The 57,671-nt window shown below is 40.4% G+C and carries 52 protein-coding genes (2 of these 52 cut by a window edge); 20 read left to right on the top strand and 32 right to left on the bottom strand.

All coding sequences use genetic code 11. The features are described 5' to 3' along the window. Window positions 1–656 carry the start of a GspE/PulE family protein gene (locus tag A4G16_RS05270; RefSeq protein WP_165889002.1) on the bottom strand. The gene continues 739 nt to the left of window position 1, outside the view, so 656 of the gene's 1,395 nt are visible here — the first part of the coding sequence; its start codon is at window positions 654–656; the stop codon falls past the left edge of the window. Between the two features lie 22 nt (window positions 657–678). Next, complete coding sequence (locus tag A4G16_RS05275; RefSeq protein ID WP_165889003.1) at window positions 679–1,149, bottom strand: pilin; 471 nt, start codon at window positions 1,147–1,149, stop codon at window positions 679–681. Window positions 1,150–1,334: 185 nt separating this feature from the next. Between A4G16_RS05275 and radA the strand changes: the two genes are divergently transcribed. Next, entirely contained in the window at window positions 1,335–2,714 is a 1,380-nt protein-coding gene (gene radA / locus A4G16_RS05280) for a DNA repair protein RadA (protein ID WP_165889004.1), read from the top strand. A 67-nt stretch (window positions 2,715–2,781) separates the two neighbouring features. Here radA and A4G16_RS05285 read toward each other — a convergent pair whose 3' ends face one another. After that, on the bottom strand, window positions 2,782–3,015 hold the full coding sequence (locus A4G16_RS05285) for a YgjV family protein (protein WP_165889005.1): 234 nt from the start codon (window positions 3,013–3,015) through the stop codon (window positions 2,782–2,784). Window positions 3,016–3,143: 128 nt separating this feature from the next. Further along, complete coding sequence (gene folA, locus A4G16_RS05290; RefSeq protein WP_165889006.1) at window positions 3,144–3,632, bottom strand: type 3 dihydrofolate reductase; 489 nt, start codon at window positions 3,630–3,632, stop codon at window positions 3,144–3,146. 114 nt (window positions 3,633–3,746) lie between these two features. On the opposite strand from folA, the gene proB reads away from it, so the two are divergent. The 6 genes from proB to carB all read left to right on the top strand — a co-directional run bounded on the left by proB (window position 3,747) and on the right by carB (window position 12,337). After that, window positions 3,747–4,838 carry a glutamate 5-kinase gene (gene proB / locus A4G16_RS05295; protein WP_165889007.1) on the top strand — a complete coding sequence of 364 codons (1,092 nt, stop codon included), beginning with the start codon at window positions 3,747–3,749 and terminating at the stop codon, window positions 4,836–4,838. Next, window positions 4,838–5,599 (top strand): TSUP family transporter, encoded by a 762-nt coding sequence (locus tag A4G16_RS05300; RefSeq protein ID WP_165889008.1) that lies wholly within the window; start codon window positions 4,838–4,840, stop codon window positions 5,597–5,599. Before proB ends, A4G16_RS05300 begins: the two co-directional genes overlap by 1 nt. Continuing rightward, complete coding sequence (gene nth / locus A4G16_RS05305) at window positions 5,600–6,235, top strand: endonuclease III (protein WP_042803401.1); 636 nt, start codon at window positions 5,600–5,602, stop codon at window positions 6,233–6,235. Window positions 6,236–6,263: 28 nt separating this feature from the next. After that, window positions 6,264–7,505, top strand: a complete 1,242-nt coding sequence (locus A4G16_RS05310; RefSeq protein ID WP_165889009.1) for a multifunctional CCA addition/repair protein — start codon at window positions 6,264–6,266, stop codon at window positions 7,503–7,505. Window positions 7,506–7,706: 201 nt separating this feature from the next. Further along, window positions 7,707–8,843: a glutamine-hydrolyzing carbamoyl-phosphate synthase small subunit gene (gene carA, locus A4G16_RS05315; protein WP_165889010.1), complete on the top strand. Its 1,137-nt coding sequence runs from the start codon at window positions 7,707–7,709 to the stop codon at window positions 8,841–8,843. Between the two features lie 293 nt (window positions 8,844–9,136). Next, window positions 9,137–12,337, top strand: a complete 3,201-nt coding sequence (gene carB, locus A4G16_RS05320; protein WP_165889011.1) for a carbamoyl-phosphate synthase large subunit — start codon at window positions 9,137–9,139, stop codon at window positions 12,335–12,337. 101 nt (window positions 12,338–12,438) lie between these two features. Here carB and iscX read toward each other — a convergent pair whose 3' ends face one another. The 11 genes from iscX to iscR form a co-directional block, all read right to left on the bottom strand. Next, entirely contained in the window at window positions 12,439–12,633 is a 195-nt protein-coding gene (iscX, locus tag A4G16_RS05325; protein WP_006248391.1) for a Fe-S cluster assembly protein IscX, read from the bottom strand. Then, entirely contained in the window at window positions 12,633–12,974 is a 342-nt protein-coding gene (fdx, locus tag A4G16_RS05330) for an ISC system 2Fe-2S type ferredoxin (RefSeq protein ID WP_165889012.1), read from the bottom strand. The genes iscX and fdx overlap by 1 nt, the downstream gene beginning before the upstream one ends. Before the next feature lie 16 nt (window positions 12,975–12,990). Continuing rightward, window positions 12,991–13,356 (bottom strand): Imm51 family immunity protein, encoded by a 366-nt coding sequence (locus A4G16_RS05335; protein ID WP_165889013.1) that lies wholly within the window; start codon window positions 13,354–13,356, stop codon window positions 12,991–12,993. 9 nt (window positions 13,357–13,365) lie between these two features. Further along, a complete protein-coding gene (hscA, locus tag A4G16_RS05340; protein WP_165889014.1) occupies window positions 13,366–15,219 on the bottom strand; it encodes a Fe-S protein assembly chaperone HscA in 1,854 nt (617 codons plus the stop codon). Between the two features lie 59 nt (window positions 15,220–15,278). Then, window positions 15,279–15,911 carry a DUF2625 family protein gene (locus A4G16_RS05345; RefSeq protein ID WP_165889015.1) on the bottom strand — a complete coding sequence of 211 codons (633 nt, stop codon included), beginning with the start codon at window positions 15,909–15,911 and terminating at the stop codon, window positions 15,279–15,281. 35 nt (window positions 15,912–15,946) lie between these two features. Beyond that, entirely contained in the window at window positions 15,947–16,753 is an 807-nt protein-coding gene (locus tag A4G16_RS05350; protein WP_165889016.1) for a glycosyltransferase family 8 protein, read from the bottom strand. Window positions 16,754–16,777: 24 nt separating this feature from the next. Next, complete coding sequence (gene hscB, locus A4G16_RS05355; protein WP_165889017.1) at window positions 16,778–17,299, bottom strand: Fe-S protein assembly co-chaperone HscB; 522 nt, start codon at window positions 17,297–17,299, stop codon at window positions 16,778–16,780. Between the two features lie 9 nt (window positions 17,300–17,308). Beyond that, window positions 17,309–17,632 (bottom strand): iron-sulfur cluster assembly protein IscA, encoded by a 324-nt coding sequence (gene iscA / locus A4G16_RS05360; protein WP_027074399.1) that lies wholly within the window; start codon window positions 17,630–17,632, stop codon window positions 17,309–17,311. A 113-nt stretch (window positions 17,633–17,745) separates the two neighbouring features. Beyond that, window positions 17,746–18,129, bottom strand: a complete 384-nt coding sequence (gene iscU, locus A4G16_RS05365) for a Fe-S cluster assembly scaffold IscU (protein ID WP_165889018.1) — start codon at window positions 18,127–18,129, stop codon at window positions 17,746–17,748. A 117-nt stretch (window positions 18,130–18,246) separates the two neighbouring features. Beyond that, the gene (locus A4G16_RS05370) at window positions 18,247–19,467 is read right to left on the bottom strand and encodes an IscS subfamily cysteine desulfurase (RefSeq protein WP_165889019.1); all 1,221 of its coding nucleotides are present in this window, start codon (window positions 19,465–19,467) and stop codon (window positions 18,247–18,249) included. 54 nt (window positions 19,468–19,521) lie between these two features. Beyond that, window positions 19,522–19,974, bottom strand: a complete 453-nt coding sequence (gene iscR / locus A4G16_RS05375; RefSeq protein ID WP_165889020.1) for a Fe-S cluster assembly transcriptional regulator IscR — start codon at window positions 19,972–19,974, stop codon at window positions 19,522–19,524. 358 nt (window positions 19,975–20,332) lie between these two features. Here iscR and A4G16_RS05380 point away from each other — a divergent pair, with 358 nt between their 5' ends. Both A4G16_RS05380 and A4G16_RS05385 read left to right on the top strand, forming a co-directional pair. Then, window positions 20,333–21,664, top strand: a complete 1,332-nt coding sequence (locus tag A4G16_RS05380; RefSeq protein WP_165889021.1) for a porin — start codon at window positions 20,333–20,335, stop codon at window positions 21,662–21,664. A gap of 62 nt (window positions 21,665–21,726) precedes the next feature. Further along, complete coding sequence (locus tag A4G16_RS05385; RefSeq protein ID WP_165889022.1) at window positions 21,727–22,281, top strand: methylated-DNA--[protein]-cysteine S-methyltransferase; 555 nt, start codon at window positions 21,727–21,729, stop codon at window positions 22,279–22,281. 47 nt (window positions 22,282–22,328) lie between these two features. On the opposite strand, the gene A4G16_RS05390 is transcribed toward A4G16_RS05385, so the two are convergent. From A4G16_RS05390 to A4G16_RS05400, 3 genes are all read right to left on the bottom strand, one after another. Continuing rightward, a complete protein-coding gene (locus A4G16_RS05390; protein ID WP_165889023.1) occupies window positions 22,329–24,170 on the bottom strand; it encodes an ATP-binding protein in 1,842 nt (613 codons plus the stop codon). Window positions 24,171–24,225: 55 nt separating this feature from the next. Next, window positions 24,226–25,779, bottom strand: coding sequence for a subtype B tannase (locus A4G16_RS05395; protein WP_165889024.1), 1,554 nt, complete (start codon window positions 25,777–25,779; stop codon window positions 24,226–24,228). 148 nt (window positions 25,780–25,927) lie between these two features. Further along, window positions 25,928–26,791 carry an EamA/RhaT family transporter gene (locus A4G16_RS05400; protein ID WP_165889025.1) on the bottom strand — a complete coding sequence of 288 codons (864 nt, stop codon included), beginning with the start codon at window positions 26,789–26,791 and terminating at the stop codon, window positions 25,928–25,930. A gap of 232 nt (window positions 26,792–27,023) precedes the next feature. On the opposite strand from A4G16_RS05400, the gene A4G16_RS05405 reads away from it, so the two are divergent. Next, window positions 27,024–27,779, top strand: coding sequence for an alpha/beta hydrolase (locus tag A4G16_RS05405; RefSeq protein ID WP_165889026.1), 756 nt, complete (start codon window positions 27,024–27,026; stop codon window positions 27,777–27,779). Between the two features lie 33 nt (window positions 27,780–27,812). Here A4G16_RS05405 and A4G16_RS05410 read toward each other — a convergent pair whose 3' ends face one another. Together A4G16_RS05410 and smrB are read right to left on the bottom strand one after the other, a co-directional pair. Beyond that, a complete protein-coding gene (locus A4G16_RS05410) occupies window positions 27,813–28,298 on the bottom strand; it encodes a YbaK/prolyl-tRNA synthetase associated domain-containing protein (RefSeq protein WP_165889906.1) in 486 nt (161 codons plus the stop codon). A gap of 79 nt (window positions 28,299–28,377) precedes the next feature. After that, entirely contained in the window at window positions 28,378–28,911 is a 534-nt protein-coding gene (gene smrB, locus A4G16_RS05415; protein ID WP_165889907.1) for an endonuclease SmrB, read from the bottom strand. Between the two features lie 118 nt (window positions 28,912–29,029). Here smrB and prmB point away from each other — a divergent pair, with 118 nt between their 5' ends. Beyond that, window positions 29,030–29,974, top strand: coding sequence for a 50S ribosomal protein L3 N(5)-glutamine methyltransferase (prmB, locus tag A4G16_RS05420; RefSeq protein WP_165889027.1), 945 nt, complete (start codon window positions 29,030–29,032; stop codon window positions 29,972–29,974). A gap of 100 nt (window positions 29,975–30,074) precedes the next feature. Here prmB and murQ read toward each other — a convergent pair whose 3' ends face one another. The 7 genes from murQ to hemW form a co-directional block, all read right to left on the bottom strand. Beyond that, a complete protein-coding gene (murQ, locus tag A4G16_RS05425) occupies window positions 30,075–30,989 on the bottom strand; it encodes an N-acetylmuramic acid 6-phosphate etherase (RefSeq protein WP_165889028.1) in 915 nt (304 codons plus the stop codon). Window positions 30,990–31,013: 24 nt separating this feature from the next. Further along, on the bottom strand, window positions 31,014–32,126 hold the full coding sequence (locus A4G16_RS05430) for an anhydro-N-acetylmuramic acid kinase (protein WP_165889029.1): 1,113 nt from the start codon (window positions 32,124–32,126) through the stop codon (window positions 31,014–31,016). Beyond that, window positions 32,123–32,962 carry an NADPH-dependent 7-cyano-7-deazaguanine reductase QueF gene (gene queF / locus A4G16_RS05435; protein ID WP_165889030.1) on the bottom strand — a complete coding sequence of 280 codons (840 nt, stop codon included), beginning with the start codon at window positions 32,960–32,962 and terminating at the stop codon, window positions 32,123–32,125. The genes A4G16_RS05430 and queF overlap by 4 nt, the downstream gene beginning before the upstream one ends. A gap of 53 nt (window positions 32,963–33,015) precedes the next feature. After that, window positions 33,016–33,564: a D-glycero-beta-D-manno-heptose 1,7-bisphosphate 7-phosphatase gene (gene gmhB / locus A4G16_RS05440; protein ID WP_165889031.1), complete on the bottom strand. Its 549-nt coding sequence runs from the start codon at window positions 33,562–33,564 to the stop codon at window positions 33,016–33,018. Beyond that, entirely contained in the window at window positions 33,564–34,031 is a 468-nt protein-coding gene (bcp, locus tag A4G16_RS05445) for a thioredoxin-dependent thiol peroxidase (RefSeq protein ID WP_165889032.1), read from the bottom strand. The genes gmhB and bcp overlap by 1 nt, the downstream gene beginning before the upstream one ends. A 91-nt stretch (window positions 34,032–34,122) precedes the next feature. Further along, complete coding sequence (locus tag A4G16_RS05450; protein ID WP_165889033.1) at window positions 34,123–35,154, bottom strand: virulence RhuM family protein; 1,032 nt, start codon at window positions 35,152–35,154, stop codon at window positions 34,123–34,125. 141 nt (window positions 35,155–35,295) lie between these two features. Further along, window positions 35,296–36,453, bottom strand: coding sequence for a radical SAM family heme chaperone HemW (gene hemW / locus A4G16_RS05455; protein ID WP_165889034.1), 1,158 nt, complete (start codon window positions 36,451–36,453; stop codon window positions 35,296–35,298). A 213-nt stretch (window positions 36,454–36,666) separates the two neighbouring features. Between hemW and A4G16_RS05460 the strand changes: the two genes are divergently transcribed. From A4G16_RS05460 to nhaC, 6 genes are all read left to right on the top strand, one after another. Further along, window positions 36,667–38,250: an ABC transporter substrate-binding protein gene (locus tag A4G16_RS05460; RefSeq protein ID WP_165889035.1), complete on the top strand. Its 1,584-nt coding sequence runs from the start codon at window positions 36,667–36,669 to the stop codon at window positions 38,248–38,250. A gap of 218 nt (window positions 38,251–38,468) precedes the next feature. Further along, the gene (locus tag A4G16_RS05465) at window positions 38,469–39,422 is read left to right on the top strand and encodes an ABC transporter permease (protein WP_027074378.1); all 954 of its coding nucleotides are present in this window, start codon (window positions 38,469–38,471) and stop codon (window positions 39,420–39,422) included. A gap of 1 nt (window position 39,423) precedes the next feature. Continuing rightward, the gene (locus tag A4G16_RS05470; protein WP_165889036.1) at window positions 39,424–41,397 is read left to right on the top strand and encodes a dipeptide/oligopeptide/nickel ABC transporter permease/ATP-binding protein; all 1,974 of its coding nucleotides are present in this window, start codon (window positions 39,424–39,426) and stop codon (window positions 41,395–41,397) included. A gap of 14 nt (window positions 41,398–41,411) precedes the next feature. Beyond that, the gene (locus A4G16_RS05475; protein WP_027074376.1) at window positions 41,412–42,218 is read left to right on the top strand and encodes an ABC transporter ATP-binding protein; all 807 of its coding nucleotides are present in this window, start codon (window positions 41,412–41,414) and stop codon (window positions 42,216–42,218) included. Between the two features lie 81 nt (window positions 42,219–42,299). Beyond that, the gene (locus tag A4G16_RS05480; RefSeq protein ID WP_165889037.1) at window positions 42,300–43,877 is read left to right on the top strand and encodes an FAD-binding protein; all 1,578 of its coding nucleotides are present in this window, start codon (window positions 42,300–42,302) and stop codon (window positions 43,875–43,877) included. 46 nt (window positions 43,878–43,923) lie between these two features. After that, complete coding sequence (nhaC, locus tag A4G16_RS05485; protein ID WP_257793006.1) at window positions 43,924–45,324, top strand: Na+/H+ antiporter NhaC; 1,401 nt, start codon at window positions 43,924–43,926, stop codon at window positions 45,322–45,324. A 54-nt stretch (window positions 45,325–45,378) separates the two neighbouring features. Here the strand turns inward: nhaC and ispC are convergent, their stop codons facing one another. Together ispC and relA are read right to left on the bottom strand one after the other, a co-directional pair. Then, on the bottom strand, window positions 45,379–46,569 hold the full coding sequence (gene ispC, locus A4G16_RS05490) for a 1-deoxy-D-xylulose-5-phosphate reductoisomerase (RefSeq protein ID WP_165889039.1): 1,191 nt from the start codon (window positions 46,567–46,569) through the stop codon (window positions 45,379–45,381). Window positions 46,570–46,633: 64 nt separating this feature from the next. Then, window positions 46,634–48,832, bottom strand: a complete 2,199-nt coding sequence (relA, locus tag A4G16_RS05495; protein WP_165889040.1) for a GTP diphosphokinase — start codon at window positions 48,830–48,832, stop codon at window positions 46,634–46,636. A 259-nt stretch (window positions 48,833–49,091) separates the two neighbouring features. Between relA and hemA the strand changes: the two genes are divergently transcribed. Then, complete coding sequence (hemA, locus tag A4G16_RS05500) at window positions 49,092–50,399, top strand: glutamyl-tRNA reductase (RefSeq protein ID WP_165889041.1); 1,308 nt, start codon at window positions 49,092–49,094, stop codon at window positions 50,397–50,399. A 64-nt stretch (window positions 50,400–50,463) separates the two neighbouring features. Here the strand turns inward: hemA and A4G16_RS05505 are convergent, their stop codons facing one another. From A4G16_RS05505 to A4G16_RS05515, 3 genes are read right to left on the bottom strand one after another with little or no spacing between them, the layout of a single operon-like run. After that, the gene (locus tag A4G16_RS05505) at window positions 50,464–51,696 is read right to left on the bottom strand and encodes an HlyD family type I secretion periplasmic adaptor subunit (RefSeq protein WP_165889042.1); all 1,233 of its coding nucleotides are present in this window, start codon (window positions 51,694–51,696) and stop codon (window positions 50,464–50,466) included. After that, window positions 51,696–53,858, bottom strand: coding sequence for a type I secretion system permease/ATPase (locus A4G16_RS05510; protein ID WP_165889043.1), 2,163 nt, complete (start codon window positions 53,856–53,858; stop codon window positions 51,696–51,698). Before A4G16_RS05510 ends, A4G16_RS05505 begins: the two co-directional genes overlap by 1 nt. Window positions 53,859–53,873: 15 nt before the next feature. Further along, window positions 53,874–55,133, bottom strand: coding sequence for a TolC family protein (locus A4G16_RS05515; RefSeq protein ID WP_237052356.1), 1,260 nt, complete (start codon window positions 55,131–55,133; stop codon window positions 53,874–53,876). A gap of 346 nt (window positions 55,134–55,479) precedes the next feature. Between A4G16_RS05515 and der the strand changes: the two genes are divergently transcribed. Together der and hldE are read left to right on the top strand one after the other, a co-directional pair. Next, the gene (der, locus tag A4G16_RS05520; RefSeq protein ID WP_165889044.1) at window positions 55,480–56,997 is read left to right on the top strand and encodes a ribosome biogenesis GTPase Der; all 1,518 of its coding nucleotides are present in this window, start codon (window positions 55,480–55,482) and stop codon (window positions 56,995–56,997) included. A gap of 64 nt (window positions 56,998–57,061) precedes the next feature. After that, window positions 57,062–57,671: the beginning of a bifunctional D-glycero-beta-D-manno-heptose-7-phosphate kinase/D-glycero-beta-D-manno-heptose 1-phosphate adenylyltransferase HldE gene (gene hldE, locus A4G16_RS05525; protein ID WP_165889045.1), read on the top strand. 818 nt of this gene lie beyond the right edge of the window; 610 of the gene's 1,428 nt are visible here — the first part of the coding sequence; it begins with the start codon at window positions 57,062–57,064; the stop codon falls past the right edge of the window.

Raw genomic sequence — 57,671 nt, forward strand, 5'->3', positions numbered from 1 at the left:
TTTTCACCCCAATGGGTAGGTAGTGTGGAAACACGAAAATCTAAGGTTTCCGCCAACTGTGTTTTAAAATGAAATTGTCCGTCTTGTGGCAGTCGACTTTCACTGATATCTAGTTTTGCCAATAATTTAATACGTGAAATAATGCGGCTGGATAAACTTTGTGAAAAAGTCTTATACAGATGCAAAACCCCATCAATACGCAACCTCACACGTAATTTCTCTTTTTGTGGCTCTAAATGAATATCTGAGGCATTTTTCCGTAAACAGAATTTAAAAAGGGCATCTAAAATTTGGATGATCGGGTCATGAATATCGTGTTGCTCATTTTCATTTAAGCTGTAATATTCCGCTTTTCCCTCATACATTTCTCTGTGTTGTATATTCTGCTCAGGAGAAAGAGCATTAAGTAAAAATTTTAATTCATCAGAGGAAATCAAAACAGGTTCAATTTGTTTATGTGCAATAAAAGCAAAGATCTCACAAGCGCTAAGATTTTGCATATCATCAATTGCCAGCCATAATATATTTTCATCTTCCTGCAAAGGCACAGCTAAATATCGCAATAAAATTTGCTTATCATTGCAATTTTTCTGCCATTGTTCTGCCGAGATTTCAAATAACACTTGGCTATTTAAATCGGTTACAACATATTCCATCTCAATTTCCTCAATGATTCAACTAGCCATTTGGTGTAGTTTGTGGCTTAGCAGAACAGAAATTAGCAGGAAATAAGCCGGTATCTTTGCCCGAACAACTTGCAGACCAACTAATCGTATTATTACTGTAACTCGGCGTTAAACTATAACCATATCCATTTACTGCTCCTTTTCCTGTTACTGTAATGACTCCATTAGTCACACTAATAGAACTCAAATATTTAGTTTCACTGATGGCAGTTTTATTCGCTTGAATACCATTTGAACCGCCCGAGCAGTTAGTCAATGCTCCTGTGTTATAAATACAGAGTTCGACATCAGATTTATATGAAGCTGAAGCCTGCAATAATTCAGATAACGCAGCCTTCTGTGTATATGAATTGTATGACGGAATGGCAATAGTCGCTAACATAGCAATAATCGCAATAACGATCATCAATTCAATTAAAGTAAACGCAGGTTGAAGCGGTCGAAAAAGTGTGATTTTTTGCATGATAAGTTCCCTATTAATCGAACCAACATATTGTGGCAACCAGAGTGTGCAAACTTTTCTCATCAGTTTCGAGCAGCAAAATTTAATTTTTCGATGCAGATCGAAAAAATAATATTTCCTTCTGTTTATCCATACAGTTTTATTTGCTAGAATTTTGGAAAATTCAAATGATTGAGGATTAAAAAATGGCAAAAGCACCTAAAACGGCTTATGTATGTAATGATTGTGGAGCAGAGTACTCCCGTTGGATGGGGCAATGTCGAGAATGTAAATCTTGGAATACGATCAGCGAAGTCCGCTTAATTTCGAGCAAAGAATCAACTAAATCTGACCGCTTTAGCGGATATGCAGGTGAAACCTCAGGTAAAGTGCAAACCCTTGCCGATATTAGCTTACAAGAAGTCCCCCGCTTTAGTAGTGGCTTTAATGAACTTGACCGAGTGCTAGGGGGAGGCGTTGTTCCCGGTTCTGCTATTCTTATCGGCGGCCATCCGGGTGCAGGGAAAAGTACCCTTTTACTGCAAGTGATGTGTGGATTAGCACAACAGATCCCGACTCTTTATGTAACAGGGGAAGAATCTCTACAACAGGTTGCTATGCGGGCTAATCGTTTAGGTTTGCCGACAGCGAACCTTAAAATGTTATCTGAAACCTCTGTTGAGCATATTTGTAATATTGCCGATCAAGAAAAACCAAAGATTATGGTAATTGACTCGATTCAGGTGATGCATCTTGCCGATATTCAATCCTCTCCCGGTAGCGTTTCTCAAGTACGTGAATGTGCATCCTTTCTGACCCGTTATGCAAAAACCCGCCAAGTTGCTATTATTATGGTAGGTCATGTAACAAAAGACGGCACACTTGCCGGTCCAAAAGTATTGGAGCATGCAATTGATGCCTCTTTGCTATTGGAAGGCGAAGCTGATTCCCGATTCCGTACTTTGCGTAGCCAAAAAAACCGTTTTGGTGCGGTTAATGAACTTGGTGTTTTTGCGATGACAGAACAAGGCTTACGAGAAGTAAAAAACCCCTCTGCTATTTTCTTAAGCCGCAGCGAAGAACAAACTCCAGGCAGCTCGGTCATGGTATTATGGGAAGGCACTCGACCATTGTTAGTGGAAATTCAAGCACTTGTTGATCACTCAATGCTGGCTAACCCTCGACGCGTGGCAGTTGGGTTAGATCATAACCGCCTATCACTTTTACTTGCCGTTTTACACCGCCACGGCGGGTTGCAAATGTCGGATCAAGATGTGTTTGTCAATGTGGTTGGGGGCGTGAAAGTAACAGAAACCAGTGCAGATCTGGCATTGATCTTAGCTTTAATCTCCAGCTTCCGCAATCGCCCGTTGCCCCAAGATTTAGTCATCTTTGGTGAAGTGGGGTTAGCCGGTGAAATTCGTCCGGTTACCAGCGGACAAGAACGGATTAGCGAAGCAGCCAAACACGGTTTTAGACGAGCAATTATTCCTTACGGTAATGCTCCAAAAAAACCGATTAAAGATATGGAAGTGTTCACTGTAAAAAAACTCAGTGATGCATTAGATATTTTAGGCAATCTCTAAAAAGCATAAAAAATACCGCTTAGAACCCCGATTTACAAGGTACAAGCGGTATTTTTTTATAGAAAATTTACGAATTTACAATGCTATTTGAGCGACTGCTTTTGAAAATATAGTATAGATTGATACAAACGACTAACGCATTTAATCCTGTAACCGGAATAGAGCCAATCAATAATCCATAAATTACAAAGCAGGCACAACCGACAGAATTAACCAAACGTAGCTTAATCACATCCTTCAATAAAAAGGAAATCGCTACTAATACCATTGCAACGTAACCTAAAATTTCAACATAATCCATAGGGTCTCCTTAAATTATAAAATTAAACTCTCTATATTTTAAAGATTCCTTTTTAGTTTGTATCTAGGCTAAAAAATAGCAAAGGTTTGCGTTCACATTTTTATTTTTAATTGCTGAGTAATTGAACACTATTTCCTTTTCAACAACATAAAACGGCAACGATAAGAGTTGTTTTCATCTACTTCTGACCATGTTTCGTTAACCAGTTGCCAATTTTCTTCATCAAATTCAAAGAAGGTATCGCCCTCAATCTCTGCTTGAATTTCAGTCAAATAAAGGGTATCTGCCGTTGGCATTGCCTGTTTGAACAACTCACCGCCGCCGATAATCACAATTTCTTCACTATTTGCAAAACTTTTTGCTAATTCGACCGCTTGTTCAATAGACTTTGCCGTATAAGCACCTTCTACTGCAAAATCTGAACGGGAAAGAATAATATTCGGGCGTTTCGGCAATAAACGTCCGATAGACTCATAAGTTTTTCGCCCCATAATCACCGGCTTACCGACTGTATTTTGACGAAACCATGCTAAATCTACCGGTAAATGCCACGGCATTTGGTTATCTTTACCAATAACCTTATTTTGCGTTCTTGCCACAATAACACTAATTTTCATTTTATCTCCATTTTATGGCGTATTAGCTTCATTTTATATCAAATTAAACGTGATTTTACACCTTAAAAATGATAATTTTGACAGCATTATTTTTTAGATGAAAGTGAATGGATTATGTCAAAAACGATTGTGATTAAATTTGGAACCAGCACACTTACCCACGGCACAAAAAGTTTAAGCCGTCCGTATATGTTAGAATTAGTGAAACAGATTGCCGAACTACACAAATACCACCGAGTGATCGTAGTAACATCGGGAGCCGCCGCCGCTGGCCGTGATTATTTAGGTCACCCTGAATTGCCTAAAACACTTGCCTCAAAACAAATGTTAGCGGCTGTTGGACAAAGTCAGTTAATTCGAGTTTGGGAAAATTTATTTGATATTTATAATATTCATATTGGGCAGATGTTACTCACCCGAGCAGATTTGGACGATCGTGAGCGTTTTTTAAATGCCCGCGATACACTAGATGCCCTACTCGCTCAAAAAATTATCCCTGTGATTAATGAAAACGATGCGGTCGCTACCGAAGAGTTTAAAGTTGGCGATAACGATAACCTCTCTGCCCTTGTTGCGATTCTGGCACAAGCAGATCAACTCTATTTATTAACTGACCAAGAAGGCTTATTTAGTGCCGACCCCCGCTCTAATCCTGATGCAAAATTGCTCTCGGTGGTTGAAAAAATCACCCCTGAAATCCGCCAAATTGCCGGAGGTAGTTCAACCGGCTTAGGTACTGGGGGAATGAGTACCAAAATTACTGCTGCCGATATAGCTACCCGCTCAGGGGTTGAAACGATTATCGCCTCAGGATCTAGAGCGAATGTTTTAGTAGATTTGGCTAAAGGTGAAGCTATCGGTAGTAAATTTTTAGTACAATCTGACCGCTTGGAAGGCAGAAAACGTTGGTTATTTGCCGCTCCACAAGTAGGCGAAATCGTAGTCGATCTTGGAGCAGAAAAAGCCTTGCTTCAACACAAATCACTACTGCCTGTTGGGGTTTCGCAAATCAAAGGAGAATTTACCCGAGGCGAGGTGATCAAAATTTTTAATCAAGAAGGAAAAGCAATTGCTTTAGGTATTGCCCGTTATAGCAGCGAAGCCTTGTTGCGAATTAAAGGCAAGAAATCGAAAGAGATCGAATCTCTGCTTGGCTATGAATTTGGTTCGGTTGCTGTGCATAGTGACGAAATGGTGGTGTACTAATGGAATTAGGAATGAATATTTTAGCCATCTTATTTGCTGTAGGTATGCTAGCCGGCTTTATTGATGCTATTGCCGGTGGCGGTGGCTTACTGACTATTCCGGCATTAATGGCTGCCGGTCTTCCTCCTGCAATGGCTTTAGGCACAAATAAACTACAAGCCTGTGGAGGTTCTTTTTCCTCCTCTTTTTATTTTATTCGTAAGAAAGCGGTCAATTTAAAGCAAATTTGGTATCTCATTTTATTTACCTTTATAGGTTCAGCTGCCGGCACGGTTTTCGTACAGCATATTGATGTGGAATTTCTAAAAAAATTACTGCCTTTTTTAATTTTAATTATCGGAATCTATTTTTTATTTAGCCCGACTATTGGCGATGAAGATCGAAAACAAAGAATAAGTCTTTCGGTGTTTGCTTTTGTGGCTGCGGCACTTGGCTTTTATGATGGAATGTTTGGGCCCGCAGCCGGCTCTTTTATGACACTTGCCTTTATTTTGCTGCTTGGTTTTAACCTATCAAAATCGGTTGCCCATGCAAAAGTAATTAATTTTACCTCTAATTTTGCATCGCTGATTTTCTTTACTCTTGGTGGTGCAGTCGTCTGGAAAGTCGGCTTAATTATGATGGTAGGTCAATTTATCGGTGGCACCTTAGGGGCTAAAATGGTGATGACCAAAGGTAAACAGTTAATCCGCCCAATGCTAGTGACGATGTCGTTTGCGATGGTGGCAAAAATGCTCTACGAACAAGGAATTTTTAACTAAATGAATAAAGCAAAACGTGTTGAAATTTTAACTCGCTTACGCAATGAAAACCCACACCCAACAACGGAATTAAACTATAGCAATCCATTTGAATTGTTGATTGCCGTGATTCTTTCTGCTCAAGCAACAGACAAAGGAGTAAATAAAGCCACCGACAAATTATTCCCTGTAGCAAATACACCACAAGCAATTTTAGATCTAGGCTTAGACGGCTTAAAAGAGTACATAAAAACTATCGGGCTATTTAACAGCAAGGCGGAAAATATTATCAAAACCTGCCGAGATTTAATTGAAAAGCATAACGGCGAAGTGCCGGAAGACCGAGAAGCTCTTGAAGCCCTTGCCGGTGTGGGCAGAAAAACCGCCAATGTGGTGATGAATACCGCTTTCGGGCATCCAACTATTGCAGTGGATACTCATATTTTCCGTGTTGCCAACCGCACTAATTTCGCTCCCGGCAAAAATGTAGTGCAGGTGGAAGAAAAACTACTTAAAGTCGTCCCCGATGAATTTAAGGTGGATGTTCATCATTGGTTGATTTTACACGGTCGCTACACCTGTGTTGCCCGTAAGCCCCGCTGCGGCTCGTGCATTATTGAAGATTTATGTGAATTTAAAGAAAAAACCGATATGTAAGCGGTCATATTTTTAGAGAATTTTGCAAATGGATATCTATTTAGTCGGCGGTGCGGTTCGAGACCAACTGCTTGGTCTGGATGTGAAAGACCGTGATTTTCTGGTGGTGGGGGCAACTGCCGAGCAATTAACCGCTCAAGGGTTTCAACAAGTCGGGGCAGATTTCCCGGTCTTTCTGCACCCTGAAACCAAAGAAGAATACGCCCTTGCCCGCCAAGAACGCAAAAATGGCAATGGCTACAACGGTTTTATTTGCGATTTCTCGTCTGAGGTCACCCTTGAGCAGGATTTAATCCGCCGCGATCTCACCATCAATGCGATAGCAAAAGATGAACAAGGCACTCTTCATGACCCTTACGGCGGTGTTGCTGATTTAGAAAACCGCATTTTACGCCATATTTCTCCAGCGTTTGCTGAAGATCCGCTACGCGTTTTAAGGGTCGCACGTTTTGCCGCCCGCTTCCACCCTTTTGGCTTTAAAATTGCCGATGAAACGGTAAAATTAATGCAAAAAATGACCGCTTGTGGCGAGCTGGCACACCTCACCGCCGAACGCGTTTGGCTTGAAACCGAAAAAGCTTTTGCCACCCCTGCCCCGCATATCTATTTCGAAATATTTCGTGAAGTGGGAGCATTACAAGTGTTGTTTCCTGAAGTGGATAAACTCTTTGGCGTGCCACAACCACCTCAACATCACCCTGAAATTGACTCCGGTATTCACACCTTAATGGTGATGGAACAAGCAAAAAAACTTACAAAAAAAGCAGAAAATCCGACCGCTTTACTCTTTGCCGCCCTTTGCCACGACCTCGGCAAAGGCCTAACCCCACAGGAGATTTTGCCTCATCACTACGGACACGAAACCAAAGGCATTAAACCCACCCGCGATCTCGCTAACCGCTTAAAAACCCCAAGTGAAATCAAAGAGTTTGCCGCCTTAGTGACGGAATATCACTCTCACTGCCATAAAATCGCAGAGCTTCGCCCAGAAACGGTGATAAAACTATTCAATGCACTTGATGTTTGGCGAAAACCTAAACGCTTTTTTGATTTCTTATTAGCTTGTGAGGCCGATGCCCGAGGCAGACTCGGCTTTGAAAACCGTGGCTACCCCCAAGCCAAACTTGCCCAAGCTTACTACCAAGCCGCTCTCAGCATTGATGTACAGCAAGTTATTCAAGACGGCTTTGAAAAACAAGCCATTCGCGAAGAGCTCAACAAACGTCGAACCTCTGTAATTAAACAACTAAAATATCAGTTCAAACAATAACAACTCTTGATAGTAAATCTTCTATTAACCATATTTCAATTGAATTTTTATGTTAAAATATTGCATAAAAATTCACTTTATTGTATTTTATAAATATGACTTGCGCGCAAACGATTGCTAAATTAAAATTAGCCGCCTACTTCTAGCAAAGGTTAATGGCGACTCATAAGTACCAACCCATATTTATTTTAGGAGTAAAATATGTTTCAACCAGCCATTTTGGTTCTTGCAGATGGATCTGTGTTTTACGGAAAATCCATTGGTTATCAAGGTCATACCATCGGTGAAGTGGTGTTTAACACCGCCATGACCGGCTATCAAGAAATTCTGACTGACCCGTCTTACACTCACCAAATCGTCACACTCACTTACCCCCATATCGGTAACACGGGGGCAAACTTGGAAGATTTGGAATCGCCCAAGGTGTGCGCTGCCGGCCTCATTATTCGCGATCTCCCTCTGCTGCATAGAAATTTCCGCTCTCAGATTTCCTTGTCCGATTACTTAATTCAACACAAAATCGTTGCCATTGCCGATATCGACACCCGTCGCTTAACCCGTATTTTGCGTAATAAAGGTGCGCAGGCTGGTTGTATTTTGGTCGGCGAACATACAGCGGAAAATGTCGAAAAAGCGCGTGAGTTGGCGAATAGCTTCGGTTCTATGGCAGGCAAAGATCTGGCAAAAGAAGTCACCTGCCGCGAACTCTACCAATGGACACAAGGCGAATGGCAGCTTGGCAGCGGTTATCAGCCACAAACAGAGACCGAATTCCATGTAGTCGCCTACGACTACGGCGTGAAACACAACATCTTGCGTATGCTTGCCGAACGAGGCTGCCGTTTAACGGTCGTGCCAGCCAAAACTTCAGCGGAAGCCGTGTTAGCCTTAAATCCAGATGGCATTTTCCTCTCCAACGGCCCGGGCGACCCTGAACCGTGTGACTACGCCATCACTGCTATTCGCAAACTCTTAGAGACCAATAAACCGATTTTCGGCATCTGCTTAGGCCATCAGCTCTTAGGCTTGGCAGCCGGCGGAAAAACCAAAAAAATGGCGTTCGGACACCACGGTGCAAACCACCCTGTGCAAGATCTCGATAGCCAAAAAGTGCTGATCACCAGCCAAAACCACGGTTTTGAAGTCGATGAAGCGAGCCTTCCGCCAAATGTGCGTGTAACCCACCGCTCGCTGTTTGACGGCACGGTGCAGGGCATTGAACTGACCGACCGCTCCGCTTTCTCCTTCCAAGGCCACCCCGAAGCCAGCCCCGGCCCGAATGACGTGGCCTATCTGTTTGATCGGTTTATTGATGAGATGAGAAACGCGAAGGGGTAACAAGCGGTCGGATTTTGCAGGAAATTTGCAAAATTTCACCGCTTGTCGATGAAGACAGAAGAATGAAAAAGTTATAGGGATCGTACCCCCTCTTTAGCAAAGAGGGGCAGGGGGTGATTTGGCAGAAGTGATTAACGAAGAGCATAATTTGAGTTGCCTCGTTTGTATAACATCAAAAATCACCTATTCATTCCCTCACTTCGCCAATAAAGCCTGCCAAATTTACCCTAGCTCCTCATGGCCCAAAGAGGGGAATCAGATCGAGCAAAATTATGTAGAAAGAGAATTTAACTATGCCAAAACGTACAGACATAAACACAATTTTAATCATCGGTGCCGGCCCGATTGTCATTGGGCAGGCGTGTGAATTTGACTATTCGGGCGCGCAGGCGTGTAAAGCGCTGCGTGAAGAGGGGTATAAAGTGGTGTTGGTCAATTCCAACCCTGCCACGATTATGACCGATCCGAATATGGCAGATGTGACCTATATTGAGCCTATTGAGTGGCAAACGGTGGCGAAAATCATCGAAAAAGAGCGTCCTGATGCAATTTTACCGACCATGGGCGGGCAGACCGCGTTAAACTGCGCCTTGGCACTTTCCAAACACGGTGTGCTGAAACAGTATGGCGTGGAGCTGATCGGCGCAAGTGAAGATGCGATTGATAAAGCCGAAGACCGTGGGCGTTTTAAAGCGGCGATGGAAAAAATCGGCTTGCACTGCCCGAAATCCTTTATCGCCCACAGCTTTGAAGAAGCCCTTGCGGCACAAGAGAAAGTTGGCTTTCCGACCTTAATTCGCCCCTCTTTCACGATGGGTGGTTCAGGCGGTGGGATTGCCTATAACCGTGATGAATTTATGGCGATCTGCGAGCGTGGCTTTGAAGCCTCGCCAACCCACGAGCTGTTAATCGAGCAGTCGGTGCTGGGCTGGAAAGAGTATGAAATGGAAGTGGTGCGGGATAAGGCGGACAACTGCATTATCGTCTGCTCGATTGAGAACTTCGACCCGATGGGAGTGCATACCGGCGATTCGATCACCGTTGCCCCTGCGCAAACGCTGACCGATAAAGAGTACCAGATTATGCGTAACGCCTCGCTGGCGGTGTTGCGTGAAATCGGCGTAGATACCGGCGGTTCGAACGTGCAGTTTGCGATCAACCCTGAAAATGGCGAGATGATCGTGATTGAGATGAACCCGCGTGTAAGCCGCTCCTCTGCTCTTGCTTCGAAAGCGACTGGCTTCCCGATTGCCAAAGTGGCGGCGAAGTTGGCGGTGGGCTATACGCTCAACGAACTGCGCAACGACATTACAGGCGGTTTAATTCCGGCTTCCTTCGAGCCAACCCTCGACTATGTCGTCACTAAAATTCCACGTTTCGCCTTTGAAAAATTTGCCAACGCAGACGACCGCTTGACCACGCAAATGAAATCGGTCGGTGAAGTGATGGCAATGGGCAGAACTTTCCAAGAGAGCCTGCAAAAAGCCCTGCGTGGCTTGGAAACCGGCATTTGCGGCTTCAATTTGCTTTCCGAAGAGCCGGAAAAAATCCGCCGTGAATTGGCTAACCCCGGCCCAAACCGTATTCTCTACGTTGCCGATGCATTCGGCGCAGGTTTCTCACTGGACGAAGTGCATCACTATTCCAAAATCGATCCGTGGTTCTTAATCCAAATTCAAGATTTAGTGCAAGAAGAGCTGGCACTCGAGAAAAAACAGTTTAGCGATTTAGACCCAGCCGAAATCCGCCGTTTAAAACGCAAAGGCTTCTCCGATAAACGCATTGCCCAACTAACCAAAGTGAGCGAAAAAGTAGTGCGTGATTATCGTCACCTGCACCATATTCTGCCGGTATATAAACGGGTCGATACCTGTGCGGCGGAATTTGCCAGCGATACTGCCTACCTCTACTCTACTTACGAAGAAGAGTGCGAAGCCAGCCCAAGTGATCGCAAAAAAGTGATGATTTTAGGCGGCGGCCCAAACCGTATCGGGCAAGGGATTGAGTTCGACTACTGCTGCGTCCACGCCAGCCTTGCCCTGCGTGAGGCGGGCTTTGAGACGATTATGGTGAACTGCAACCCGGAAACCGTTTCAACCGATTTTGACACGTCCGACCGCTTGTATTTTGAACCACTGACGCTGGAAGATGTACTGGAAATCGTACGTGTAGAAAAACCGTGGGGCGTGATTGTACATTACGGCGGACAGACTCCGCTCAAATTGGCGAATGCGTTGTTTGATGCCGGCGTGAACATTATCGGCACTTCTGCCGATAGCATTGATGCCGCTGAAGACCGTGAACGTTTCCAAAAAATCCTACACGAATTGGGCTTAAAACAGCCGGCAAACCGCACTGCACGCAATGCGTTAGAAGCTGTGCAGCTGGCGAACGAAGTCGGCTATCCGCTGGTGGTACGTCCGTCTTATGTGTTAGGCGGCCGGGCAATGCAGATTGTCTATAGTGATGAAGAGTTGAACAAATATATGCGTGAAGCGGTGTCAGTCTCCAACGACAGCCCGATTTTGCTCGACCACTTCTTAAATAACGCCATTGAAGTGGATGTGGACTGCATTTGCGACGGCAAAAACGTACTGATCGGCGGCATTATGCAACACGTTGAGCAAGCCGGTATTCACAGTGGCGACAGTGCTTGCTCACTGCCAGCGTACTCGTTAAGCGGTAAGATTTTGGACGAAATCCGCAAACAGACCCGTGCGATGGCGTTTGCACTCGGCGTGAAAGGCTTAATGAACGTGCAGTTTGCGGTACAAAACGATGTGGTTTACGTTCTCGAAGTCAATCCTCGTGCCAGCCGTACCGTGCCGTTTGTCAGCAAAGCAACTGGCCAACCGCTCGCTAAAATCGCCGCGCGTGTAATGGCAGGTGAAACGCTCGCCGAGCTGGGTGCAACCGAAGAGATCATTCCAAGCAAATTCTTTGTGAAAGAAGCGGTATTCCCATTCATTAAATTCCCAGGCGTGGACACCATTTTAGGCCCTGAAATGCGTTCAACAGGCGAAGTGATGGGCGTGGGCGAAACCTTCGACGAAGCCTTCTTCAAAGCGCAACTTGGTGCAGGCGAACGTATTCCGAAAGTGGGCAAAGTGTTTATGTCGGTGATTGAGCAGGATAAGCCTACCCTCATTGAGATTGCTAAACGCTTCCAAGAGCAGGGTTATGGCTTGTGTGCGACCTGCGGCACGGCAAAATTCCTGCGTGAACACGGCATTGCAGTACAAACGGTGAATAAAGTTCGCGAAGGTCGCCCGCATATCGTTGATGCCATTAAAAATGGGGAAATTGCGCTACTGGTGAACACTGTCAATGGCGAGCCGGAAGTAATTGCAGATAGTCATGAGATTCGTCGTACTGCATTACAGCAACGCGTCCCTGTCTATACAACAATAGCCGCTGCTGATGCAATAGTAGAAGGTATTAAACATATTCAGCAATTTAATGTCTATTCACTACAAGAGATCTATTCTCTGTAGTTTTCCATATTAAAAATTAAGGGAGAATTTATTTCTTAATGAATCCTCCCTTATTTAGATAACAAAAAACCTAAAGTTTTTACTTTAGGTTTTCGCGTTATTTACTCATATTCTTCTAGCCAAATAGTTAGAATCGCCTCTAAAATATGCTCATTTGATGCTTCAGGATCATCATCAAAATCTTCCATTTCACAAATCCATTTATGCATATCGGTAAAACGTACCGTAGTTGGATCTAAATCTGGATTCATATCATACAGATTCTCTGCGATCATTCGCGTATCAGTCCATTTCATTAGTGTGCAGCCTCATTTGCATGGTTTAAGTTATATTTTGGAATTTCAACAACCAAGTCTTCGGTGCCTACAATGCATTGACAGCTTAAACGACTGTCCATTTCTAAGCCCCAAGCTTTGTCTAACATATCTTCTTCTTGATCGGTAGTGTCATTTAAAGAGTCAAATCCTTCACGAATTACAACGTGACAAGTGGTACAAGCACAAGAGCAGTCGCAAGCATGATGGATCTCTACTCCAGCTTCGTGTGCAACTTCTAATAAATTATCACCGGTGTTGGCTTCAACTACCATACCTTCCGGGCAAAACTCTTCGTGTGGAAGAAAAACAATCTTTGGCATTTTAAGTTTCCTTTTATTAATCCCATTCAATATTCTCTAGATGTTCACCGATGAAGTTTAAAATTTCATCCTCATGCTCAACTAGATAAACAATAATATTTTTTAGCTCACGAGCTTTCTCTTTGCTTTTCTCTGAAAGCGGGTAAGTGGCATAATAACATCCTGCTTCAGGATCTTCTTCTAATAACTCCAATAGGCTTGGACGATAAATACTAAGGTAAGCTCTTAAAAATGCTGTCCAATTATAACCGTTCATATAAGCGACTTCATATTCAGCGTTAATCCGCTCACCAAGTTCAAAAATACGGTTATCTTCTAAATCAAACTCCACCGCAACGGTTCTAAACTGCTCTGAGAGTTCAGTTTTTACATAGTTAGACATAAAAACTCCTTATGCAAAATCATCCATTTTTTTACCAGATAATGCCTTTTGAATAGATAAATTCATTCTGCGTGCAGCAAACTCTTGAGTAGCTAAGTCTAAATCTTTGATACCTTGCTGAATAGCAAAGCGATCTGTGCCAGCTTTTAGCTCGATTAAACGAGCTAATTCTGCCTCAATTGCTTTAAATTCCTCAATACTGAGTACTTGCGAACCATCTTCTTTCAATGCAACCATCACACTATCAATAACACGGTCTGCTTCGACTCGCTGTTCTACCAGCTGACGTGATTCCATATCATCTTTCGCATTGAGCATAGACGATTTAATCATTTGAGTGATTTCTTCATCTGTTAGGCCGTAAGACGGTTTAATTTGAATCGAAGCTTGCACTTTCGTGGATTTTTCCATAGCAGTTACATTCAACAAACCATCTGCATCTACTTGGTAAGTTACTCGAACTTGTGCAACCCCTGCTGCCATTGCCGGTATACCACGTAAAGTAATTTTTCCTAATGAACGGCAATCTTCTACTAATTCACGTTCACCTTGTAAAACATGAATAGTCATTGCTGTTTGCCCATCTTTTCCGGTAGTAAATTCTTGTGCTCGAGCAACCGGAATAGTGGTGTTGCGTGGAATAATTTTTTCCACCAAGCCACCCATTGTTTCAATACCTAATGAAAGTGGCACTACATCCAGCAGCAGCATGTCTGCATCCGGTTTATTACCCACTAAAATATCAGCTTGTATTGCAGCCCCAATGGCTACCACTTTATCAGGATCAATAGATGTTAATGGCGTTTTACCAAAAAATTCACCAACACTTTCACGTACAAATGGAACGCGGGTTGATCCACCTACCATTACTACTTCGCTTACTTCTTCAACTTCTACTCCGGCATCTTTTAATGCACGGCGGCAAGTGATTATAGAGCGTTTTACAAGCGGTTGAATTAACTCATTAAATTGCAAACGGCTAATAGACCCTACCCAATTTGCAAAATTTATCTCAATTTCGACCGCTTGAGAAAGAGCTGTTTTTGTTTGGGTTGCAAGGGTTAATAACTCTCTCTGTTCATTCGCAGTTTGCGGTTTATAATTTGCTTGTTCGGCAATCCACTCAGCTAATAGATGATCGAAATCATCCCCACCAAGTGCAGTATCACCTGCAGTTGCAAGCACCTCAAACACACCTTTACGTAAGCGTAAAATGGATAAATCAAAAGTACCGCCGCCTAAATCGTAAACGGCAATCACCCCTTCTTGTCCGCTGTCTAATCCATAAGCAATAGCTGCAGCTGTCGGTTCATTTAATAAACGTAATACATTTAACCCGGCTAGGCGTGCTGCATCTTTTGTGCTTTGGCGTTGTGCATCATCAAAATAAGCCGGCACGGTAATCACTACACCAGATAGCTCGCCACCTAAACGCTGTTCAGCAAACTGAGTCAAATAGCTTAAAATATCTGCTGAAACCTCAACCGGACTTTTATTACCTTGATTGGTTTTAATTAATGGCAAGCCATTTTCGCTTGCAATAAATTGATAAGGAAGATTGCTATAACGTTGCTCTACATCCGCAAGTGAACGTCCAATTAAGCGTTTAGCCGAAATCACCGTATTTTTTGGGTCTAGTGCTGCTTTTGCAAAAGCATCAACTCCAACCGTTTTTTCTGTTTCGGCATAATGCACCACAGACGGCACTAATGCTCTTTCTTTTTCATCTAGCAACACTTGAGGTTGTCCGCTACGAACCGTTGCCACTAATGAATTTGTTGTTCCTAAATCAATTCCCACCGCTAATCTATGTTGATGTGGTGCTGTAGTTTGACCAGGTTCAGCAATTTGAAGTAATGCCATTATTTTTTTATCTCTCTAATTATAACTCTCTAACACAGGGAGAGAGAGTAAATAAAACTTTAAGCCACCGAATATCCCATATTCTCTGGGGCAAATACACCTTGGTAGTGGCGTTCTATCGGCACAGCAATTTTACTTTCTAAATCTAATATTTGATGACCTTGCAATTTTGCAATATCAGCTTGCCAGTTTTCCCAGCGTAGTGCTTGGTAAAAAGCATTTAAATCACCCGATAATGCCCAACCTAAAAATTCGGAATAACCTAAACTTAAACATTCCCATTGCTGCTTCTTGGGATGGTGATAATAAATCTGCCCGACTTTATCACCAATGCCACCCGCATTAATCGCGAAATAGCCACCGATGGCATCATCTGCTACTAATAAATGACTAGGCTGCTCACCTGACTGTTTAAAGGTTTTACCAAAATTCCAATCAAATAAACCACGTGGCAATTTTTCATTTCCCGAACCTAAAATGCGCAACCAGCCATGGTCAATAAAAATCCCTCCGGTTTCATAAACAATTGCACCAAGAGGAGAACGGGTAGAAAGTTGCATGCCGATTAAAGCACTCCCCGCATCTTCGGGGTAACTTACTAAAATTTCGTAATGATTTTTCGCCTGTGCGAACCAATCTCTTAAAATTAACCAAGCCGATTGTTTATCTAATAATTCTTCTAAGCTTTTCATTGAATTCCAATCCTATCATAGGATACATAATATTATTAAGAAATGTGGCATTGAGTAATTTCAGACCAATCTAAAGAGTAATATTCCCAATACAATTCTCTTAATGGTAGCCCATATATTGGCTTCCAAGGTTTATTAGCTGTATTATAATGCACAATCAAAGGGATTTCGTTGTCTTTACGACGAATCAACTCTGTTTGATTTTGGTTTATATAATAAACTTCTGCACCGACTAAATAGTTAAAATTATTATCCAATTCTAGCCATCTGTCTTTAAAAAGTAGATTCAGAATACTTTGATCTGCATCAGGCACTTTATGAATTATTTCCTTTGAAAGTGATAGCGCCTGCCCAGATATTCCATCTTCTTTCCACAAAGGCACATTAATTACCATAACACCGGCATTAAAACATTTTCCTCGATCACCTATCTGAAGACCAAGTTCATCAACACTTGCAGCAATATAGTTTTCACCAAGCTCTAAGTTAAAATATGGTTCAAGGGAGCCATTAACAACTAAATCATAATCTAGATATAAAGCTTTTTCTGCCTTAACTATATCTGCAATAAAGTAGCGGTAGAAAGTCGCCTCCGATTGAATATGTTGAAAAGTTGGGAATTCTTTTAAAACATCCAAATCAACTTTCACATCTCTTATGCTACAACCAAATTTTGATAATTTCTCATTGAGAGATGAAAACCACTCTTTAGGGAAATCCGGGTTAAATAAATAGAACTCAATATCTTGATTATAATAACAAATTGATTTAATCACACAAAGCAATTGGGATTCAACACGATAATCAGCAGCTAGAACGATTGTTTTTTGTTGCTTATTCATAATCCCTACTTAATGGTAATTTAATTATAAGCCTAAAAGTTCCTCTTCTACCCGCTCAATTTCCGTTAACAATTTTTTAGTGAAACGGAGCTTATCGCAAATTTCAAAGGCTTTTTGCCATTCTTGATTTGAAAGTGCAGTATCTAACTGTACCAAAATCTGTTTGTGTGTATTTTCAATTTCACTTTGGAAAGTAATCAGTTTTGTTTCATTTTTTGCAGATTCAATACTCTCCAAACTCTCACGCCATTCAAGTTGCTGCATTAAAAATGCCATATCTTTGGCACTTTGTTTTTCCAGATCTTTCTGCTCACCAGTATAGATATGAATAATTGCTTCAGCACGTAAAATCGGGTCTTTTAAGATATACAAAGCTTCATTAACATCTGCCGATTTTTGTACTGCAGCAAGCTGTTCTGCTTGAGAACAACTTGCAAAATTGTCCGGATGAAGCTGTTTTTGTAAAGCAAGATAACGCTCCGAAAGCCGGGCGTTATCAAGCTGAAACTGAACAGGCAAATCAAAAAGTGTAAATGGATTAAGCATTCTCATTCCTTATACGCTGAAACTTTCACCACAGCCACATTCATTTTTTACATTTGGGTTGTTGTATTTAAATCCTTCGTTTAAGCCTTCTTTTACGTAGTCCAATTCAGTCCCACTTAAATAGACAAGGCTTTTTTCATCTACAATCACTTTAACGCCATGTTGTTCGAATACTTTATCGTCTTCATTTAATGCATCTACAAATTCAAGTACATATGCCAATCCAGAGCAACCGGAGGTTTTTACTCCAAGCCTTAAACCAATCCCCTTCCCACGATTTTCAAGAAAAGTACGTACTCGGTTTGCAGCAGATTCAGTTAAGCTTATGCTCATTATTGTGTCCTTTATGAATGAATTAAATCAAGATAGATAGAAGATAGAAAAACGAATGCAAGCGGTCTTTTTTGCTAAAAATTTTGCAAAATCGACCGCTTGCAAAGCATCAATTACTTCGCTTGCTTCTCTTTATAATCCGCAATCGCCACTTTGATAGCATCTTCTGCTAAAATTGAGCAGTGTACTTTTACTGGTGGTAATTCTAGTTCTTCTGCGATGTCGCTGTTTTTGATTGCACCGGCTTCATCTAAAGACTTACCTTTTACCCATTCGGTAATTAAAGAGCTTGATGCAATTGCAGAACCACAGCCATACGCTTTAAAACGTGCATCTTCAATAATACCTTGCTCGTTCACTTTAATTTGTAAACGTAAGATATCACCACAAGCAGGTGCACCTACCATACCTGTACCGATGTCTGATGCTTCCTTGTCAAAGGTACCTACGTTACGCGGATTTTCGTAATGATCGATTACTTTCTCACTATATGCCATTTTTGTATTCCTTCTGTTTTGGACGAATATAATTCATCCCTACATTAAATTTTCATTATTAACGTAAAATACGTCATATCCTGTTTTGCAGGGGCGAATCACATTCGCCCTCATGAATTAGTGGTGGTTCCACTCGATTTTAGATAAATCTACACCTTCCTTGAACATTTCCCAAAGTGGCGAAAGTTCGCGTAATTTCACAATCGCTTTTTTCACGATTTCGATAGTGTGATCAATTTCTTCTTCTGTTGTCCAACGACCTAAAGTGAAACGAATTGAGCTGTGTGCTAATTCATCATCACGACCGATAGCACGCAATACATAAGAAGGCTCTAAACTTGCTGAGGTACAAGCTGAACCAGATGATACTGCGATATCACGTAATGACATCATTAAAGATTCACCTTCAACAAAGTTAAAGCTGATATTTAAGTTTGAACCCACACGTTTACCTTCTTCCATTGAACCATTCACATAAACTTCTTCAATATCTTTAAAGCCATTGTATAAACGGTCACGTAATACGGTTAAACGAGCCATCTCGCTTGCCATCTCTTCTTTCGCAATACGATATGCTTCACCCATTCCCACAATTTGGTGAACAGGTAATGTCCCCGAACGCATACCACGTTCATGACCACCACCGTGAATAATCGCTTCTAAACGTACGCGTGGTTTACGACAAACATATAAGCCGCCGATACCTTTCGGTCCGTATAATTTATGGCTAGAAAAAGACATTAAATCTACATTTAATTCTTGTACATCTACCGGAATTTTACCTACAGATTGAGTTGCATCAACGTGGAAAATAATTTTTTTCGCACGACAAATTGCGCCAATCTCTTTAATCGGTTGAATCACACCCATTTCGTTATTCACGTGCATAACAGAAATAACAATAGTATCTGGACGAATTGCTGCTTCTAATTTTGCTAAATCTAATAAACCATCTTCTTCAGGATCTAAGTAAGTTACCTCAAAACCTTCACGCTCTAACTGGCGGCAAGTATCTAATACTGCTTTATGTTCAGTTTTAACGGTAATGATATGTTTACCTTTTGTTTGGTAGAAATGTGCAGCACCTTTAATAGCAAGATTGTCAGATTCAGTTGCACCTGAAGTGAATACGATTTCACGGCTGTCTGCACCAATAAGATCTGCAATTTGGTTACGGGCAACATCTACGGCCTCTTCTGCTTCCCAGCCAAATTTGTGGGAACGAGAAGCCGGATTACCAAAGATGCCATCTTTGGTCATATATTCCATCATTTTTTTTGCAACACGCTCGTCCATTGGTGTAGTTGCTGCATAATCCAAATAAATTGGTAATTTCATTTTTACTCCTGATTAAAATAACCAAAGCGGTCATCTTTAATAAAAAATTTACAATTAGTGATGATGAGGATGATCGTGACAATGCTCTTTTTCACAATCATGGTCAGCATGTTCCGCTGCCAAATCAGCAAGAGAAATTGTACCTAAAAACTGTTCAATTTGCTCTTCTAATCGCTCCCACAAAGAATGAGTTAAACATTGAGAATCTTTACGACAATTACCACTACCTTTACATTTAGTGACATCAATATTCTCATTAACAGCAGCAATAATCATTCCTACGCTAATGTCTTCAGGCCTCTTGCCTAATTGATAGCCACCACCTGGTCCTCGAACACTTTGCACAATACCATCTCGGCGAAGATGCGCAAAAAGTTGTTCTAAGTACGAAAGCGAAATAGCTTGACGATCCGAAATATCAGCTAAACTCACCGGCTCTGATTTTCCATGTAAAGCAATATCTAAAATGGCAGTTACTGCATAACGCCCTTTTGAGGTAAGTTTCATAAAATCTCCTCGTTGATTTTGTCCAGAAAATCGTCTGGAAGATGTGTTAAATTTTGATATACCCCACTAATTTAGTCAATCATTTACAACTAATTAGTGTGAAAGGTTTTATATATTAAAAAAGTTTGCATAAATTGTTATCAATTATACGAAATAAATAATAGAAATACCAAAATAAACTCTCATTTAGCACAATAATTTGATTATTTTTGCTTCATTACTGATCGGAGCAGTGTACTTTTTATTAAAATTTAATTGATAGCATCACTCCATACCCCTAGAATCTCTGGGTTATTTTTTTAACATCTAATATTTTATATTAAAACTATTATTTATTAATTATATTTGAGAGATTCTTATGACAAACTTTTCTAAAACATTAGTGGCCTCATTAGTTGCATTAAGTTCTGCCGGTGCTCACGCGGCGGCATTCCAATTAGCTGAAATTTCAACCTCAGGCTTAGGTATGGCTTATGCAGGTAGTGCAGCAGTAGCTGATAATGCTTCTGTAGTAGCAACTAACCCGGCATTAATGACTCTATTCAAACAAACCGAATTTTCTGCAGGCGGTATTGTAGTAAATGCAGATGTTGATGTTGATGGTAACTTAGGTGGCGTATTTAAAGCTTCACAAAAAAATATTATTCCAACCGCATTAGTTCCTAATTTATATATCGTTTCACCGATTAACGATCGCTTTGCTGTGGGTGGCGGTATCAACGTAAACTACGGTTTAAAATCTCGTTTTAATCCGGATTTTAACGCTGGTATGTATGGCGGTAACACGCAACTACAATCAATTAACTTTAACGTAAGCGGAGCATACAAATTAGGTTACGGTTTCAGCGTGGGAGCAGGCTTAAATGCTATTTACTCTAAAGCAGAATTAGTTCGTCATTTAGGGGTAGGCGGCAAAGTGTTAGCTTCACGCTTATCAGCTGTTGCACCAACAGCAGCAGCAACATTAGCGCAATTGAAAAACGGTACTGAAATCGCGCGTTTAAGCGGTGATGAATGGAGCTTAGGTTGGAATGCCGGCTTACTTTATGAAATCAATGAAAGAAACCGTTTAGGTTTTGCTTATCACTCTGCTGTAAATGTGAAATTTAAAGGCCAATATTCTAATGCTTTCCCAGCTGTGTTCAATGCTTTATTAAGTAATCCTGCAATTGCAGCTCAATCCCCGATCAGTCAAGCAACCAGCGGAAAAGAAATTCCGGGACGTTTAAGCTTACACTTACCAGCTTACTGGGAAATCTCAGGTTATCATAAATTAACCGATAAATTAGCAATGCAATATAGCTATAAACGTACCGAATGGGAAAAATTCAAAGCATTAACAGCTTATGGTGAGTCTGGCAATGTTCTGCTTCACAAAGAAGAGAATTATAATGACTCTTCACGCGTAGCATTAGGTTTCTCTTATGATGTAAACGAAGCGTTAACCCTACGCACAGGTATTGCTTATGATGAAACTGCAAGTGTAACCAGTCCGTCAATCTCAATTCCTGACACAGATCGTACTTGGTATAGTGTAGGTGCGACCTATCGTTTCAACCCAAACCTTTCTGCTGATTTTGGTTATGCTCACTTAAGAGGATCAAAAAACCAATTTAAAGAAGGCAGTGGTGTATTTAACGTTAAATCACGTGCTAACCTCTACGGTTTAAATGTAAATTATAAATTCTAATGTGAATGAAAACTAAAAGACGTGTAAACTTAGCTTACACGTCTTTTTTATAGGTATTCCAGATGAAATCACAAATTTACTATGACTACTATCAAAGCCCTGTGGGTAGATTGCTTTTGCTTGCTCAAGCAGAAGGTTTAATTTATATTGAATTTGAACAAGAGCAACAAACTACCTCGTTGCAAAACTTCATCAAGGCAAGTACTACAAGCGGTGCGATTTTAGAAATTTTTTGCAAAACTCACGAAATTTTAGACCGCTATTTTGCTGGAGAAAAACTTAATTTTAGCCAACTGGACTTTCTGCATTTTATCGGCACCGATTTTCAAAAATCAGTGTGGACAATCTTGCGAACTATTCCCTACGGGCAAACCACCACTTATGGTGAAATTGCCAAACAACTCGGAAAGCCTAACGCAATGCGTGCTGTAGGTGGTGCGGTTGGGCGTAACCCAATATCCATTTTAGTACCTTGCCACCGCGTGTTAGGGAGAAATCAATCTCTAACCGGCTTTGGAGGAGGTCTGCCGAATAAGCGTTTCCTGCTTAAGTTGGAAGGAATTAGCTATAAAAATCAAGGAATTGAATTTGTGAAACCTAAAACAAAGAAGTGGTAAAAGTGATAAAAAAGCCTGATTAATTGCAATTAATCAGGCCTTTGTTTTTAGTGACTACTCACAAACTCTTTCGCTTCTTGCAAATCTGCTTGCCATTGTGCATAAATTTGCTCTGCCCATTTCTCAATATGAGCTTCCCACATATCTCCATTATCGTTTTGAGCCAGCTGTGCTACTTGTTGTAGTTTATGCAAACCAACCGAAGCTAACGCACCTTTGATTTTATGAGCTTCTTCAGCAGCTAATTTACGATATTCGGCTGAAGGTGCCATCTTCCAATCTGCAATATAACGACGTAAATTTTCCTGATAGGTTGGCATTAGGTTAGCAAACAGCTCCATATTTGCCAGCACAGCCTCCTTGCCCATCACCTCGATTAACTCCTTTAATATTCGGGTGCTATAACATAAATTGGGATTTTCATCGCTTACAAGCGGTCGTTTTTCATCAGAATCTTGCATAAAGCTATGATCAAAATAGTGATTCAAACAATTTGCCAACTCTTCCAAAGAGAGCGGTTTGCGTAGCACATCGTCCATTCCCTGCATTCGATAATCTTTTTTGGTTTGAATCACGTTGGCAGTCAAGGCAATTAAGATCGGTAAATAATCAATTTCTTCATTTTCATAGCGATTTCTAAGAGTTTGAGCTATCTCAAATCCACTGATATCAGGCAGTTGAATATCTAATAAAATCAGATCATAACTGTGTTGCTCAAATAGTTCAAAGGCTTCTTCACCACTCATCGCCACATCCACATCACAGCCAAACTTTTGCAACATTACTCTTGCGATCACCACATTCATTTCAATATCTTCAACCAACAATACCTTCAAGGCATGGTTTTGAATTTCCAAAGTTGGCTTAGTTTCTGCGCTATCTGCATGAACGGTTAGAGTGAAAGTTGAACCTTGATGCTCTTTACTAGCCACAACTAAATCACCCCCCATTAATTTCGCGATCCGCTTAGCAACCGACAACCCAATGCCACTGCCTTGAGCCTTTTTCTCTTTAGAGTTTTCCGCCTGATAGAACATATCAAAAATTTTGCGTTGATCTTTTTCAGGAATACCAATGCCAGAATCAGTTAAACTAAAACTAAACTGCTCGTTGCCTAATTGGCAAATTTCTAACGAAATTCGACCGCTTGTTGAGGTGAATTTCACCGCATTACTGATTAAATTCCAAAGAATTTGGTTAAGACGTGCGTGGTCGATGTAGATATATTTCGGTAAATTCGGTGGATAATTCAGCTCAAAATGAATATTTTTCTCCCCCGCCATAAACTCGGCAAAGTTAGCAATATCGTTAATCAGCTGTTGAAATTCCACCTCTTTGCGGAAAAGCTCAATCCGGCTGCTGTCTATTTTTTCCAAATCAATAATATCGCCAAAAATATGGGCAAGTGCGGTCGCACTCATATTAATGGTTTTTAGATATTCATGCTGTTTTTCGTTTGGCTCATCATCAAGCAGAATTTGACTTAAGCCGATAATCCCGTTAAGCGGTGTGCGTAACTCGTGGCTAATAGTCGCCATTAAAATGGTTTTATCACGGTTATTTTTTTCTAATTTCGCATTCAAATAGGCATCCTGCTCGCGAAGTTCTTCTAAATCAAGCACAACCTTTTCCAGCTTCAAGCGTGAGCGCTCTAATTTCTCCACCAACAAGGTAAAGAAATACAACACAAATGGAGCAGAAATCAAACCAAAAGCAATAGAACGTAAAATATCCATCACCACAATTTGCCCAATAAACAAATAAGTTAGCGCACTTTGAATTAAAATGGCAGAAATTGCCACTACAAAAAAGCCCAAAATAGTCGCTTTCAGCCGGCCTAATCTGAGTACCCAGTTCACATATTTTTGACTAAATTTTTTAACTTGCATACATTCATTCCATCTATAAAAAAGGCAGATCTCGTGTTATCTGCCTTATTTTAACCTACTCTTTTTTGCCTTTGATAATTCCATCTGCCCATTGGAACAGCTCGTCTAAATCATAATCACCTTTATGCCCTATGCCCCACGGAGTTTCATAACTCACATTTTTACCTGCCATTTGTAATTTAATTGCTAAAATGGCAGAAATGGCGTGGGAAGTATCCCTGTCTTCCATTCCAACACGAATGCGCCAATGCTCTGCTGCATTTGGATTATCCAGATAGTACATTGGGTTCATGAGCTTTACAATTTGTGGTTCGGCAATATTCGCCTCTTTATTCGTCCCGTTTTCCTGCCCAAATAAGGTGAAATGGCGGTTATTTTCCGTTGCCGAACCAAATAAATTATTTTCCGCTGAACCGGCATTTAACGCATCAAATGCAGTAGGGGATTTCATACGTTTTGCCGAAAAAATATAGCCGAACCAATCCAAATCAGTGATTTTTCCTTTTTCAAAAGATAACCAATTGATTTCCTGAAAGGCTTTCTGTGCTTCACTGTTTTCTGCTAATTGCGCATAAGCCTGATTTGCAGATTTCTTCATTACATCCGCTAAATAATCCTTAAACGTGCCTTTCCCCTGTGAATCCAAAGTAAGCGAATTACCCTTTTCATCGGTTAAATGCAAGCTGTTTAAATAAGTTGGGAAACGTGCTGCCAATTCATTGGAGAATTTAATCTCCTCTTCATTCAACGTACCTTCTATTTTCGGCAGTGGTTTTGAACGATCATTGTATTGCACTGAATTCAACTTGCTCATATCAATCCGGCTGTACTCATTTACGCCGTTAAATTGCCACTCATAGGCAATATCCGCATTTTCAAGATTGGTAATCGGGCAATACGCAGATACAGCAAAAATTTTATCGCTTGCCTTTAACGCCCCGATTTCTTGGAAATAAGGCTCATAATCGAAATGATCCGCTGAAGCCCCTAATAAAGCCGACACGGCTCCACCGGCACTGGTGCCGTTTGAAATAATTTTATTGGCATCACCCGGCATTTGCTCATCATTGGCGTGCAAATAACGTACCGCTGATTTTAAATCCACAATTACAGCCGGTGCTTTACCAATGAATTTCCCCTCTTTCTGCAATGTACGCCCTCTTGTCCCTACACTAGCAACTACATACCCCTTAGACAGCGCAAACAAAATCGCACTCTCCTCATCATTACGCCCTTTCTGTTCATAAGTTGCCGCTTTTGCCGGCATATAACCGCCTATAGAATTGGGTAAGAAAATCGGGGCTGTATCAAACTTATAGCCATTAATTTCACCATTGTTAAAATAGGCCTCCGGAACATAAAAGTTAATGGTTTGATATTCCGGCTCAAGCGGTTTAGCCACATATACAATATGCTCAAAGGCACGGAACTGAATTTTCTCACCTTTAACTTCAGACTCAACCAAGCGATAGTTTTGATCGTTAAACACTAAATCATAACCTGATTCGATTTGGTTATAAAAAGATGGCTTTTCGGTCGGTGTTTGCGCAACAGTTTGAGTAGCAAAAGTAGCCGCCAAAATGGCGATGGGTAAGGCTTTCAGTTTCATTATTTTATCCTTGATTGAATATCGTCCCGATAAAGGTTACAAGCGGTAAGATTTTTTCCGAATTCTACACTATTTTTATATAAAGGGGAGCTGATGTTGAGAAGAGATATAAAATAAAGGCATTTGCCAAAGACAAATGCCGGTTAAATTAACGCCAATAGAATAGACAGATAATGGCAATAATCGCAATCGCTACCCCGAGGTAATTCACACGGTGGATTTTCTCTTTAAAGAAAAATGCACCAACAAAAGTCCCTAAACAGATAACACCGAGATTCATGCCGGTAAAGACCAGAGTTGGATCGTCTTTCATCGCTTGGTGAGCTTGAATGTAGAATAAAATATTACCGAAATTCAATACACCTAAAAGTAACCCGGTTAATACACTTGGAATATGCCATTGGGTGCGTTTTAGCAGTAAATAGATAAACATAAAGCAGCCGGCCCCGATAAAGGCAATCGCTAATGTAACCGGAAACGCTGATCCTGATTTTGCTATTTGTTTAAATAAAATATCGTTCACACCATAGCCAACCCAAACCAGAGCAAGGCTGATAATCGCAATTTTACCGCCTTTTTCCATGCCTTGATTACCCTTCCATAATAAGCAGCCTAAGGCAATAAAGGCTAATAGTAACGCAATTAATTTATTGTGGGTAACTTGTTCGCCAAAAATGGTAAAAGCAGCCAAAATCGGTAAGAATAATGATAAACGTTGTGCCGCATCAGTACGGATAATACCCGCAAATTCTAAAGCTTTTGCTTGCACCAAGAAAATAGTCGGCAAAGTAATACTTAAAATCACAAAAATATAGGCAGAGGGGTTATTCGCCATAATATCTGTAATTGATTGTCCTTGAAAATCGGGCTTGAGTAGTAAAAAAGTAAGGGTTGTTGTGATGATATAATTTACCGCAATACTTTGGTCAATCCTAATCCCTCTTTGACGGGCAAATTTAATCAACACACCGACAGTTACGCTACATAAAATAGCGAAAACAAGTTGTAACATTTCATTTCTCCTTTTGAAAATGGAGTGAGTATTCTATAAACATGCCTAAAACTTGGCTAGTAGCAAGCGGTAAAATTTTGTGGAAAATTTACAAATAACCCCGCTGATCCGACCGCTTGTACTTAAAAAATGCTAGAATATCGGAAATTTTTTACCTCAATTATTCGGAATCTTGACTCCCCTCTTTAGTAAATTTAGTGAAAGAGAAGAATTTTATTGCACGGGCATAAAAATGGAAAAATTATTCGATATTAACGAACAAGGGTTTAGTGTTCGTTGTAAATTATTTTATGAAAAAGACTTGAATGCCATTGATAATGTAGTGGTTATTCTACACGGTTTCGGCTCATCAAAAGAGTTAAAATCAAACACTAAATTCGGTGAGCGTTTAACTTCAAAATATAAAGGTTATGCGGCAATTGCCTTTGATTTCCCATGCCACGGAGCGGATGCCCGGAAAAAATTATCGGTGACGGAGTGTCAGGCTTATCTGCAACTTGTGATCGATTACGTACACAATACCCTCAATGTCCAAAATATCTATGCCTACGGCACCAGTTTCGGTGGCTATTTAACGTTAAAATATATCGCTGAGAACAGCAATCCGTTTCGTAAAATCGTGTTACGCTCTCCTGCAGTACAAATTTACTATTCATTGATGAACAGAATGAGTGAAGAGGAGCGTCAAAAGCTGGCAAAAGGTAAGGAAATTTTGTGGGGATTTGATCGCCAAATGAAAATCAGCAAAGCATTTTTTGATGAGTTGGAAGCAGGCGATATTTTCCAAAATGATTATCTGGATGTGGCAGATAACATTCTTATTTTGCACGGCACGGAAGATGAAATGGTGCCGTTAAGTGTTTCACAGCAATTTGCAGAAAATAATGTGATCGAATTACTGCCTGTTGAAGGCGCAGATCACGCTTTTTCTAACCCGAAATTAATGGATGTAGCGATTGGCAAAATTGTAGAATTTTTAGCACCATAAAAAACCTCATACAAGTAGGTATGAGGGATTCATTTAAGATTTCGCAAATTTCACTAATGTGGGATTAACAATGCTTTTATAGTCTTCGGTACTCAAGATAATCGAACGTTCCAAAGTGCCGGCATTAAATGCAAGCTCATCATAACGTTCCAACAAGCTAGGATCCGCAACTAACATTAAGTCTGTATGAAAACTAAAAGGTGGAATAGCGCCAAATACACAGTCTGTCAATTCTGTTACTTCTGCCGGGCTTGCCAGTGAGGCTCTAAGCCCGCCAAGATGTTCAGCCACTTTGCTTAAATCTGCTTGGTAATCTGCTGGTAATATAGCAAGTACGGCTTGTTTCACACCATTACCTTTCACTTTACAAACTAACGCTTTTGCACCTTGCCCGAGTTCTGTTCCTCGAATTTTTGCCACTTCTTCCGACTTACCGGCAGAAGAATGCTCAACCACTCGGTAGCGAGCTTGATGTGAATCTAATAATGCAGATAGGGTTTGAAACGTTTTTTCTGACATCATTTATCCTTTCTAAATATAATAAAAATAACTCCAAGCGGTCATTTTTTATGAAAATTTTACACTTTTTCTCGCAAAATTACCGTCCAAACATTTTTTCCGGATTTTCTGGCTGCTCTATCAAAATAAGAATGGCAGCATCTCCGCCCCACTCTTTCGGGGCTTGGTGTAAGGCAATAATTTTTGGATGCTGCACTAACCAACGAGGAATTTGATCTTTTAGCGTACGTGTACCAAAGCCGGTCATAATGCTAGCACAATAAACTTTCTCTCGCTCACAGGCTAAAATCAAAGCAGCCAATTCTTTCTTCGCTTTTTCTCGGCTCAAACCGTGTAAATCTAAAAACAGTTCCGGTTGGAAATCGCCTCGACGAAGCTGTTTAAGGATATAAGGATCTATATCTTCACGCAGATATTTGACTTTCTCATTTTCCTCTTTTAACAGTGGTTCGTATTCATCAGAAAAATAAAATTCAGTATCGGCTTTTTCTTTCAGCTCTCTTAACTCATTTAATTTTTTGCGAGGCTCGCTTTTCGGCACAAAGGTATCTTGTTTGATTTTTTTTGTGCCTTTTGCTGCTTCTCTAAATAAAGCAAATTCATCATCTAGCATTTTATTAGTCATAATCTTGTCCTTTTCATTCACTTTTACATTCTAACATAAAGCGAAATATGGTATAAAACAGCAATTTCACAAATCCCAAAATCTAACCAAAGATAAGGCAACAAAAATGTTTAAATACAATACTGAACTTCTTGATGAAATTTCTTCTCTACCGGTAGCTGATGATTTAGCTACTATTCAAGATATGATGCGCTGGATCTATAGCTATTTTAATGCTTCCGATCTCTATTATGGACACGGTTACGATAACGCTTGGGATGAAGCTCAACAGCTTGTGCTTGCTGCTGTTCATTTGCCTATTGATGTGCCTGAAGCACTCTACTCCTCTCGCTTAACCCAAGTAGAAAAAGAACGCATAATTAACTTAGTATTTGAACGTTTAGGATCTCGCAAACCGGTTGCTTATTTAACCAATTCTGCCTGGTTCTGTGGTGCTGAATATTATGTGGATGAGCGTGTGATTGTGCCACGCTCACCAATTGGTGAACTGATTAAAAAAGGCTTTAAAGGCATTATTAAAAATGAACCGCACCGTATTTTAGATATGTGTACCGGCAGCGGCTGTATTGCGATTGCCTGTGCAGAGCGGTTTCCTGAGGCAGAGGTTGATGCAGTAGATTTATCCCTTGATGCCTTAGATGTTGCTCAAATCAATATTGAACGTCACCAAGTTTCACATCGAGTATTCCCAATTAGCTCTGATTTATTTAACGATATTCCGCAAGATAAATACGATCTAATTGTTACCAACCCTCCTTATGTGGATGCTGAAGATTTAGGCGATATGCCTCAAGAATTCCACCATGAGCCGGAATTAGCATTGGGTTCCGGGGCAGATGGTTTGGATATAACCAAACGAATTCTTGCCGAAGCGGCTGATTATCTAAACGATAACGGTCTGCTTGTGTGTGAAGTAGGTAACAGTATGGTGCATTTAATCGAACAATTTCCAACTGTGCCGTTTAATTGGCTTGAATTTGAACATGGTGGATTAGGGGTGTTTAGTTTAACTAAAGAAGAGTTAATAAAATATCGACATTTATTTGCTTAATAAGCTCATTTGTAGAGATGTGCCGAGTGCATCCGCAAGCGGTCAAAATTAGATTATTTTTTGCAAATAAAATTGGGACGCATATGGTGCGTCCTTACAATCAAACAGCAAGTGCTTTTTGCAACCTTCCTTGATTTTGTGCTAATAACCTTTCGGCTTCTTGCTTATCTAAATTACCTAAAATCATCATAATTGCTAATTTAGCGTTATTTTCTGCCAATTTTAGCGTACTTTCAGCCACTTCTTGTTCGCATTCAGTCGCTTGCATAACAATACGGATAGCTCGAGCCTTTAATTTTTCATTGGTGGCTTGCACATCCACCATTAAATTTTGGTAGCATTTGCCAATTAAAATCATAGACGCAGTAGTAAGCATATTCAGCACCAGCTTTTGTGCCGTACCCGATTTCATTCGGCTGGAACCTGTCAGCACTTCTGCCCCTACAACAGTATCGATTGCAATATCAGCCATTTGTGCCATAGCCGAATTCGGGTTGCTGGCAACCGAAACGGTAGTCGCCCCAAGGCTATTAGCATACTCTATAGCCCCAAGTACATAAGGGGTTCTACCACTTGCTGCAATACCGACTAATACATCTTTTTCACAAAAATTGACCGCTTGTAAATCGGCTTTACCTTGCTCGCGGTTATCTTCCGCCCCTTCAATCGGGAAGCGTAAAGCTCTCTCACCACCGGCAATTAACCCCACCACCATTTCAGGTTTTACGCCATAAGTGGGCGGACATTCTGAAGCATCTAACACACCTAGGCGACCGCTTGTCCCTGCACCGATATAAATCAATCGCCCACCTTGCTGAAAGGCGGTTACAATTTTTTCTACCACCAAGGCAATTTGTGGCAAACATTTTTCCACTGCAAGCGGCACTTGCTTATCTTCATTATTGATAACCTGCAAAATCTCTAATGCTGAAAGCTCATCAATTTTCATTGAATTCGGGTTACGCTGCTCGGTAATCATCTGCCCTAGGGCGTTCAGTAAATTTTTTTCGCTCATTTTAGCTTTTACTCTCTTTTGCATTTATTCGGCAGGATAAATCACGCCTAAGCTAACCGCCTGTTTTGCCCCTGTCACGCTTGGCATATTGCTAGGCAAATTGTGTATACGTTGATAAGCAAGCCAAGCAAATGCAGCTGCTTCTACATAATCAATATCTAAGTCGTAGTCATTTGTTGTTGTCACGTTCCAGCTTGGCAGTAAGGCGGATAAACGTGCCATTAATAACGGGTTTCTTGCTCCGCCCCCACAGACTAACAGCAAGCAAGGCAGTGTATTTTCTAATCTAACTAATTCATTCGCAATGCTTTGTGCGGTAAATTCAGCTAAGGTGCGTTGCACATCTTCGGGCTTACAAGCGGTAAAATTTTGTAATTTTTTTGCAAGCCAGCTCAAATTAAACAGCTCTCGCCCAGTGCTTTTCGGCGGTGCTTTAGCAAAAAACGGCTCATTTAGTAATTCCGCAAGCAGAGATTCATCCACCTCGCCACTCATCGCCCATTCACCGTTTTTATCATATCTTTTGCCTTGATGTTTTTCTATCCAACTATCCATCAGCGTATTACCTGCCCCCACATCATAACCAATAGTAGGTTGATGAGGGTTTAGCACCGAAATATTGCTGATGCCCCCAATGTTCAGCACTACCGTTAAACAGTTTGAAGAGCCGAAAATTGCTTGGTGAAATGCCGGCACAAGTGGTGCCCCTTGCCCGCCAAACGCCATATCTTTTCGGCGAAAATCGGCAATAGTGGTAATGCCTGTTTGAGCGACAACTAGATTCATATCGCCAATTTGGGTAGTAAATGGATAATCGGAATTTGGCGAATGCCAGACCGTTTGTCCGTGACAGCCAATGGCAGTAATATCTTCCGCTTTGAGCTGATTTTTCGCTAAAAAAGCGTTGATACTCTCCGCATAAAGCAAGCCCAAGCGGTGATCGATCTCGCCTAACTTTTGCAGGCTCATTTCACCTGTTTTCAGTAAGGTTGAAATATCCGCACGTAACGCTTCAGGCATTGGGATGAAATCACAAGCGGTCATTTTTGGTGGATTTTTTGCAAAATCGATTAAGGCAATATCAACCCCATCAAGACTTGTGCCGGACATTACACCGATATAGTAATCTTTCATCATTGCCTTGCCATTCTGAAGTTTTCAGGTACTTCTTCAAAATTCGATCTGAACGGATTAATATCTAATCCTCCTCGTCTGGTGTAGCGTGCGTAAACGGTCAACTTTTCAGGCTGAGCAAATTGCATTAGGTCACAAAAAATCCGTTCTACGCATTGTTCGTGAAATTCATTGTGTTCACGGAAAGAAACGAGATAACGCAACAGTTTTTCACGATCTAATTTTTTACCTTGGTAGCAAATTTGTACGCTGCCCCAGTCCGGTTGAGAAGTAATTAAGCAGTTTGATTTCAGCAAATGGCTAACTAATGTTTCTTCTACCGCTTCACCACTTGCCACATTTTCCAAATAATCGGTAGAAAAGGCATAGCTATCAATTTGAATATCCTGCTCGTCAATGCAGTCACCTTCAAAATCAACTATCGGCTGCTTAGTGTAGTGGCCTAATTTGTAAATTTTTACTGAAACTTGACCGCTTGCACAATGAGCAAGATCAGCTTGGATAGTCTTTTCTACAGCTTCTATTGAATCAAATTTTGATTGATTAAAACTATTTAAGTAGAGCTTAAAGCTTTTCGATTCAATTAAGTTTTCACTTTGAAAATCGATCGCTACATCAGCAATCGCCACCTGAGGTAAACCGTTTGGGTTCAACCAAGAAAGTTCGTAGCAAGTCCAAATATCAGCACCTTGATTAAAGGGCTGAGTTTCAGTAATACCTAAACCGTCACGATTGAGTTTGCGAGGTACTGCTTGTAGTAAAGTTGGATCATATTCGCTTTTATATTCTGTTTTTTGCCCTAGTTTTAAGGCAGAAAGGGATTTGTCGTTGTAGTTCATTTATTTCCTTACTCCTCCTTTTGTGGGAGGATTAATTTATATCACAATAAAAATTACTTAATATATCTTATTAGATCTACCAAACTGTCTAGCACTAAATCTGCTTTGGCTTCACCTTCTGGGGTTATTGCTTTACCGGTACGTACTAACACTTTTGTTTTCACGCCTGCGTTTTCAGCAGCAAGCATATCTTCTAATTTATCGCCTACCATATAAGATTGTGCAGGATCGATATTTAAATCTTTGATCGCCTGCAAAAACATGCCTGCTTTTGGCTTGCGGCAATCACAATCTTCTCGGTATTCACCTTTGCCCTCAGGGTGATGCGGGCAGTAATAGATGCCGTCTAGCACCACGCCGTAGTCTTCATCCAATGACCAATCCATCCATTCGGTTAATTGCATAAATTGTTCTTCACTGAAATAACCACGTGCAATGCCCGATTGGTTTGTAACCAATACCAGCAAATAGCCTTTATCTTGCAGCTGTTTGAGCGTTTTGCCGACACCTTCGATAAATTGAAAATCATCAATTTTATGCACATAGCCGTGGTCGATATTGAGCGTTCCGTCACGGTCTAAAAAAATTGCTTTTTTACCCATTATTGACCTCGTACATAATCGACAATCATCTGGTGATGCTCACTCGTTTTAAATTTATCAAATACTTGCTCAATCACGCCTTGTTCATTGATTAAAAAGCTAATACGGTGAATACCATCATAGGTTTTACCTAAAAATTTCTTCTCGCCCCAAACGCCAAAGGCTTCCGCGATTTTGTGATCAGGGTCGGATAACAACGTGAAATTGAGCTCTTTTTTCTCAATAAATTGAGCCAATTTTTTCGGTAAATCCGGGCTAATACCAAGCACCACAATATTCAGTTCATCTAGCTCTGATTTGCTATCACGCAAGCCACAGGCTTGTGTGGTGCAGCCGGGTGTGAGAGCTTTTGGGTAGAAATAAACCAACACTTTTTTGCCCAGAAATTGGTTTAAGGAAATGCTATTTTCGTTTTGATCGAGCAATGTAAATTCAGGAGCTTTATCGCCTGTTTGTAATCTGTTCATTTGTAAAAAATTCCTAAAAAAAGACCGCTTGCATTATACACGGCAAGCGGTCAGACTTGGCAAAAAATTTACACCTTATCGCCGTTTTCTCTTATAACTTCGGGCAATACTGATTTTCAGTGAGTAAAGCTTCCTTTAATACTTTGTCAAAATCACTTTCAAACAGTCTATCTTGCACTATCCGATATTTTTCAAATTCACTTTCAGCGTGTAATTTGGCTGACTCAAGACTGATTTTTCCTTTATTTGCCAAAAGTGGCAAGTCATCAGCATTCAAGAAAATATCCAATCGTTTCGCCCAATCTTCCATTGTCATTGGAATTTTACGTCTCGCTCGTCTTTCGGCTAAATCTAAAAAGGCATTCACAATCAGTCCTAATTCTTTGAGCTCTTCCGCAGTTAAATAATTTTTTGCAACCGCCACATCACTTTTTAAGATCTTGCCATCGGGTGATTTTGCCCAATTAGTCAGCCCCATATTCGGTTTTTCACTATCTGCTCGTTCATAAATCAATTCAGCGGCAGTATGTTGGTGAATCGCAAAATGTAATTTATTTTGTACTGTTGCAAAAAATTGCTTAGTAGTTGGTGCATCTTTGTTGTAATCAACAGAAGTGGCGTAAATATCAGTAATTTTTTGGTAAAAACGCCGCTCTGATAAACGAATTTCCCGAATCTCAGCCAGTAACTGTTCAAAATAGTCTTCGTTTAGAAAAGTGCCGTTTTCCATTCTTTGGCGATCAATAACATAACCTTTTTGAGCAAAATCCCGCAGAATTTTCGTTGCCCATTGGCGAAATTGGGTTGCCCGAATAGAGTTCACTCGATAACCGACTGAAATCACCGCATCAAGATTGTAATGTTTGGTTTTGTAATTTTTGCCATCTGCGGCAGTTACCGAGAAATCCTCGGTAACTGAATTAACATCAAGCTCACCACTATTAAAAATATTTTTCAAATGTAGAGAAACATTGTCAGTTGAACAGTCAAAAAGCTGTGCAATCAACTTTTGCGTGAGCCAAATTTCATTATTTTCATAGCGAACGGTGATATTTTCTTCGCTATTTTGTTGAGCAAAAATCAAAAATTCAGCGGTGCTATTGCGGATTTGTTTGCTGGTCATAAACTCTCCTTATTCGTGAGAGGTATCCTACTGAATACTGTTTTTTTGTCTAGTAAAAAATCAGATTTTTTCGAGAGAGATCACAAAAAACTGCTTGTCATTTTCATGACAAGCGGTTGAATTTTGCTATTTTCTTGCAAACTATTCCAAAAAACCTTCCAATAGTTCATTTAAAAACAGTTTTCCGTGTTGGGTAATTTGCCAATGGGTTGGGGTTTCAGAAATATAGTTTTGGCTTAACGCCCACTCCATTGTTGGGCGAACGACTTCTCGCTCTAATCCCGTAAACCATTCAAACTCTTGCTTGGGTGTAGCTTCAAGTAAGCGGAATCGGTTCATAAAAAACTCAAAGGGGCGATCATCTAACTCAACCAAATCTTGGCTGTAGCGGTATTCCCCCCGCATATATCCCTTGGGGTGCTTAGTTTTGGAAAAACGGTAAATTTCACCATTAGGGTAGCTGATTTTACCATGCGCACCGCAACCAATAGCGAGATAATCGCCAAATCGCCAGTAGTTGAGATTATGTTTGCACTGAAAACCTTTTTTCGCATAGGCTGAGGTTTCATACTGCTCATAACCTGCTGCTGTGAGAAGTTGATGCCCTTGCTCGAAAATGTCCCATAATTCATCATCATCGGGTAAAGTAGGCTTGCGGTAGTAGAACATCGTGTTTGGCTCAATAGTAAGCTGATACCACGATAAATGCGGAGGATTGAGCGAAATGCCGGTTTCTAAATCCGCCAAGGCTTGCTTAACCGATTGATTCGGCAAACCGTGCATTAAATCAATATTGAAACTTTGTAAGCCTGATTTTGCAGAATTTTGTGCATAATTGACCGCTTGTTTTGCCTCGTTCGCATCATGAATTCGCCCTAATTTGAGTAATTTTTCCGGCTCGAAACTTTGAATCCCCATTGAAATACGCGTCACCCCGCCTTGAGCATAACCTAAAAAACGTTCGGCCTCAGCAGTACCAGGGTTGGCTTCTAGGGTAATTTCAATATTAGGTTCGAAAGCAATTCGTTTTTCTACCTCATTTAATAGGTGGCTGATTCCCTCAGCAGAAAAAAGACTTGGTGTGCCGCCGCCAATAAAAATAGAATGTAGTTTACGATCTCCAATCGCTGCTTGGTAAGCGGTCAAATCTTGCGATAAATCTGCAAGCAAATGCTGAATATATTCCTGTTCGGGAATCAATCCTTTTTGGGCATGAGAGTTAAAATCGCAGTAAGGGCATTTTTGCACACACCAAGGAATATGGATATAAAGGCTTAAAGGGGGTAGAATTAGTGTCACTGTGAATATTTCGTTATATTTCTATATGGTGCTAAATAATAGCGAAAAGCAGGCTAGGTGGAAAGTAAAGATTTTTCGTGAACTAGATCACAAATTCAAACATTGCCGCTTTACCGCTTCACAGTTAATGATATGATAAATTTGATTCAAAATAATCGTGAGTTTTGACAAATTCACTTCAATAAAATGATACGACCTCAAAGGAGCGTTACTATGACAAAACATTTTGAACACAACGAATCTCGTCGTGGGTTTATGAAATTAATGGCTGGTGTTGGCGCCGGTATGGCATTTAGTGGGACTTTAGGTACTTTTACCTCTAAAGCGGTTGCAGCACCCAGTGCCGGCTCAGCAATTGAAGCGGGGATCGCTTATCCTATCTCAACCGGATTCGATCCTCTTACCTCAAGTGGTGCCTCATCAATGGCGGCAAACCTCCATATTTTTGAAGGCCTCGTGGACTTGCACCCAGCCACTCGTAAGCCATATTTAGCATTAGCTGCGGCAGAACCTGAAAAAGTAGATGATGTTACTTATCGTATCACATTACGCGACGGAGCAAAATTCCATAATGGTAACCCGGTAACTACAGAAGACGTAGTTTACTCATTTGAGCGAGTATTAGATCCGGCAAAAGCATCACTTTTCGCACAGTTCATTCCATTTATTGATACAGTGAAAAAAGTTGATGAAAAAGTCGTTGAATTCAAATTGAAATATCCATTTGCGTTATTCAAAGAGCGTTTGACTATCGTTAAAATCGTACCAAAAGCATTAGTGGAAGCAGGTCAAGCTGCATTTGATGCAAGCCCGGTTGGTACCGGTCCATATAAATTTGTTTCTGCGACTAAAGATGACCGTATCGTATTTGAAGCATTCGCAGACTACAATGGCCAATATCCGGCTCAAGTAGAAAAAATGACTTGGTTCTTATTATCTGATGATGCAGCACGTGTAACCGCACAAGAATCAGGTCGTGTACAAGCAATTGAATCTGTACCTTACTTAGATGCAGAGCGTCTAAAACGTAAAGGCACCGTAGAGTCAGTACAATCATTCGGCTTATTATTCTTAATGTTTAACTGTGAAAAAGCACCGTTTAACAATCCGAAAGTACGCCAAGCATTACACTATGGTTTAGACACACAAAAATTAATCGATGTGGTATTCTTAGGCAATGCAAAAGCAGCAAGTTCTTATGTTCAAGATACTCATCCGGATTATGTAAAAGCAACATCGCAATATGATTTTGACAAAGCAAAAGCAGAAGCATTATTAGCAGAAGCTGGTGTAAAAGAGTTGAAGTTTGAATTATTAGCAACAGACCACTCTTGGGTAAAAGAGTGTGCGCCATTAATTCTTGAGTCTTGGAACGCATTAAAAGGTGTGAGTGTCACACTTAAACACTTACAATCAGGTGCATTATATGGCACCCATGTAGATAAAGGTGCGTATGAAGTTGTTATCGCTCCGGGTGACCCATCTGTATTCGGTAATGACTTAGACTTATTATTAAGCTGGTGGTATCGTGGTGATGTATGGCCAAAACGCCGCTTCCGTTGGTCTGAAACAGCTGAATATGCAGAAGTTCAAAAACTACTTGATGAAGCAGCGAAAAATCCTGCAGCATCTAAAGAAGCTTGGACGAAAGCGATTAATATCATTGCTGAACAAGTTCCACTTTATCCGATTATTCACCGTAAATTACCAACTGCTTGGAATGACAAAGTATTAACCGGTTTCCAACCGTTACCAACAACAGGTATGTCATTCATTGGTGTTGGTGTGGCTAAATAATCGTAAAGACTAATAAAGCAAGCGGTAAAATTCTCTTAAAATTTTACCGCTTGCATAAAACTTAAAAGATGTAATTTTAAGCTATATTGCTTATATCACTCAAAATTCTCATCACCTCTGTCTATATTTTCATTTATAATCCTACATGCTGATTTATTTTATTGTGTAGGTAAACTTAGAATTATTTTTGGAGTGTAACTACACTCAAGGAGAAGAAAATGGAAATTATACTCCGATTATTATGGCGTCGCCTTATGGCTCTGCCGGTAATGATCTTAGGCGTAACTGCCCTTGTATTTATCGTTCTACAATTTACCCCAGGTGATCCGGCAACGGTCGCACTTGGTGAAAGCGCTAGCGAAGCAGCAAAAGAAATTTACCGTGAGCAACACGGGTTAAATGATCCTCTCATTGTTCAATATCTTCGCTTTTTAGGTAATCTATTCGTACTTGATTTCGGGATGACAACACCACCGGAACAGCCTATTGTGGATATGATTGCCAAAGCATTCCCACTTACATTACAGTTGACTTTTATCGGTGTATTTTTAGCTGCTATTGTCTCTTTCACTTTAGGTGTAACTGCTGCACTTTACCGTGATACTTGGGTGGACCAACTCATCCGTTTAATTTCTGTCGCGGCGGTTGCAACACCTTCTTTCTGGTTGGGTATTTTATTAATCCAATACTTCTCTCTTAAGTTAGATTGGTTACCTTCAGGCGGTTTTGTGCCGTTTAGTGAAGATCCGAAAGGCTATGTAAACTCAATGATTCTTCCATCACTTGCTCTTGCAGTGCCGGTATGTGCTTCATTAATTCGTGTTGTGCGTACAACAATGGTAGAAGAAATGGATAAAGACTATGTACGTACTGCAATCGGTAATGGCGTGCCTTACCCAACTGTTATCCGCCATAACGTATTACGTAACGCATTAATTACTCCTGTTACCGTATTAGGTTTACGTGTAGGATACTTATTAGGTGGTGCCGTGGTTATTGAACAAATCTTCGACTTACCGGGCATGGGTAAATTGATTTTTAATGGTATTGTTAACCACGACTTAAACCTTGTACAAGGTGTGGTTTTAACCATTGCATTTACTTTCGTGTTGGTGAATATCATTGTTGATATTCTCTACTTGCTCATTAATCCAAAAATTCGGAGTTTATAATATGTTTCGCCAAGGATTAGCTGCTCGACTTGCTTCAGGCGGTGCAAGATTTAGAGCATTATCAACAAGTTCAAAAATCGCCCTATTCTTTATTGTGTTTGTGGCATTAGTTGCCGTATTTGCCCCTTGGGTTGCAACTTATGACCCGCTACAAACAATTCGTCCTGTACAAGCTCCAAGCAGCGAATATTTATTCGGTACAGACCGCTTAGGACGTGATATTTTCTCTCGTATGGTATGGGGTGCAAGAACATCTCTATTTATCGGTTTAGGTGCGGTAGGCGTTGCCATTATCTTTGGTAGTATCTTAGGTGCAACCGCGGCAACCGCAGACAAATTTGGTAACGAGGTCATTATGCGCTTTATGGATATCTTAATGGCATTTCCGGGTATCGCATTAGCGGCAGTATTACTTGCTACCTTTGGTAACTCTGTCCCTGTAATTATCGTAACTATTGCGGTAGTTTACACACCACAGCTTGCTCGTGTTGTGCGTGCAAACGTAGTGGCGCAATGGGAAGAAGATTATGTGCGTGCAGAGCGTGTAATCGGTGGTAGCCGTACTTACATTCTTTTAAAACACGTAGTACGTAATACCGCAGCCCCTGTATTAGTATTCGCAACAGTAATGGTTGCCGATGCAATTGTATTTGAGGCTTCACTTTCATTCTTAGGTGCTGGTGTACAACCTCCATTCCCATCTTGGGGTAATATCTTATCTGAAGGTCGTAACTTAGTATTAAGTGGTTTCTGGTGGGCGACAACCTTCGCCGGTATTATGATTTTATTAACTGTATTGGCATTAAACATTCTTGCTGAAGGTTTAACTGATGCATTAGTGAATCCTAAACTTAAACGTTCTACCCAAAGCAAAGAAGATGTGGCTAAACCATTAGCAACAGATGTTCAAGAAGCAATGTCTGAAACACTTGCGTTAAAACGTTACTTACTCAAATTAAATGAGAAAGAAACAACGCGTACTGACCGTATGCAATTAAACCCAAATGCAAAACCAATTCTACAAGTAAAAAACTTATCGATCCGTTTCCCAAATCGTTATGGCGAAACCCCGCTTGTAGATAACATCAGCTTTACTGTTCACGAAGGTGAAACAATGGGTCTAGTGGGTGAGTCAGGTTGTGGTAAATCTATTACAGCATTCTCTATTATGGGATTATTACCAAAAACGGCAAAAATTACCGGTGAGATTCTGTTTACCGACCGTTCAGGCAAACAACATAACTTATTAGAATCTGCAGATTTAAATGCTCTACGTGGTCATGAAATCTCAATGATTTACCAAGATGCGTTGAGTGCGTTAAACCCATCAATGCGTATTAAAGACCAAATGGCACAATTAATTAGCCGTGGTGGTAAACAATCTGCTGAGACTTTATTAAAATGGGTGAAATTAGATCCTGAAAAAACGCTTAACCGTTATCCGCATGAGCTTTCCGGTGGTCAACGTCAACGTGTGTTAATTGCAATGGCATTAGCCCGTGAGCCGAAACTGTTAATTGCTGATGAACCGACAACAGCATTAGACGTAACTGTTCAAGCCGAAGTGATTAAACTGTTAAATGAATTACGTGAAAAGCTTGGTTTTGCAATGGTATTCGTAAGCCACGACTTAGCGTTAGTAGCACAAATTGCACACCACATTACAGTAATGTATGCAGGTCAAGTTGTTGAAACCGCTCCAACAACTCCATTGTTGGCGAACCCGACTCACGAATATACCCGTGGCCTATTAGGCTCTGTGCTTTCAACCGAACTTCGTGCTGAACGCTTATATCAAATTCCGGGCAGTGTACCTTCACCGTTCGATTTTGCTAAAGGTGACCGTTTTGCAAGCCGTTCATTAAGACCGGATGCAAACCCTGAGCAACGGTTGAAACTTGTACCGACAGGTGATCATCCACAACACTTCTGGGCATCGCACTTAGAAGATAAACACGCCGCTAAAGAAGTATAGAGGAGGGCAATACTATGAGTATGAAATTCGTCAAAGAACAACCGATTATTGAACTATCCAATATTGTTGTCCAATTTGCCTCCCGTGATGGTACATTATTTAACCCGAAAAAATTCACCGCGGTTAATGATGTCAGCCTTGCTATTCATGCAGGTGAAACAGTTGGCTTAGTAGGTCAATCTGGCTGTGGTAAATCAACCCTTGCGAATGTGATTATCGGCTTGCAAAAGCCGACTTCCGGCACAGTAAAATTCAACGGTTTGGAAATGAAATATGGTAGTGCACAAGCACGTAAATATTTCGGCAGCCAAGTATCTGTGATTTTCCAAGACCCGGCAACAGCGCTGAACCCTCGTATGAGAGTGTTGGATATTTTAAAAGATCCAATGGATATTCATAATATTTTACAGCCGCAAGAGCGTGAAAAACGCGTTTACGACTTACTTTCTCGTGTAGGTTTACCACGCTCTGCTGCACTAGTTGAGCCAACCCGTTTATCTGGCGGTCAAAAACAACGTGTAGCGATTGCTCGTGCATTAGCACTAAATCCAAAACTGATTGTAGCTGATGAACCAACCTCAGCCCTTGATGTATCAGTTCGTGCGCAGGTACTTAACCTGTTAGCCGATTTGAAAAAAGAGCTAAATCTTGCGATGGTATTTATTTCACATGACTTACAAACCGTTCACCAAGTTTCCGACCGAATCGTGGTAATGAATGGTGGACAAATTGTGGAAATGGGAAATGCGGTAGATGTATTTGAAAATCCGACGAAAGAGTATACTCGCACCTTAATTGAGGCGGCGCCTTCTCTACTCTAATTCAGCTTTAAGTTGAGCTTTGATTATACAAGCGGTAAAATTTTAACAGAATTTTACCGCTTGTTTTTTTAGAAATCGAATATGATTAAAATTACCCAAACTATAGAAACCGATTTACTCATTGTAGGCTCCGGCATTGCCGGGCTTTCAGCGGCTGTTGAAGCAAAAAGCAAGAGTCTCAATGCACTGCTTATCAGCAAGTCGACCATTGGCTCAGGAGCGAGCTATTTTCCGCTTAAAGCAACCCTTGGAATTCAAGTAACCGGAGATGAAAGCGATCATGCCCATTTTCGAGAAGATATTGAGCGTATCGGTCAAGGCAAAATTAATCCGCATGTTGTGCAAGCCTATATTGAAGATTCTCCTCAAGCAATTGAATTATTAAATCGAATTGGTTTCAAGCCTTGGAAACGTAACGACAACCGCCCGGCTTGCTTTGCTAAATATTCAAGACCGATTTATCTGATTAAAGATTGGCGAGAGTCTGCAATTCGTGCCAAACAAATTTTAGAAGAACAGCAAATTCCTTTTTATGAAAATGCTACCCTGTTACATATTGTCAGCGAGAATAATCAAGTAGAAGGTGCGGTGTTCTCGCTTAATACAAGCGGTCAAATTTCGTATATTTTTTGCAAAACCCGCTATATTATTTTGGCAGCTGGCGGCATTGCAGGGTTGTATAAAGATAATCTTTACCCTGCTGATGTCATTGGCTCTTTGCACTCCGTCGCTCAAAAAGCCGGGGCAAAATTGGTCAATTTACCCTTTATCCAATTTATTCCAGCCTTCGTTGAACCTAAATATAAAGTTTTATTTGGTGAACATACCCTAAAATATGTGAACGAAATTACCGACTCTCATGGCAATAATCTGTTTCCACATTTAAGCACAGAACAATTTGCTAAAATGATGCTTGAAAGAAGCCATTACGCCCCATTTAGCCTTGACTTTGACTGTGTGGAATTTGATTTAGTCATGATGAAGCATTTATTGGAAAATCCGTCTGAAAAAGGAGTTTATCTTAAATACAGCCCTAAACTCTATGAAGATAAAGAAGAATTTTATACGGTCTATCTAAGCTGGCTGAAAAATGAAGTTGGAATTGATTTAGTCAAAAATAAAATCGCAATTAAGCCTTTTGCCCACAGTTGTAATGGTGGGATTCAGATCGATGAATGGGGTGAAAGCCATGTCCAAGGTTTATTTGCTATTGGTGAAATTGCTCATTGTATTGAAGGGGCAAATCGTATGGGTGGCAATTCAGTGGGTGGTGGTTTAGTATTTGCCAAGCGTGCAATCGCTAAAATTAAACATTCGCTTGCAATGCATTTGCAAAAAAATCACGAAATATTACCGCTTGCAGAGGTAGAAAACGCATTAAATCAGCTTACACCGCCTAATGCACAGCAGGCACTTACCTCGAGTGAAGTACTTTCAACTATTCGCGAAAAAATGACATTATATGCAAATATTTATCGTACCGTTGAAAATCTCACCCTATTATTAAATGAATTAGCGCAATTGGAACAAAGATTCGATCCGATTTATCACGCACAATTTCAAGGAATTGAAATCTACAACGCATTAAAAACTGCTCAGTTAGTAGTTAATCAAATGTTGAATGAGAAGAGTTTAGGCGCACACTACTTAGTTAAGTAAAATTAGTCTATAATGCAAACCTTGTTTTAAGCATCAGAAAATCAAAATTACCTTAGGAGTACACATGAATAGCTACCTGCTTAAGCTAAAACCAAGTACCGCAGTGTTATTGTCTATTATCACTGTTTTTATTTTGGGGGTAACCATGATCAAATTAGGTTGGGTTCCTCAAATTTCTATTTTATTGGTTGTCATTACCTTATTACTTTTCGGCTTAGTCAATAAAATTCCCTTTAAAGATATGCAAGAAGGTATGGCTAAAGGCTTAATGTCTGGTATTGGGGCTATTTATTTATTCTTTTTCATCGGGTTATTAGTCTCTGCATTAATGATGTCCGGCGCAATTCCCACTTTAATGTATTACGGCTTAACCAGTATTTCACCTGAATTTTTCTATATTTCAGCTTTTGCATTAAGCTCTATTACAGGTGTTGCATTAGGAAGTAGTTTAACCACAACAGCCACTATCGGCGTTGCCTTTATTGGAATGGGTTCAGCTTTCGGAGCTAATCCTGCAATTGTCGCTGGTGCCGTAGTATCAGGGGCATTCTTTGGCGATAAAATGTCACCACTTTCAGATACCACAGCTATCGCAGCTTCAACGGTAAGTATTGATATGTTTGCGCATATTCGCAATATGATGTACACCACTATTCCTGCATGGATCTTGACTGCTATTTTCCTTTGGTTATTAACCGAACCTGCTGATGTATACGATTTCGCTAATATTGAAAACTTAAAAACGAATTTACAAGCCACAGGGTTAATTCATGGTTATTCATTACTGCCTTTCGCTACCTTAATTTTAATGGCAATAAAACGTGTAAATTCAATCTATATTATCGTTACTACTGTTGTATTATCACTTATTATTACTTACACACATAGCTCTCCTAGCCTAGAACAACTCGGTTCTTACTTTTTCACAGGGTACAAACCTGCGGAAAACTTAAACCTAGGTGAAGTTGCCTCACTAATTTCTCGTGGCGGCATTAACAGTATGTTCTTTACCATCAGTATTGTAGTATTAGCACTAAGTTTAGGTGGATTATTGCAAGCTCTTGGCGTATTACCGGCTTTACTTGAAGGAATCAAAGGTTTCTTAACCAGTACAGGGCGAGTTACGCTTGTAGTAGCAAGTACTGCGGTGGGAATTAATGTCTTAATCGGAGAACAATATTTGAGCCTATTATTATCAGGCAATACTTTCCGTTCAACTTACGAACGTTTAGGCTTAGAACCGAAAAACCTCTCACGCACATTGGAAGATGCTGGCACGGTAATCAACCCACTTGTACCTTGGAGCGTTTGTGGCGTATTTATCAGTAGCGTACTAAATGTCTCTGTACTTGATTATTTGCCTTATGCTTTCTTCTGCTATCTCTGCTTAATCCTAACCCTTATCTTTGGATTTACCGGTGTAACCATCAGCAAAAAAGCAAACTAACTCATAAAAAATGCCTACAGATTTGTAGGCATTTTTTTATCTATGCGTTTAGAATTATAGCTGTATCACAGCTTGTTTAGCTAACTCTCTTGCCAACTTATCAATATGTAGCACATCGGCAATTTCTTTAACTTGAATTGGTGCGATATTTTCAACCACAGCCCGGTTTATGTTTACAATATCAATAAAACGAATTTGTTCATTTAAAAATGCCTCAACAGCAATTTCATTTGCCGCATTCATAGCAGTTGTTGCATACTGCCCTTCAGCAAAGGCTTCAATAGCTAATTTTAAATTTGGATAACGAGAAAAATCCGGTTCAATAAAAGTCAATTCTTTTAGCTTAAAGAAATCTAACGGCGCCACACCTGCATCAATACGATTCGGATATGCCATTGTGTGAGCAATCGGAGTACACATATCCGGATTTCCCATTTGAGCAATCACAGATCCATCCACATAACGCACCATTGAGTGAATAATAGATTGTGGATGGATAATAATTTCCATCTCATCGGCACTAGCATTGAACAACCAACGAGCTTCGATATATTCTAAGCCTTTGTTCATCATCGTTGCCGAATCGACCGAAATCTTTTTACCCATAGACCAATTTGGATGAGCCACCGCTTGAGCCGGGGTAATGCTATCAAACTCAGTTAATGGCTTGGTTCTAAACGGTCCACCCGAACCGGTTAAGATAATTTTGCTCACTCCTAGTTCAGATAACGGACAAAAACCGACTTTTTGTTGTGCTTCTGGTGGTAAGGCTTGGAAAATTGCATTATGTTCACTATCTACTGGCAGTAATTTTGCGCCTGACCGACGGGCTTCATCAATAAAAAGCTGCCCACAAGTTACCAGCGATTCTTTATTTGCCAATAAAACCTTTTTACCCGCTTTCACAGCTGAAAGCGTCGGCAATAAACCGGCTGCGCCTACAATTGCCGCCATCACCATATCCACCTGTGGATGCGCAGAAAGATCACAAATCGCTTGTTGTCCAGCTAATACTTCTGTTTTTAGCTTTAATTTCGATAGCTCGCTTTTAAGTGCTAAAGCAGCATCTTCATCATCTAGTGCCGCAAACTGGGGTTGATATTGTTGACATTGTTCCGCCATCAACGCTACATTTCTTCCCCCTACTAAAGCAAAAACCTCATATTTTTCTTTATTTTTGTCTACAACCGCTAAGGTACTTTTCCCAATAGATCCGGTTGAGCCTAAAATCACTAATTTTTCCATTATTGTTCTCTTTTTAATCCGACAAGCGGTCGTTTTTTATCAAAATTTTACAAATTCCATGCGCTTAACTGGATAGACGTTTTGCCTCAATCACATCATCTAATTGAGCCACTCTGGCTAATAATTTATTTAAAATTTCTACATTATTGAGCTGAATTTCCATATCAATGGTGGCAATGCTACGTTTAACATCAGTACGGCTGGATACCCCAAGCACATTGACTTTCTCATTTGCCATGATTGCACTTACATCTCGTAATAAACCGTTGCGGTCATTAGCAATCACGCGAATAGTCAAACTTAGTCCCGAAGAATAGCCTTCTCCCCAATCGGCTTCAACAACCCGCTCAGGATTAATACTGAGCAACTCATATAGTTGTTCACAATCGGCTCGATGAATGGAGATCCCTCGCCCTTGAGTAATATAACCGACAATTTCATCGCCTGGAATCGGCTGACAACAGCGGGCAATGGAGTGCATTAAATTCCCTACACCTTCAACAATCACATAGCCTTTACTTTGCTTCGGCTGGTTGCTGTTTTTGTTGACCTGCTTTAACACTGCCTCATCTTCTTGCTCAGCAGTCGGTTTGATTAATTTAGATTGCAGGTAGTGCATCAGTTGGTTTAAGCGAATATCACCACCACCAATAGCTGCATATAAATCATCAAACTGTTTGAGGTTGTAACGAGGCAAAGCATATTCTTCAATCTGTTTAAGGGTAAAGCTATATTTCGCCATCTCCGCTTCAAGAGCTTCTTTACCAATTGGAATATGCTTTTCTCTATCTAATTTTTTAAACCAAGCAATGATTTTCGAGCGAGCTTTGCCTGTATTTACAAACCCCGCATTTGGATTGAGCCAATCTCGGCTTGGGTTTGGTTGTTTTTGAGTGATGATCTCAACCTGATCACCCATTTGTAAATGATAAGTAAAGGGTACAATTCGACCGGCTACTTTTGCCCCAATGCAACGATGTCCGATTTCACTATGAATCGCATACGCAAAATCAAGGGGTGTAGCTTTTTGTGGTAAATCAATTACCTCACCTCTTGGCGTAAACACATAAACACGATCATCAAATATTTGTGAACGCATTTCTGCCACCATATCACCGGAATCGGCAAGATCATTTTGCCATTCAAGTAATTTACGCAACCAAACGATTTTTTCCTCATAACCCGAACGCCCTGCTGTCGCGCCTTCTTTATACTTCCAGTGAGCGGCGACACCAAGTTCTGCATCATCGTGCATTTGTTGAGTACGAATTTGGACTTCAATCGTTTTATCACCCTCACCTAACACAACAGTGTGCAGAGATTGATAGCCATTTGGCTTCGGGTTTGCAATATAATCATCAAAATGTTCCGGCAGATGTTGGTATTTGGTATGAATAATGCCCAAAGCGGTATAGCAATCTTCCAAGGTAGGAACAATGACACGGACAGCACGAATATCAAACAACTGATTGAACTTCAAACGCTTTTTCTGCATTTTTTTCCAAATGCTATAAATATGCTTCGGACGACCATAAACCTGTACATTATCAATTTCAGATGATAAACAAGCGGTCAAATCTGCCACAAAATTTGCAATATAGCGTTCACGATCTAATCTGCGTTCAGCTAAATCAAATTTGGCAATTTGGGTATAAGAGATAGGGTGAAGAATACGGAAGCAATAATCTTCCAGCTCCCATTTAAGCTGACCAATGCCTAAACGGTTAGCAAGAGGTGCATAAACATGTGAACACTCTTTAGCAGCTAGCACCGTATCTTCTTCCGAGTGGTGGCGACCTTCACGCAAATAGGCAATCCGCTCGGCTAATTTGATAACCACACAGCGGAAATCATCAACCATTGCAAGCAACATTCGACGAATATTGTCAATTTGTAGATCTGAGACATTGTTAGCACTTAATTGGCGAATATTCTCCATTTCGAGAACACCTTTCACCAGATTCTTAATTTGATTGCTAAAATCGTCTTTTAATTGAACCAAATCAATAATATTGTGCTTAACGAGAGGAAATAGTAAGGCTGCAACGAGGCTGTCATCATCCATATTCAGCCCGTGCAGTACCTCCACCATTTCGATGCCATACCACATCAAACTGTAATCGGTATCCAGTTTTTCTTGAGCATATAACCAAGCCTGTTGAATTTTTTCAAAGGTAACCGGCGACATATTCAAGCTCGCACTCCAACTCGCCAATTCAAAATTATTCGGGTCAAGTTGGTGGGAATAACGAATTGCAACCATTCAGCCTCCTTGTAAAATTTCACGAAAAAATAACCGCTTGTGACAGCTCGAAATGAAGGCTAATTATACGTGGAATTTCAAAAAAAATTTATCCTTTTATGAAAATTTAATGCCAACCTTGAAATCACATTACTCATTAAGAGGTAATAACATTGTGATAAATCAAACCTATTGGCACAATCATTTGCACAGACTTACGCTCTTGATTACAATATTTGTGTTTTTATTTTAAATCGCGTATTTACGCTTGTGGGTAGTAATGACAATTTTAGCCTTAGGTATTAATCATAAAACCGCCTCCGTCGGATTGAGGGAAAAAGTCGCGTTTGTAGATAACAAACGTGAGCTGGCTCTTGAACAAATCCAACAAAATGGCTTAGCTGATAGTGTTGTTATTCTTTCAACTTGCAATCGTACAGAACTCTATTTTCATCAGCCGAATATTTCGCCTCAAGAAAACAGCCTTGAAAATATTCAATGGCGTGAACAATGCTTACGATGGTTTGCTCATATCCATCAGCTAGATGAGACCGAACTGCTGGAATGTCTATATTTCAAGCAGAACTTAGAGGCAGCTAACCATCTTATGAAAGTAGCAAGTGGTTTAGATTCTCTGATTTTAGGCGAGCCTCAAATTCTCGGGCAAGTTAAGCAAGCTTATCAATATAGCGAAGATTTCTATCAACAACATCAGCGGACTATTTCTACTAAACTTTCCCGCTTATTCCAACGGACTTTTGCCACTGCAAAACGGGTGCGTTCTGAAACAGAAATCGGTAGTCAAGCAGTATCAGTTGCTTATGCTGCTTGTGGCTTGGCTCGCCAAATTTTTGATAATTTCGGTAAATTACGTTTCTTGCTTGTCGGGGCTGGTGAAACCATTGAGCTGGTCGCTCGCTATTTAATCCAACACGGTGCGACAAATATTATGCTGGCTAACCGTACTCATATTCGCGCAGAAATGCTGGCGGAAAAATTAAATGCACCAATGCAAATTCTCTCGCTTAGTGCATTGCAATTAGGTTTAAACCAAGCAGATGTAGTTATTAGCTCCACCGGCAGTCCTGATACCTTAATTACCCAAGAGATGGTAAGTATTGCCCAAAAACAGCGTCAATTTGACCCATTGCTACTCATTGATATTGCCGTACCACGTGATATTGATGAGAAAGCCGGAGAGTTAGACGGTGTCTATGCTTACAGCGTAGATGATTTGCAAAATATCATTCAGCGTAATATGGCTCAGCGAGAGGAAGCCGCTAAACAAGCAGCCGAGATTGTTAAAGAAGAGAGTAAAGCTTTTTTTGAATGGCTTAAACAGCAACAATCGAGTGATTTAATTAAACGCTACCGTCAAGATGCGGAGCAAATCCGTCAAGAATTGCTGGAAAAAGCACTGCAAGCAATAAGCCAAGGACAGGATAGCGAAAAAGTACTACATGAGTTAAGTTATAAACTAACTAACCAACTTTTACATGCTCCCACTCAGGCATTACAAGCTATGGCAAAGAATGGAAACTCCACCGGCTTGCAAAGTTTCTCAAAAGCACTAAGATTTGAAGATTGATGAATAAAAAAATACCTTTAAATAGGCAACTATTAAAGGTATTTATTTTTAATCGTCTTTTAAGTTATCTTTCCTGTAAAGCTTGCTTCATTCTGGTGATCGGCTTAATTAAATATTGGAAAATTGTTTTTTCACCGGTTTTGATATCCACAGTTGCCGTCATTCCGGGAGAAATATCTAATTTATTCCCTGCTTTATCAGTAATATAGCTGTCTGAAGTTTCTACTAAAACACGATAATAAGATTGCTCGGCATTTAATTTTAACTCACTTGGTCGTCTTTCATCTTGTAAGGTATCAGGACTAATTAAAATAACTTTCCCTTCTAGTCCTCCATAAATTGAGTAATCGTAGGCACTCACTTTAATCAAAGCATCTTGTCCTGTGCGAATAAAGGCGACATCTTTAGGGCTAATATAGGCCTGAACAATCAACTTATCATCAAGCGGTACAATTTCTAGAATATCTTGCCCCGCTTGAACCACTCCACCAACAGTATTGATTCTAATATTTTTCACCACACCACGTAATGGAGCTTTAATTTGCGATCTCTCTACAGGATCTGCCCGCATAACCATATTTTCACGCGCCTGTGCCAACTCTGATTCCGATTGAACTAATTCATTACTTGCATCTGCAGCATATTTATTTTTCCGCTCGGTGATCTGCTGGGCAATATCTGAAGACTGGCGTTGCATTCTTAAGAGTTCAACTTCTGACATTACCCCTTTTTTCACCATAGGTTGCACGATAGCAATCTCTTTATCTAATAACGCCTTGCTTTTAGATAAGCCAGCAATACTATCCTGCATTGCTTTGCGGCGAGCGTTATAAGCAGCAAGCTCTCTTTCCTTCACTTCTTTGGCAATATCATCCGGAAATTTTAAAGCAATGCCATAAGCCTCCGCTCGTAAACGGCTAACTATCGCTTCTAAGTTTTGTACTTTCGCTTCACTTTCACGCAAAATCGCAGAACTACGAGTATCGTCTAAGGTAAGTAAGATTTGATCTTTTTCAACAATATCTCCTTCTTTTACCTTCATTTCTCTGATAATACCCGGATCTAAACTCTGCACAATTTGCTCTCGGCTACTTGGAATCACGCTTCCCTGACCACGGGTAACCTCTTCAAGCGGACTCAAATAAGCCCAAATGACAAATACTGCCAAAAAAATGGAAAAAAGAATAATGACCGCAAAAGATTTATGATGTTTTTCTACCTGCAATGCCGCATTTAAATCGTTAATCAGAGATAAATCCGACTTTTTCACTTTTTCAATTGAATGATTGTTACTCATTATACTTCCTTAGATTCTGTAGTAGCAGGTTCCTGTTTTTTAGCTTGTGGCTGTTTCTGTAAACGGGCTAGGATTTCATCTCTCGGGCCATCCATAACAATTTTGCCATTATCCATCACAATAACTCGATTAACCAACTTCAATACCTGAGGACGATGAGTCACCACCACCAAGGTTCTATTAGCCAACCAATGTGCCAATGCATTTAACACCATCTCTTCCGAAGATTGATCTAAATCACTGGTAGGTTCATCTAACAAAACAACTTTTGGATCTTTAATTGTCATGCGGGCTAAAGCCAATAACTGTTTTTGCCCACCAGATAATCCCATGCCATTTTCACCCAACGGCATATCTAATCCTTTAGGATGTTTTTGTATTAGAGGCAATAATCCAAAACGTTGTAAAGCTGAAACCAATACTCTATCATCAGATAAATTATCCATCCGAGCCATCTCAAGATTCTCACGTAAAGTACCTAAAAATAATCTCTCAGATTGCCCTAATAAAGCTACTTTGCTACGCAAATAATTTGGATCGAGTTGACGAATATCCACATCATCTAAACTCACACCACCTTTTACTGGCTCATATAAGCCTGAGGCAAGCTTAAGCAAAGTACTTTTACCACTGCCGATTTTGCCTAAAATCGCCACTTTTTCACCCGCTTGTATGGTTAAATTTAGCTCGCTGACAACATCAGCTACCTCTTTATTGTATTGAAAAGAGACATTTTGGAACCCGATTTTACCAAATACTTGTTTAAGCGTAATGTATTGACGAGCAACATCACGCTCAATCGGACGCTCAATAATCGCATCAATACCTTTTAATGCTAATTTCGCCTGCTGGAAACGAATAGCCAATGAAGCAATTTGTCCAACCGGTGATAACGCACGCCCGGAAAGTAATACTGAGGCAATAATTGCACCAATTGTAATACGATTAGCCTCTGATTCAGCATGTACCATGTAGGCACCTAAGACCACTAAACAAACCGTATTAAGTTGCTGAATTTTCGTGGCAAAGCTCGTTACAAAGTTACTTAAATCCTTAACCTTAATCTGGGAAGCAGAAACTTTTGCCGTATAATTATCCCAACGCTGCTGAGCCCAATTTACCGCATTGTTTGACTTAAGGGTTTCAATACCATCAAGTGCTTCAACAATCAAACCTTGACGCTGAGAAGATTCACGCATAGATTCATTTAGAAAGGCTGATAGTTTAGGTTGTACCGCAAAGCCGACTACTAAAACCAGCACAATCATTACCATTGGCACAAACGCCAATATGCCGCCCACCAAATAAATCACAAAAATAAACAAAAATAGGAAAGGTAAATCCACCAATGCCAATAAGCTCGCACTGGTCATAAATTCACGCACCGATTCAAATTCACGTAAATTATTGGCATAAGAGCCAGACGAAACTGGTTTATCGATTAACCGCAACGCCATTATTCGCCTAAATAGAGCCGAACTAATAATCAGATCCGCTTTCTTTCCTGCTACGTCAGTCAAATGACCTCGAATTATTCTTGCGATAAACTCAAAGAAAATAGCGATTACTACCCCGATACTTAGCGCCCATAATGTTTCGTAAGTTTGATTTGGAATAACACGATCGTAAACATTCATTACATACAATGAACTAACCAAAGCCAAAAAATTAATAATAAAACTGGCAAGGATAACTTGATAATAATAGCTCTTAAAACGCCAAATCACTTTCCAAAACCATGATTTAGGCATATGGTATTCAGGCAGTTCCGAACGCACATCAGATGCCATTTTAGGCTTAATAAACCAGCAGTAGCCTAAATAATTTTCCTCCAATGTACGATGTTCTAAAATTTGCTCCCCATCACCGGATTGTCGAATGGTGTAACGTCGGTCTAACCCTTTCCCTTCAATTTTAGTGATAACAACCGCTTCTTCATTTTTTAAAATAGCCACAACAGGTACAGAAAGGCTGGGAATCTCTTGTAATGGACGAGCTGAAATCGAATTTTCAAACCCGTAACTACGTAAAACTTCAACCACCGAATAAAAATTCACTTTATTAGAAGCATCCCTTACTACTTGAGCAGCCAATGCTTCTTGAGCAATAGGGTTGCCATATATTTGGGTTACTAATGAAATATGTTCAATTACTGATTTCATTCTTTCTTTTACTCTTTATTTTAGAGAAAGGGAAGTTACACCGGCCCAAGCCGAAACTCGAGATTGTGAAACTAAATAAAGCAATGCCGCATCACGGAAATCATTACGAGCCGAAACTTCCGTAGCTTGCACTGCCGTTAATTCTTGATAAGCATCCAACACATCAATCAGTGATTTCATAGCAATCTCAAATTGAAGTTCAGTATCCTTTACTACATTCTTCTGTAAACTAATTTGTTTATTCGCAACCTGTGCCAATTTTTGATTACGAACCATATCAATTTCAGCCGTCCTACCCTGTTGCGAGACCTCTAGCTCAATTTCCTGCAATTTTGCCTCAGCCGCTTTTTGAGAATAATAACTTTGCTGCTCTTGATATTTACTGGCAGGGTTATAGATATCCCATGACACATTAACATAAATCTCACGCTCAAGGCGACTGGCAGAACCTTCTAAATTAATTGCAGGCTTACGACGGGCTTTAGCTGCTTCAACCCCTGCCTTAGCACTCTCAAACTCTTTTTGCTGTGCCAAAAAAGTCGGATTTGTGTCAATATTTGAGTTATGATATTGGGTAATAAATTGCTCAGCAGACACCTTAGCAAATGGATCCATTAAATCTTGTTCCGTTAGCATTTTGCTTGTATAACGACTCAAACGACTTAAAGCATTGTGCATAGTTCGCTCAAACTGCAAAAGCATCGCCTCTGTCTGATTACGCCGTGATAAAGCTTCATTTAACTCCGAAGCACGACCACCGTCATAGCTCACAATCACTTTTAGATCTCTGATTAACTTATCGTGTCGTTTTAAACTCTCTTTATAAATGGCAATATTTTCTTTTGCACGCAATGCTGTTAAATATAGCTCACCAATCTGACGCCCGACTTGCTCTCTGGTTTCAGTAAATTTATGTTGGAAATAATCCTGCTTATGCTGATCACGTTCAATTTCAGCCTCAACTGCTCCCCAAGAATAAAGATTAAGCTTACCGTTAATTGCCGGACCGGAACGTCTTTCACTAGAATAAGTACGTTTTTGAGCAATTACTCCCGTATTGGAAACCGACACAATCGGATGATGCCCCGCTTCAGAAATCTTTTTCTGACTTTCTGCCGCCCCAATATTAGCTCGCGCCTCATCTAAAGTAGGATCTGTGACTAACGCAACCTGTAAAATATCTCTCAAAGGTGTCTGTGCATTTACCATATTCGCTAAAGGTAAGGAACACAGCGAAACCAACACCATTTTTTTAAAAATAAATGATTTCTTCATCAAATAATTCCCTCAATATCCCTAACCTATCTTAAATCAAATTAAGGAAATTTGGATAAACTGAATATAAAACTCTGCTTATTATACACCAATCCATCTGACTTTCTGCTCAATATTTGCTATTGAAGAACAAAGTTTACCTATAGAATTAATCGTTCAAATAAGAGGATACAAGCGGTTATTTTTCGCGAATTTTTTACAATTACTCACTCCAGCAAAAAATTGATAAAAAACGACCGCTTGTGCATTCTCGCTTTCTCGCAATTTCATATTACTCAAATTTCAGCTATAATGAGCCAATTTTTGCAAAGCAATTGCAAATGATTGAATATTAGAAGGATATAAAATGACTCCTGTTGTTGCCCTTGTCGGCAGACCAAATGTTGGTAAATCAACCCTATTTAACCGTTTAACCCGCACCCGTGATGCCTTAGTAGCCGATTTCCCCGGCTTAACCCGTGACCGTAAATATGGCCACGCTAATATTGGTGGCTATGATTTTATCGTGATCGACACCGGCGGTATTGATGGAACGGAAGAAGGTGTGGAAGAAAAAATGGCAGAACAGTCGCTACTGGCGATTGAAGAAGCCGATGTAGTACTATTTTTAGTCGATGCCCGTGCAGGCTTATTGCCTGCAGATATTGGCATTGCTCAATATTTACGCCAGCGTGAAAAAACGACTGTAGTAGTAGCAAACAAAACAGACGGCATTGATGCTGATTCCCACTGTGCTGAATTCTATCAACTTGGCTTAGGCGAAGTAGAACAAATCGCTGCTGCTCAAGGGCGTGGTGTAACACAACTTATCGAGCAGGTGTTAGCCCCTCTTGGCGAACAGCTTAATGCCGAACAAGCGGTCGAAAATGATGAGAATTCTGCAAGTGATGAAGATGATGAATGGGATACCGACTTCGACTTTGAGAATGAAGAAGATACCGCACTATTAGATGAAGCCTTAGAAGAAGCTGAAGAATCCATTGAAGATAAGAACATCAAAATTGCGATTGTCGGCAGACCAAATGTAGGAAAATCAACCCTCACCAACCGTATTTTAGGTGAAGAACGTGTGGTGGTTTACGATATGCCGGGCACCACTCGTGACTCTATCTATATTCCAATGGAACGTGATGGTCAGCAATATACTATTATTGACACCGCGGGCGTACGTAAGCGTGGTAAAGTCAATTTAGCGGTTGAAAAATTCTCGGTAATTAAAACCTTACAAGCTATCCAAGATGCTAACGTGGTGCTTTTAACTATTGATGCTCGTGAAGGAATTTCAGACCAAGATTTATCGCTATTAGGCTTTATATTAAATGCCGGTCGCTCTTTAGTGATTGTGGTAAATAAGTGGGACGGTTTATCGCAAGATATTAAAGATCAAGTGAAATCCGAATTAGATCGCCGTTTAGATTTTATTGACTTTGCCCGTGTGCATTTTATTTCTGCATTACACGGTTCAGGTGTTGGTAATTTATTTGATTCTGTTAAAGAAGCTTACGCTTGTGCAACCCAAAAAACTTCAACCTCAATGCTCACCCGAATCTTGCGCATGGCGGCAGATGAGCATCAGCCTCCATTGGTTAATGGTCGTCGAGTCAAATTAAAATACGCCCACCCGGGTGGTTATAATCCACCAATCATCGTGATTCACGGTAACCAAGTGGAAAAATTAGCAGACTCTTATAAACGCTATTTGAGCAACTATTTCCGTAAGAGTTTAAAAATTATCGGCTCGCCAATTCGCATTCTGTTCCAAGAAGGGAATAACCCATTTGCCGGTAAGAAAAATAAACTCACACCAAACCAATTACGTAAACGCAAGCGTTTGATGAAGTTTATTAAAAAAAGTAAGAAATAATTAAACAAATCTCCCTTTCGAACTGTAGAAAAAAGAAAGGGAAATTTGATAAAGGAGCAAAACTATGATGATGCAATATTCTCCGAAATTTAATAATGCAAAAGTGTTAGTGCTTGGTGATGTTATGTTAGACCGTTACTGGTTTGGCGCAACTAATCGTATTTCGCCTGAAGCCCCGGTACCGGTAGTAAAAGTACAAGATATTGAAGAGCGTGCAGGCGGTGCGGCAAACGTAGCGATGAATATCGCAAGCCTTGGTGTGCCTGTGGCATTGCACGGTTTGATTGGACAAGATGATGCCGGCAATGCGTTAGATAAATTGCTCAATTCATATAATATCCAAAACCACTGTGTGGCGATTGATTCCCATCCAACTATTACAAAATTGCGGATTTTATCGCGTCATCAACAATTATTACGCTTAGATTTTGAAGAGGGTTTCCATAATGTAGACTCTAGTGCTCTACTTGCAAAACTTTCTCAAGAAATTACCGCTTACGGTGCCTTGATTTTATCTGATTACGGCAAAGGTACATTAGAATCGGTACAGCAAATGATTCAAATTGCCCGCCAAGCGAATGTGCCTGTGCTAATCGATCCAAAAGGCACAGATTTTGAACGCTATCGTGGGGCAACGCTTCTAACACCAAATATGTCAGAATTTGAAGCGGTAG

It is taken from the genome of Mannheimia granulomatis, assembly GCF_011455695.1.
In the GTDB taxonomy this organism is placed as follows: Bacteria; Pseudomonadota; Gammaproteobacteria; order Enterobacterales; family Pasteurellaceae; genus Mannheimia; species Mannheimia granulomatis_A.

Coding starts and splice junctions, on each gene's coding strand:
- A4G16_RS05275 (WP_165889003.1), bottom strand. CDS start 1,149: ATGCAAAAAATCACACTTTTTCGACCGCTTCAACCTGCGTTTACTTTA.
- radA (WP_165889004.1), top strand. CDS start 1,335: ATGGCAAAAGCACCTAAAACGGCTTATGTATGTAATGATTGTGGAGCA.
- A4G16_RS05285 (WP_165889005.1), bottom strand. CDS start 3,015: ATGGATTATGTTGAAATTTTAGGTTACGTTGCAATGGTATTAGTAGCG.
- folA (WP_165889006.1), bottom strand. CDS start 3,632: ATGAAAATTAGTGTTATTGTGGCAAGAACGCAAAATAAGGTTATTGGT.
- proB (WP_165889007.1), top strand. CDS start 3,747: ATGTCAAAAACGATTGTGATTAAATTTGGAACCAGCACACTTACCCAC.
- A4G16_RS05300 (WP_165889008.1), top strand. CDS start 4,838: ATGGAATTAGGAATGAATATTTTAGCCATCTTATTTGCTGTAGGTATG.
- nth (WP_042803401.1), top strand. CDS start 5,600: ATGAATAAAGCAAAACGTGTTGAAATTTTAACTCGCTTACGCAATGAA.
- A4G16_RS05310 (WP_165889009.1), top strand. CDS start 6,264: ATGGATATCTATTTAGTCGGCGGTGCGGTTCGAGACCAACTGCTTGGT.
- carA (WP_165889010.1), top strand. CDS start 7,707: ATGTTTCAACCAGCCATTTTGGTTCTTGCAGATGGATCTGTGTTTTAC.
- carB (WP_165889011.1), top strand. CDS start 9,137: ATGCCAAAACGTACAGACATAAACACAATTTTAATCATCGGTGCCGGC.
- iscX (WP_006248391.1), bottom strand. CDS start 12,633: ATGAAATGGACTGATACGCGAATGATCGCAGAGAATCTGTATGATATG.
- fdx (WP_165889012.1), bottom strand. CDS start 12,974: ATGCCAAAGATTGTTTTTCTTCCACACGAAGAGTTTTGCCCGGAAGGT.
- A4G16_RS05335 (WP_165889013.1), bottom strand. CDS start 13,356: ATGTCTAACTATGTAAAAACTGAACTCTCAGAGCAGTTTAGAACCGTT.
- hscA (WP_165889014.1), bottom strand. CDS start 15,219: ATGGCATTACTTCAAATTGCTGAACCTGGTCAAACTACAGCACCACAT.
- A4G16_RS05345 (WP_165889015.1), bottom strand. CDS start 15,911: ATGAAAAGCTTAGAAGAATTATTAGATAAACAATCGGCTTGGTTAATT.
- A4G16_RS05350 (WP_165889016.1), bottom strand. CDS start 16,753: ATGAATAAGCAACAAAAAACAATCGTTCTAGCTGCTGATTATCGTGTT.
- hscB (WP_165889017.1), bottom strand. CDS start 17,299: ATGCTTAATCCATTTACACTTTTTGATTTGCCTGTTCAGTTTCAGCTT.
- iscA (WP_027074399.1), bottom strand. CDS start 17,632: ATGAGCATAAGCTTAACTGAATCTGCTGCAAACCGAGTACGTACTTTT.
- iscU (WP_165889018.1), bottom strand. CDS start 18,129: ATGGCATATAGTGAGAAAGTAATCGATCATTACGAAAATCCGCGTAAC.
- A4G16_RS05370 (WP_165889019.1), bottom strand. CDS start 19,467: ATGAAATTACCAATTTATTTGGATTATGCAGCAACTACACCAATGGAC.
- iscR (WP_165889020.1), bottom strand. CDS start 19,974: ATGAAACTTACCTCAAAAGGGCGTTATGCAGTAACTGCCATTTTAGAT.
- A4G16_RS05380 (WP_165889021.1), top strand. CDS start 20,333: ATGACAAACTTTTCTAAAACATTAGTGGCCTCATTAGTTGCATTAAGT.
- A4G16_RS05385 (WP_165889022.1), top strand. CDS start 21,727: ATGAAATCACAAATTTACTATGACTACTATCAAAGCCCTGTGGGTAGA.
- A4G16_RS05390 (WP_165889023.1), bottom strand. CDS start 24,170: ATGCAAGTTAAAAAATTTAGTCAAAAATATGTGAACTGGGTACTCAGA.
- A4G16_RS05395 (WP_165889024.1), bottom strand. CDS start 25,779: ATGAAACTGAAAGCCTTACCCATCGCCATTTTGGCGGCTACTTTTGCT.
- A4G16_RS05400 (WP_165889025.1), bottom strand. CDS start 26,791: ATGTTACAACTTGTTTTCGCTATTTTATGTAGCGTAACTGTCGGTGTG.
- A4G16_RS05405 (WP_165889026.1), top strand. CDS start 27,024: ATGGAAAAATTATTCGATATTAACGAACAAGGGTTTAGTGTTCGTTGT.
- A4G16_RS05410 (WP_165889906.1), bottom strand. CDS start 28,298: ATGTCAGAAAAAACGTTTCAAACCCTATCTGCATTATTAGATTCACAT.
- smrB (WP_165889907.1), bottom strand. CDS start 28,911: ATGCTAGATGATGAATTTGCTTTATTTAGAGAAGCAGCAAAAGGCACA.
- prmB (WP_165889027.1), top strand. CDS start 29,030: ATGTTTAAATACAATACTGAACTTCTTGATGAAATTTCTTCTCTACCG.
- murQ (WP_165889028.1), bottom strand. CDS start 30,989: ATGAGCGAAAAAAATTTACTGAACGCCCTAGGGCAGATGATTACCGAG.
- A4G16_RS05430 (WP_165889029.1), bottom strand. CDS start 32,126: ATGATGAAAGATTACTATATCGGTGTAATGTCCGGCACAAGTCTTGAT.
- queF (WP_165889030.1), bottom strand. CDS start 32,962: ATGAACTACAACGACAAATCCCTTTCTGCCTTAAAACTAGGGCAAAAA.
- gmhB (WP_165889031.1), bottom strand. CDS start 33,564: ATGGGTAAAAAAGCAATTTTTTTAGACCGTGACGGAACGCTCAATATC.
- bcp (WP_165889032.1), bottom strand. CDS start 34,031: ATGAACAGATTACAAACAGGCGATAAAGCTCCTGAATTTACATTGCTC.
- A4G16_RS05450 (WP_165889033.1), bottom strand. CDS start 35,154: ATGACCAGCAAACAAATCCGCAATAGCACCGCTGAATTTTTGATTTTT.
- A4G16_RS05460 (WP_165889035.1), top strand. CDS start 36,667: ATGACAAAACATTTTGAACACAACGAATCTCGTCGTGGGTTTATGAAA.
- A4G16_RS05465 (WP_027074378.1), top strand. CDS start 38,469: ATGGAAATTATACTCCGATTATTATGGCGTCGCCTTATGGCTCTGCCG.
- A4G16_RS05470 (WP_165889036.1), top strand. CDS start 39,424: ATGTTTCGCCAAGGATTAGCTGCTCGACTTGCTTCAGGCGGTGCAAGA.
- A4G16_RS05475 (WP_027074376.1), top strand. CDS start 41,412: ATGAGTATGAAATTCGTCAAAGAACAACCGATTATTGAACTATCCAAT.
- A4G16_RS05480 (WP_165889037.1), top strand. CDS start 42,300: ATGATTAAAATTACCCAAACTATAGAAACCGATTTACTCATTGTAGGC.
- ispC (WP_165889039.1), bottom strand. CDS start 46,569: ATGGAAAAATTAGTGATTTTAGGCTCAACCGGATCTATTGGGAAAAGT.
- relA (WP_165889040.1), bottom strand. CDS start 48,832: ATGGTTGCAATTCGTTATTCCCACCAACTTGACCCGAATAATTTTGAA.
- hemA (WP_165889041.1), top strand. CDS start 49,092: ATGACAATTTTAGCCTTAGGTATTAATCATAAAACCGCCTCCGTCGGA.
- A4G16_RS05505 (WP_165889042.1), bottom strand. CDS start 51,696: ATGAGTAACAATCATTCAATTGAAAAAGTGAAAAAGTCGGATTTATCT.
- A4G16_RS05510 (WP_165889043.1), bottom strand. CDS start 53,858: ATGAAATCAGTAATTGAACATATTTCATTAGTAACCCAAATATATGGC.
- A4G16_RS05515 (WP_237052356.1), bottom strand. CDS start 55,133: ATGAAGAAATCATTTATTTTTAAAAAAATGGTGTTGGTTTCGCTGTGT.
- der (WP_165889044.1), top strand. CDS start 55,480: ATGACTCCTGTTGTTGCCCTTGTCGGCAGACCAAATGTTGGTAAATCA.